Genomic DNA, 57543 nt, shown 5'->3' on the forward strand with positions numbered 1-57543 from the left:
TGGCATCCGCGACCAGCAACACGCGCTCGGACAGCAGGCGCGATGTCATCTTAAGTAGCATGGGCGCGAACAGCGACATCGCAAAGATCGCGATCAGATAACCCTGATGCTCGACCCAGTAGAACGGCCGACGTTCCAGCAGCACGTCGCGCAACGTGCCCCCGCCGAAAGCCGTGGCGATCGCCACGAGGAAGGTGCCGACCGCGTCGAGCCGGCGGGTACGCGCTTCGATGAACCCGGAGATCGCGTACGCGAAAATCGCCAGCGCTTCCATGAGAGTCAGCGCCAGCGTCAACCTCGGATGGATCACCGCGGCGGCCTCAGGATTTAGCGTGCGCCGGCAACGCGCCCGGCTGCAACAGCACGACCACCGCACCGGCGCCGCCGTCATGCGGACGTGCCTGGCAGAACGCGATGACCTCGGACTTTTGCACGAGCCATGCCCGCACCTTGCCCTTCAGCACCGGCTCCTTGCCGATCGAACCCAAACCCTTGCCGTGAATCACGCGCAAACAGCGCAAACCGCGCTTCACCGATTCGCGGATGAATTCGGCCAGCGCCTCGCGCGCTTCTTCGCGCCGCATGCCGTGCAGGTCGATTTGCGCCTGCACGATCCAGTCGCCGCGCCGCAGTTTGCGCACGACTTCCTGACTGACGCCGGGGCGGCAATACGACAACGTCTCGTCGGTTTCAAGCAGTACCTCGGGATCGAACTCGTCGGAGATTGCTTCGTGCAGGACCGCTTCTTCGTCGAGTCTGGTTTGCACCGGTAGCGGCGGTGGAGGATTGCGCGGCAGCGTGGCGCGTGGCGGCACCGCCAGCGGCGCGACCGCGCCGATTTCGCGGCGGAACAGATCGGCGTCGGCCGTTGCTTCGCGCTGCGCGACCACGGCGGCGGCGCGCTCGCGGTCGCGCCGTTGCGTTTCGCCCTTCAACGCGTCGCGCAGTGCGCCGAGGCCGGCAAGACCGGCCGCCGGTTCGAGCTTCGCCTGGGCGACGGGGACGGCGGGTTCCGGTGCCGCCCTGGCGACGGTGCGGGCGCGCTTCGGTTCGTTGGGATGCGGCTGGTTTTTCGGCATATCGGGAAGACAACGCAGACAGGGAGATCGATCGCGCGACGTTGATCGCGAGCGGCATGACCGCGCTAGACGCATGAAACAGGACGCCTGACGCAGACGCGAAAAAGGCCGCGGGCTTGTCAGCCGCGGCCTTTTATCTGGCAGGCGGCCGGGCCACGCCCAGCCGCCATTTTACCGTTGCACCAGACGTTGCCGCCCGGCGCCTTGCATCAACGTTCGGCTTCCTGGCTCATGGCGTGTTCGCCGGCCATCTCGTCGATGGTTTCCAGGTAGCGTTGCGCGTCGAGCGCGGCCATACAGCCGGTGCCGGCGCTGGTGATCGCCTGACGATAGACGTGGTCCTGCACGTCGCCGGCGGCGAACACGCCCGGCACGCTGGTGGCGGTCGCGAAACCGTTCAGGCCGCCCTTGGTGATGATGTAGCCGTTCTTCATCTCCAGTTGACCCGCGAAAATGTCCGTGTTCGGCTTGTGGCCGATCGCGACGAACAGGCCTTGCAGCGCGATGTCTTCCGTGGCGCCGGTTTGCGCGTGCTTGATGCGCAGGCCGGTGACGCCGGTCTGGTCGCCGGTCACTTCGTCGAGCGTGTGGTTCCACTTGATCTCGACCAGGCCTTCTTTCTCTTTCGCCAGCAAACGGTCGATCAGGATCGGTTCGGCGCGGAACTTGTCGCGGCGATGGATCACCGTCACCTTCTTCGCGATACCGGACAGGTAGAGCGCTTCTTCGACCGCGGTATTGCCGCCGCCGATCACGGCCACGTGCTGCTGCTTGTAGAAGAAACCGTCGCAGGTGGCGCAAGCCGACACGCCCTTGCCCATGAACGCTTCTTCCGACGCCAGGCCGAGGTACTGCGCCGACGCGCCGGTCGCGATGATTAGCGAGTCGCAGGTGTATTCGCCCGAATCGCCGATCAGGCGGATCGGCTTTTCGTCTAGCTTGGCCGTGTGGATGTGGTCGAACAGGATCTCGGTGTTGAAGCGCTCCGCGTGCTCCAGGAAGCGCGTCATCAATTCCGGACCTTGCACGCCGTGGGCATCCGCCGGCCAGTTTTCGACGTCGGTCGTGGTCATTAACTGACCGCCTTGCGCGAGACCCGTGACCAGCACCGGCGCCAGGTTGGCGCGCGCCGCGTAGACCGCGGCCGTGTAGCCGGCGGGGCCGGAACCGAGAATCAGAACCTTGGCGTGTTTCGTGGAAGTAGCGGGCATGATCGAATCCTTTTACGGCGCCCGGCTCGCCCATGCGAGGCCGTGCGACCTGAGCTGAAACTGTAGATGGGTGTCAGTCGGGCATTATAAAGGGCGGGGCGCGAGCCTGCTCCATGAAGCTTTCCGATCGCGCCGATAGGGTTGCCCGCGCGAGCCGCGTCGCGTCGGTGTCACCAATCGGCCAAGTTACCGTCATTTACAGCCTTGCGCGGGACAGTGCGTTTACAATAGGCCGGATCGAAGTTTCCGGTCGCCGCGAGCGGGCCCGAAGCCGCGCTGGGCGAGGCGCCAGCCGGGAATCGGCCGTACGTGGCCCCACACGCAACAGGATCAATGGCAAAAGCTCCCTATTCCGCGAGCGCGCAGGCATTGCCGCACCGCATGTCGCGCCTTTTCACCGAAATCCGCTGGATCCTGCAGGTGGCGCTCGGCGTGTTCCTGCTCATGGCGCTCGTCAGCTACAGCCGGCGCGACCCGAGCTGGACCCACGCCGCGCAGGTCGACCATATCGGCAACTGGGCGGGCCGTGTCGGCGCCTGGACGTCGGACATCCTGCTGTTGCTGTTCGGCCTGTCCGCCTACTGGTGGATCGTGCTGCTCGGCCGCCATATCTCCGCCAACTACAAGCGCATCACCCGTAACGAAGACGTGCAGGAAGACAAGCCGCGCGACGCGACCTGGCTCGCGGACGCGTTCGCGTTCATGCTCGTGCTGCTTGCCTGCGACGGTATCGAGGCGCTGCGCATGTGGTCGCTGAAGGTGCAGTTGCCGCGCGCGCCGGGCGGCGTGATCGGCGAGGCGGTGGCGCGCGGGGTCTCGCATGCGCTCGGTTTCACCGGCGGCACGCTGGCCTTGCTGATCGCGCTCGCGATCGGCTTGTCGCTGTATTTCCGTTTCTCGTGGCTGTCGGTGTCGGAAAAGGTCGGCGAGTCGATCATTTCCGCCGTCACGTTCGCGAAGCTGCGCCGCGAGGCCGGCCGTGACCGCAAGCTGGGCGAAGCGGCCGCCGTGAAGCGCGAAGGTAAGGTCGAAAAGGGCCGCGTGCGGATCGAGGAACACGAGCCGGTCGTGATCGTGCCGCCGGTCGTCACGCCGGCCAAGTCGGAGCGCGTCGAGAAAGAGCGGCAAGTGCCGTTGTTTACCGATCTGCCGGGCGACTCCACCTTGCCGCCTATCTCGCTGCTCGACGCCGCGCCGGTCGCGCAGGAAACCATTTCCGCCGACACGCTCGAATTCACCTCGCGGCTGATCGAGAAGAAGCTCAAGGACTTCGGCGTCGAAGTGAGCGTGGTCGCGGCTTATCCGGGGCCGGTCGTCACGCGCTATGAAATCGAGCCGGCCACGGGTGTGAAGGGCAGCCAGATTGTCGGTCTGGCGAAAGACCTGGCGCGCTCGCTGTCGCTGGTGTCGATCCGCGTCGTCGAAACGATTCCCGGCAAGAATTTCATGGCGCTGGAGTTGCCGAATCAGCGCCGCCAGACCGTGAGCCTGTCCGAGATTCTCGGCTCGGCGGTTTATGCGGATGCCGCGTCGCCGCTCACCATGGGGCTCGGCAAGGATATCGGCGGCAAGCCGGTGTGCGCCGACCTTGCGAAGATGCCGCATCTGCTGGTGGCGGGCACGACCGGCTCGGGCAAGTCGGTGGGGATCAACGCGATGATCCTGTCGCTGCTGTACAAGGCGAGCGCCGACCAGGTCCGCATGATCCTGATCGATCCGAAGATGCTCGAAATGAGCGTCTACGAAGGCATTCCGCATCTGCTGTGTCCGGTGGTCACGGACATGCGCCAGGCCGGTCACGCGCTCAACTGGGCGGTCGCCGAAATGGAGCGCCGCTACAAGCTGATGAGCAAGCTGGGCGTGCGTAATCTCGCCGGCTACAACAACAAGATCGACGAAGCCGCCAAGCGCGAAGAGAAGTTGCCGAATCCGTTCAGCCTCACGCCGGATGATCCGGAACCGCTGTCGCGCCTGCCGAATATCGTGGTCGTGATCGACGAACTGGCCGACCTGATGATGGTGGTCGGCAAGAAGGTCGAAGAGTTGATCGCGCGGATTGCGCAGAAGGCGCGCGCGGCCGGGATCCATTTGATTCTTGCCACGCAACGGCCGTCGGTCGACGTGATCACCGGCCTGATCAAGGCCAACGTGCCGACGCGCATGGCCTTCCAAGTGTCGTCGAAGATCGACTCGCGCACCATTCTCGACCAGCAGGGCGCGGAATCGCTGCTCGGCATGGGCGACATGCTGTATCTGCCGCCGGGCAGCGGCTTGCCGGTGCGCGTGCACGGCGCGTTCGTTTCGGACGAGGAAGTGCACCGCGTGGTTGATAAGCTCAAGGAGCAAGGCGAGCCGAACTACATCGAAGGCATTCTCGAAGGCGGCGTGACGGGCGAGGGCGACGAAGGTTCGGCGGGCGCTGGCGGAACCGGAGCGGGCGACGGCGAGTCGGACCCGTTGTACGACCAGGCGGTCGACGTCGTGCTGAAGAACCGTCGCGCGTCGATCTCGCTGGTGCAGCGGCATTTGCGCATCGGCTATAACCGTGCGGCGCGTTTGCTCGAGCAGATGGAAAACTCGGGCGTGGTGTCGAGCATGTCGTCGAACGGCAATCGCGAGATTCTCGCGCCGGCTCGGGAAGCGGAATAGGCCGCGTGGTGGTTTTGGCATGGCGCGTTCGTGCGGTGGCCGCCGCGTCGCCAAGCCCGTTGTACTCGCTGTCCGGCCACGCCGCATCATGTCGCGCCGCACTAAGGCCCGTTTAAGGCTCGGCGCCTAGGCTTAGCCCTATATGGCTTAGGGCAAGCTCAGCGGTTGCACGGTATCACCGCCCCGCGACGAGCCGAGCCAAGCCAGAACGAGCCGAACGGCGCGGCCGCCGGGTGCAAACCCACCGCCGTGACCGCTCAACGAATTCAATCAAGGGAGAAAAACATATGCAGCTATTCGCGCAGCAGCAGGCTCGACAGAGTGCTCAATCCAGCCGTATCGGCCAACTCGCGCGCACGTTTGTGCGTGGCGTCGGCAGCGTGGCGATCGGCGCGTCGATGCTGGTGGCGTCGCAGGCATTCGCGAGCGGCACCGAGCAACTGAAGGCGTTCGTCGCGCAAGTGCATTCGGCGCGCGGCACCTTCGTGCAGCAGGAAGTGCGTGCGCCGAGCAAGGCGCAGGGTGCGAGCGGCGTGCTGTCCACCAGCGGCGCCGGCAAGACCGGTACGTCGAGCGGCACGTTCACGTTCGCGCGTCCCGGCAAGTTCATCTGGCAATACGAGAAGCCCTATGCGCAACTGCTGCAGGCGGACGGCGATAAGCTCTACGTGTACGACAAGGATTTGAATCAGGTGACGGTGCGCAGCCTCGGCGGCGCGCTGGGTGCAAGCCCGGCGGCGATTCTGTTCGGCAGCAACGATCTGGACAAGAACTTCACGCTGCGCGACGCGGGCGTAAAGGCCGGCATCGATTGGCTCGAACTGACGCCGAAAGCGAAAGACACGCAGTTCCAACGCGTGGGCATCGGCTTCAAGGACGGCAATCTCGAAGCGATGGAGTTGCACGACGTGTTCGGCAACGTGACGCTGCTGACCTTCTCGAACATTCAGAAGAACCCGCCGTTGCCGGCGGATGCGTTCAAGTTCACGGTGCCGAAGGGCGCGGATGTGATCAACGGGTAAGGGTTCGGACCAGGCTTGTCGCCTGACCTGCCGAACTGGATTCCGATTCTGCCAAAAGCCTCCGTCAGTTGATGACTGACGGAGGCTTTTTTATGTCCTGCCGCCTCTCGGGGGTCATTTATCGTTGAACGTCTAATCGACTCGCAATTTGAGTCGATTAGACGCTTAATCGCCTCAGAGTCGACTATACTCAAATTCGACTCACGCTATGAGTCGAATAAACCCGGCAATCGACTCAAGGCTCATCCAGCGCCATGTCTCCGACACATTCCTTTATCTGGCAAGCCCCCACGTGGCCCGGCATGCACTATGACCTCGTTCAGGTCGGCGCCGAACTGGCTCGCGCGCACCGGGCTCAAGGCATTGTTGAAGGCAAGCTGGCCGGTCTGGGCTTCGAGCAGCGCCTCGAACTCGCTGCCGAAGCCTGGAGCCAGGACGCCGTCGCGACGGCCGCTATCGAAGGTGAGCGCATCAACCTTACCGCGGTGCGTTCGTCCGTGGCACGGCGACTCGGTGTCGGAAATCAGGACGGCGCCAATGCACCTCGAAGCGTCGAAGGTTTGCTCGACATCATGGACGACGCGGTGCTGCAAAGAGACGCGCCACTCACGCACGAGCGCTTGTGCGCCTGGCAGGCGGCGCTGTTCCCGACCGGCTACTCCGGTATGACGAAAATTCTTGTCGGGGCCTACCGCGAGCATGCCGAGCCGATGCAAGTTGTCAGTGGGCGCCTGGGGCGCGAAAGGGTGCACTATGAGGCGCCGTCGTCGGCCCGCGTCCCGGCCGACATGCAGCAATTCCTGGACTGGTTCAACGCCACGACCGAGCACGACAGTCTGGTCAAGGCGGCGCTCGCTCACCTGTGGTTCGAAACGATTCATCCATTCGAGGACGGCAATGGTCGCGTCGGTCGAGTGCTCATTGACCTCGTGCTGGCGCGCGAAAACGGCGAGATCAGCCGTTTGATCCGTATTTCACAGCGCCTGCTCGACAAGCGCCGCGACTACTACGAGCAGCTCAAGCGCGCCCAGCATGGCGATCTGGACGTGAGCGCGTGGGTCCTATGGTTCGTCGAGCAAGTGCGGGTGTCCTGCGAAGAAGCGTCCAGTGTCATGGACGCGGCGCTTGGTAAAGCCCTTTTCTGGATGAGCCATCGGGACAAGGTGCTGACCACTCGACAACGCAAAGTCGTCAACCTGCTGCTCGATGCCGGTCCGCATGGTTTCGAAGGCGGCATGAACACGAGGAAATACGAGAGCGTCGGCAGCACCTCACGGGCCACCGCGTCGCGCGAGCTGATCGAACTTGAAAACATGGGCATTCTGGACAAGGTCGGTGCGGGTCGCTCGACTCGCTACTACCCGAGTGTCCCAGGGTGGGGGACGGAGGGCACAACGCTCGTCGAGGCGCCATCTCGCGAGGATTGATCCGCTGCCATTTCGCGGACTGAATCCCCGCGCAACAGCCAGGTTACTCGTCAACCTCCAAAACCTGCGCCGGATGTGCGGCCTTCATATCGTCGATAAACGCCTCGACGATATCCGTGCGGTGCTGTCGCCCTCGCGTCACCATATGAAACGCGACGCGGTAGCGCATCAACTCCGGATTCAACGCCGCGAGCAGTCCCTGCTTGACGAACGGCGCCGCGAAATGTCCTGGCAAATAGCCGAGGTGATGCCCGGACAACACGAGCATCGCGACCGCTTCCATATTGTCCGCAACAGCGGTCACGTTCTGCGGCGTGGTCGAACTTTCGGCTTCGGGCAGCGGATAGCTGCGCCACGCCCATTCATGCTGCGCAGCCTCGGCGGCCGGCACCGCGCCTGCCTGCGCGAACAGCGGATGCCCCTTGGCGCAATACGCAAGCTGATCTTCGGCGAATACCTCGGTGTATTCGAGCGACGGCACGCGATGCCAGAAATAGCCGATGCCAACCTGTATCCGGCCATTCAGCAGCAACTCTTCCAGCTCGCCCGGCGAGCGCACCAGAATCGAAAACCGCACCGACTGATCGCGTGCCCGGAAGCGGCCGATCGCGTCGCTGATACGGGCGCTGGCCGATACCGGCGTATGGCCGATCATGCCGATATCCAGCGTGCCGACCAGTTTGCGGCCGACGTTGCGCGCCTGCATGCCGAACGTATCGACGGCGGCCAGCAACGCGCGCGCCGCGTCGATGAACTGTTCGCCGCGCGCGGTCAGGCTGAAGCCGCCGCGGCCGCGTTCGCACAGCCGGTAGCCGAGGCGCGTTTCCAGCGTGGCGAGCTGCGTGCTGATGGTCGACTGGCCGACGTTGAGGGTCGCCTGAGCGGGCGACACGCCGCCCGCGTCGACGATGGCGAGGAATACGCGGATCAGCCGCAGGTCGAGATCGGTGAGTTGGGAGAACATGCGTCAGGATACATCGTTGAAAATCGATGTGAAGTTTATTCTGTTCGTATTTTAACTTCTGGGAAACTGCTTAAGAATCCAGATTCGCCCGGCAAGGTGCGCTTCTTCTGCTTTCTCCTCGGCCGGTTTGCACGTTTTTCGCTCGCAGCCCGTTTGCAGCGCCTTTTCATTGCCGAGCCACGATGAAACCTTCTTCCTTCATTTCTCCCGACGCCGGCGAACGGCCGCAGCCGCTCTCCGGTAACGCCATGCCTCGCTGCGGCGGCATTGCGACGATGATGCGCCTGCCGAACGTCGGCTCGGCCGAAGGGTTCGACGCCTGCTTCGTCGGCGTGCCGTTCGATCTCGGCACCTCGAACCGTACCGGCGCGCGTTTCGGGCCGCGCCAGATTCGCAGCGAGTCGGTGCTGCTGCGCCCGTACAACATGGCGACGCGCGCCGCGCCGTTCGATTCGCTGCGGGTGGCCGATCTCGGCGACGTCGCGATCAATCCGTACAACCTGCACGACTCGATTGCGCGCATCGAAGCCGCCTACGACGAAATTCTCCAGCACGACTGCAAGCCGATCACGCTGGGCGGCGACCACACCATCGCGCTGCCGATCCTGCGCGCGATTCATCGCAAGCATGGCAAGGTCGGCCTGATTCACGTCGACGCCCACGCCGACGTCAACGACACGATGATGGGCGAGAAGATCGCGCACGGCACGCCGTTTCGCCGCGCGGTCGAAGAAGGCCTGCTCGATTGCGAGCGTGTCGTGCAGATCGGTTTGCGCGGCACGGGTTACGCGGCGGAAGACTTCGACTGGTGCCGCGATCAGGGCTTCGAGGTCGTGCAGGCCGAGGCGTGCTGGAACCAGTCGCTGGCGCCGCTGATGGCGCGCGTGCGTGAACGCATGGGCGACGGCCCGGTGTACATCACGTTCGACATCGACGGGATCGATCCGGCTTTTGCGCCGGGCACGGGCACGCCGGAAATCGCGGGGCTGACAGTGCCGCAAGCGCTCGAAATCATTCGCGGCTCGCATGGGCTGAATATCGTCGGCTGCGATCTGGTGGAAGTCGCGCCGCCGTACGACCCGTTCGGCACGACCGCGTTGCTGGGCGCGAACCTGGCGTTCGAATTGCTGTGCGTGCTGCCGGGCGTCGAGTATCGGGCTTCCACGCGATAAGCCGCGCCAGGCCGCACACCGTACCGTGAAAGTAGAAAAGGCCTGCATTTGCAGGCCTTTTCGCATTTTCAGACGACGCTACAGCGTGACCTCAACCCTCACGCATACGCAGTCTTGCGCACCGATACCAACGCGTAGTAACACAGCGCGCCGATCGCCAGCGCAGGCAACGTTGCGCCGAGATTCGGCAGCCATTGATTGATCGCCTGATACGACGCGATGCCGATCGCCCACGCGGCGAATGCGCTCAGATGCCAGCCTCCGGAGAAGCCGTAGCGACCTTGCAGATCGGCGAGCACGGCGGCTTCGATCCGGCGTTTGCGGACGATGAAGTGATCCACCAGCACCACGCCGAATAACGGGGCGAACACCGAGCCGATCAGCAGCAGGAAGTTCTGATACTTCGCCATCGGCACCAGCAGCGCGACCAGCGTGCAGAGCGCGCCGAATGCGGCCGACAGCATCGGCACGCTACCGCGCGTCCAGAACGTACCGGTCGAGACCGCGGCCGAGTGAATGTCGGCGAACGCATTGTCGACTTCGTCGATCAGGATCAGCAGCAGCGCGAGGCCGCCGCCGGCCTGGGCCAGTGCGCCGGTCAGCAAGGCATCGCCGCCGCCGGCCGCGAGGCCGTAGATCGCGCCGAGCGCATAGAACCACAGGTTCGCAATGCCGTAGCCGAGCAGTGTGCCGCGGAACGTCTCGCCGGGTTTGCGGCCGAAGCGCGTGTAATCGGCGATCAGCGGCAACCACGACAACGGCATGGCCACCACCAGATCGATCGCACCGCCGAACGACATCTCGCCCGTGCCCGGACGACGCATCAGCGCGGCCAGATCGTGTTTAGCCAGCAGGTTGTACGTGAGCCACGCCGCGCCCGCGAGCAGCAACCAGATGCCCCAGGTGCGCAGGAATTTGCGCACGAACGACAGCGGTCCGCTGATCGCCAGCAGCGTCGCGAGCAAGCCGAAGACCACGGTCCAGATCAGCGGCATCGAGAGGCCGAACGACTGTTTGGCGAGCGCGTCGGCGGAATCGCGCATCACGATCACTTCGAACGAGCCCCAGCCGACCAGCTGCACCGCGTTCAGGACGGCGGGCACGGACGCGCCGCGCACGCCGAGCGTCGGCCGCAGCGACGACATGGCCGCGAGGCCGGTGTCGGTGCCGATCACCCCCGCCAGGGCCAGCAGCACCACGCCGATCACGCTGCCGATCGCAATGGCCAGCAACGCATGGGGCAGCGACAAACCCGGCACCAGCAGCGCGCCTGCTTGCGCGACCAGCAGGCCGATGCCGAGCGAGAACCAGAGCGCGAACGCGTCGCCGGTGCGGAATGCGCGGCGCGCGTCGGGCACCGGCGTGAGCGGTGCGTAAGTGGAACCGGTGTCGCCGGCGATTGGATCTTGTGCCATCTGGTCTTGTCCCTGTTCGTGTTGCTTGCTCTATTACTGAAATGACTGCTGTACGGCTGTTTTTAACTGGATGTGAGCGGTGCGCGACCGCTCGCCGGCGTCGGGCAGCGGCCGGCGAAGCCGAGATTATCCATAAATCAGCTTACGGCTTCCGAATCCGCGTGGCCTTCCTCCGGCCGCCGTCACTGTCATAATGCAGAACCTTGCCCGCATCTTTGCACGCTGAAGTGCCGGCCTGATTCATCCGGCAACCCGCCGCCTTCACACGGACCGCGTCCGGAAAAGCCGAGATCATCCCCAATACGTCATGTTTGAAGAAACCCGCGCCAATGTTCCGCTCGCCGAACGCCTGCGGCCCCGCAATATCGACGAAGTGATCGGCCAGAAGCATCTGCTCGGCCCGAACAAGCCGCTGCGGGTCGCGTTCGAATCCGGCGAAGCCCATTCGATGATTCTCTGGGGCCCGCCCGGCGTCGGTAAAACCACGCTCGCGCGGCTCATGGCCGACGCGTTTCATGCGGAGTTCATCGCGTTGTCGGCGGTGTTGTCGGGCGTAAAGGATATTCGCGAGGCCGTCGAGACCGCGCAGATTCATCGCGCGAACGGACACCAGACGCTGGTGTTCGTCGACGAGGTGCATCGCTTCAACAAGAGCCAGCAGGACGCGTTTTTGCCGCACGTCGAATCCGGGCTGTTCGTGTTCGTCGGCGCGACGACGGAGAATCCGTCGTTCGAAGTGAACAGCGCATTGCTCTCGCGAGCCGCCGTCTACGTGCTGAAAAGCCTCACCGACGACGAGCAGCGCGAGTTGCTCGACCGCGCGCAGCAGGAACTCGGCGGCCTCACGTTCACCGACGAAGCGCGCGATGCCTTGATCGGTTCCGCCGACGGCGACGGCCGCAAGCTGCTGAACAACCTCGAAATCGTCGCCCGCGCGGCCGCGCGGCAGAAGACCACCGAGATCGACGGCGCATTGCTCGGCAGTGCGCTCGCCGAAAATCTGCGCCGCTTCGACAAGGGCGGCGACGCGTTCTACGACCAGATCAGCGCGCTACATAAATCGGTGCGCGGCAGCAGCCCGGACGGCGCGCTGTACTGGTTCTGCCGCATGCTCGACGGCGGCGCGGACCCGCGCTACCTGGCGCGCCGGATCGTGCGGATGGCGTGGGAGGATATCGGTCTCGCCGACCCGCGCGCGGCCCGCATCGCGCTCGACGCCGCCGAAACCTACGAGCGCCTCGGCACGCCGGAAGGCGAACTGGCGCTGGCGCAGGCGATCATTTATCTGGCGGTCGCGCCGAAGTCGAACGCCGGCTACAACGCGTACAACGAAGCGCGGCGGTTCGTCGGCAAGGATCAGTCGCGCGGCGTGCCGGTGCATCTGCGCAATGCGCCGACCAAGTTGATGAAGGAACTCGGCTACGGTCATGAATACCGTTACGCGCACGACGAGCCGGACGCGTATGCGGCCGGCGAGACCTATCTGCCCGACAACATGCGCGATCCGCATTGGTACGAGCCGACGCCGCGCGGTCTGGAAGGCAAGATCGGCGACAAGATGGCGCGTCTGGCCGAACTGGATGCGCAGTGGCGCAGCGAGAACAAGCCGAAGAAGGACTGAGCTTTGCCACACGTTGCCTGCATTGCGCACGCGCTCTCCATCTAACGCACCGGCCGCCCGCGCCGGTGCGTTAAAATCCCAGCTTCATACAACGAACACCCGCCCCATCCCATGCTCGACATTCAGCTGCTGCGCAAAGACCTCGACGGCGTCGCCAAGCGCCTCGCCGACCGCGGCTATACCCTCGACGCGGCGGCTTTCACCGCGCTCGAAGCGGAACGCCGCGACACCCAGACCCGTACCGAAGAGATGCAGGCGCGCCGCAACAGCCTGTCGAAGCAGATCGGCGCGATGAAAGGCAAGGGCGAAGACACCTCGGCGCTGATGGCCGAAGTGGGCGGTATCGGCGACGAAATGAAGGCGTCGGCGGCCCGCCTCGAAGAGATTCAGAAGGGTCTGTCGGACCTGCTGCTCGGCGTGCCGAACCTCGCGCACGAAAGCGTGCCGCACGGCGCCGACGAAGCCGGCAATGTGGAAGTACGCCGCTGGGGTACGCCGCGTCAGTTCGATTTCGAGGTGAAGGATCACGTCGACGTCGGCACGCCGCTCGGCCTCGACTTCGAGACCGGCGCGAAGCTGTCGGGCGCGCGCTTCACGATGTTGCGCGGCCAGATTGCGCGGCTGCATCGCGCGCTGGCGCAGTTCATGATCGACACGCATACGCAGCAGCACGGTTATACGGAGGTTTACACGCCGTATATCGTGAATCCGGAAATTCTGTACGGTACGGGCCAGTTGCCGAAATTCGCCGACGACATGTTCCGCGTCGAGAAGGGGGGCGAAGAGAATACGGTCACGCAATATCTGATCTCCACGTCGGAGATTTCGCTGACCAACACGGTGCGCGACAGTATCGTCGAAGCCGACACGCTGCCGATCAAGCTGACCGCGCATTCGCCGTGCTTCCGCTCGGAAGCGGGCTCGTACGGCCGCGACACGCGTGGCCTGATCCGTCAGCATCAGTTCGACAAGGTCGAGATGGTGCAGATCGTCGCGCCGGATGCGTCGTATGAGGCGCTGGAGCAGATGGTCGGCCATGCGGAAGCGATTCTGCAGAAGCTGGAGTTGCCGTATCGCGTGATCACGCTGTGTACGGGCGACATGGGCTTCTCGGCGGCGAAGACTTACGACCTCGAAGTGTGGGTGCCGGCGCAGAACACGTATCGCGAGATTTCGAGCTGTTCGAATACCGAGTCGTTCCAGGCGCGCCGGATGCAGGCGCGTTTCCGCAATGCGCAAGGCAAGCCGGAGCTGGTGCATACACTGAACGGTTCGGGGCTGGCGGTGGGGCGTACGCTGGTCGCCGTGCTGGAGAATTTCCAGAATGCCGATGGTTCGGTGACGGTGCCGGCGGCGCTGCGTCCGTACTTGGGTGGGACCGAGCGGTTGGAGGTTGCGGCGGGTTGATGATGTTGCTGGCGTCGCCGCTACCGCGGATCGCTTGATCAAGTCTCTTTGAAGTTTTTTTGACGAGGGGCTTGGAAATCGGATTAAGCTGTTCTATAATCTTTCTCTCCCAAGCAACGACCCGCTTGGATCTGACAAAGCAGCCTCACCGCTGATAAGTTGGAAGACCCGGAAAGGTGGCAGAGTGGTCGAATGCGCTGGACTCGAAATCCAGTGTACCTTTAGGGGTACCGTGAGTTCGAATCTCACCCTTTCCGCCAAGATTCTTCAGAAAACCCCGCACAGTCTCTGACTTGCGGGGTTTTTTGTTTGGTGGCCGGCAACCTCGCTTCCCGTTGCCCAAAGACGCTCCGCCTCTATTCGCCAACCCAAAGCGAACGAATCGCCGCAATACCCTGAGCCCCCGACTTCCGGGCTTCCTCCAGGCTATCAACGCTCATCCCTCCCAACGCATAAACCGGGATCGCGGTCAGCGCCACCAGTTCACGAAAACGCGGCCAGCCCAGCGGCGTGGCCGTCGTATGCGTCGCCGTCGGCATGACGGGCGAGATGGTCAGCAAGTCCGCACCTATCCGATTCGCGTGAAGCACCTGATGCTCGTCATGGCATGCAGCCGAAACCAGCAGCCCTGACGGTAATGGCCGGCTAGTAGCGGCCATCAGCCGAGTACTTGTGAGATGAACACCATCGGCCTGTACGGCGAGCGCGACATCGGGCGGCGCATTCAACAGCAAGCGCGCATCGTGGCGCCGGCAGCACGCCAGCGCCTGTTCGGCCAACCCGGCATACTGCGGCGCGGCCAGCGTCTTGGCGCGCAACTGCACCAAACGAACGCCCGCTTCGAGGCTGCGTTCCAGGCACGCAATAAAGTCGCTAAAAGGTTTGCCAGCCACTGGCTCAGGCGTGACCAGAAACGTCTGCGGTAACTGCGTTGGATGACTCATTAAAGCTCAGCGAAAAGCGTTAAACAATCGATGACGACGCACGTCGTGGTTCGGCCTCGATCGCATCAACGGCGGCATGAATCGGGCTCCGTTGCTTCCGGCAAATGCTATATGCGACCGGTGCCGCCAGCACCCCCATCGCCGTGATATACAGCGCGGGCGCGGTTAGCCAATGCGTCACCTTGATCAGATACGCACCCACAACAGGCGCTGTTCCACCAAAAACCGCGGTGGCGAGTGAATAGGTGGTCACCATACCAAAACTGCGCCAGTTGTCTTTAAACAGGTCGGGCAGAACAACGAAAATCACGCCGACCAGGCAACCCGCCATGACGGCAAATGCCGCCTGCACCAGCAGCAGCGTCAGAAAATCACCGCGCTGCAGAAGCGCGAACAGCGGATAACTGCTGCAAACCAGAGACACGATACCGATGAGGGCGAGCCTCGACGCCAGTATCCAGCGCGTGGCAAAACCTGCCGCGACCATCGACAGCGAAAAAATCACCAGCGTAATCACGTTGGTTGAATGAGCGTCGAAGCTCGACACGCCGAGATAGGTGCGCAAATAGCCCGGCAACCAGACAAACGCCGTATAAAGATGCGCCTCCATGAACGCCACCAGAACAATGGCTTGTATCAAGGGCAACAGGGGTCGTGCATGCCACACACGATGAGCCTGATCGCCCGGCTTTGTCGAAATCGAAGACCGGAGCGAATAAATCCACAGCGACAGGGGAATGCACAGCAGAAATGGCCAGCGCCATACCTCGGCGAGATAGCCGCCGCGAACCGCTGCCGGTAAGCGTTGCAGCATCGCGCTGCAGTAGGACAGAGCCAGAACGATTCCCGACGCCAGCAACATACCGACAAAGCCGCTCGCCACGACCACCGCGCAGTAAAGCCCGCGATTTTTATCCCTCACGTTGAGCGACACAAAATAGCCGCTCAACGGCAACTCACCGCCGGCCGCGAAACCTTGCAGTATTTTCAGGGCAATCAGCAGCCCCGTGGCGAGATAGCCGGCCGTTTGATAGGTCGGCAGAAACGCGATCAGCGACGCTGGAATCGCCATGCCGATCATGCTGAATCTGAGTGCCGTCCCGGCGCCGAATCGATTGCCCAGCACGCCGAAAAAGACGCTACCGAAAGGTCGCGCCAGGTAACTGCTCGCGAACACCGAAAAACTCAGCATGAGCGCCGTCTTGTCGTTGGCGGCGGGAAAGAATAGCCGGCCGATTTCAAGCGCCATGAAAGCAGTCAGCGAGAATTCGTACCACTCGAAAAGATTGGCGGTGAGCGCAATTCTCAGGAGGGGGTTGAATCGGATGCGTAGGGGGTATGCCATTTGACGAGGGATAGGACGTGGGGCAGATTGCCGTCGACTACCTTGTTGCGCAGAGCGTCCAGATGGGTTTCCACCGTCCGGTCCGACGTGCCGAGAAACTTGGCGATTTCCTTGTTGGCAAGCCGCTCAGTCTTTAAGAGGAAAACCCGGAACTGGGCATCGGTAGGGAGCGTGGCGAAGTATTGAACGATCTCGAGGCACGCCAGCACACGCTTGATCGCACTCGTGACGTCGTAAAAGTTCAGGTAGAGCTGGTAGAGGCTGTTGGGCGGCAACGTGGGCGTAATGTCGTTCCGATAGGTCACGATGCCCAGAATATTTTTTCGGGAACCGAGCACCGGGAATTTGACCATTTCTTCGAGCTGGGCTTCGCCGCTGTCGTCGAGAAATTGATGCCTGCCGAGTACATGGGTTTTCTTTTCGCGCGCACGGAAATCAAGCTTTTGAATCGCGGCTGCGTATTGCGCGCCCCATTCCGGCTGACAGAATTTCAGGTCATTGATTGTCAGGCCGACGAGCTCCGCAGGATTCTCGACGCCGAATTGCCGTGAATTGTATCTATTATTAATAATGTATTTTCCGGTGTCCGCTTCCTTGAGGCTGGCGGAGACCGGAAAATTCTCTATGAAGCTGATAATTGCACTATCGGATTTCATGGTCGGTCTTACGCAAAAAACCACGGTGAGTCTTGGGTGCTCCGAGTCTTGCTCAATCGGGCGGACGGATTGCAGATTACATGGTGTTGCTATCCGCGATCAACTAACGATGCCCTATGGATTAAATACGCATCGATTTGATGATTTTCAGTGTTCTGTCGTATCCGGCGTTCTCACGCACTGTTCGAAACAGGGCGACCAGCTGGACTCGGCAACGATGGGCACACGCACCGACGGCAGGCGGCCGTCCATATCCGCTGCCACGAGCATCAGATAAAGACGGGTGGCGGTCTCGTCGTCGCACTGCTCCAGCACGCTTTGTGCGGCGCGCAGGATCGGCATGCGCTTACGCAGGCGCTTCGCGCTCTGCGACACGTCGCGCGCGAAATCGACGGGCTCTTCGTGCGGCAGGCTTTCGACGAGTTCGACATCCATTGCATCGAGGTCGTCTAGCAAGCTCCGCGACGGTTCGTCGCCAGAAATCGATTGGCTGTGCGAGGGCGTTTCCGGTGTCATGCGACCTGCCAGATCGAGTAAGCGCAGGCTCAGTGCGAGGATTGCGTTGCGCTGCACGCGCGGTGTTATCTCGATACGGCGGCCGGGCTGCCCGTTCGATTGATTTTGTCGCAGGACGACCGACACTGAATCCGGATATTCGGGCGCGGATTCGTCGCCATTCTCGATACACAGCCAGCTAGAGCCGATGCGGAATTTGAGATTCTTTTTCATGTGTCGCTCGTGTTGCGCAGATAAATGCGTGAGGCATATAAAGTCCGCGCGCCTCCTCGTCTGGCTGCAATTCGTCTGTTTCGTACCGGCCCGAAAGCAATGCGCGACGTCTTGATAATTATGGCAATAAAAGAGCGTCGGCGTATCCGTGGAAACTACGTAATTGGTACGTATTCGGCATAAATTTATTGAAAGAATGACGCATTTTAAATGCATCTTAATACATCGATTCGTCGCAATATTAATTTCTGCTACTTTTTATGAGGGCGGTAGGGTAGGGGGCGAGTGAGCGTTGTCTTATATTTACAAATAAAATAAAAAATGCGTCATGGCTATATATAAAATATTAATGGGTCGATGAAATCGTTATCACGCGTCCCATACGTTAGAATGCCGGCTCGAGATATAAATGTCATTGAATAACGATTAACGGCGCGTGGCGAACCTATCCGCCTGACAACGGCATCGACCGCCGCTGTAAAGTGTCGACCCGCATAAACCCACCCTCCGGAAGCAAAGGTATCGCGATGAGTACGACTGCAGCAGCGTCAGACAACACGGAAACGTTCGACGTCGTGGTAATCGGCGGCGGCGCCGCAGGTATAGGCGTGACGGCGAGCTTGCTGCGCCGTCGTCCGGGGTTGCGCATCGCCATCGTCGAACCGGCGGACCGCCATTTCTATCAGCCGGCGTGGACGCTGGTCGGCGGCGGCGCATTCAATATCAACGACACCGTGCGGCCCATGTCGTCCGTCATGCCGGAGCGCGCGCAGTGGATACGGGCGAGCGCCAACGCCATCGAACCCGAGCAGCACCTCGTTCGGCTCGACAACGGGAGCACGCTCGCTTACCGGCGTCTGATCGTGTGTCCCGGCTTGCGGCTCGCGTGGGAAAAGATCGAAGGGCTGGAAGAGACGCTGGGCAAAAACGGCGTGACATCGAACTATCGTTTCGATCTCGCACCGTACACCTGGCAACTGGTCCGCGAGTTGAAGGGCGGCAAGGCGCTTTTTACGCAACCGGGCATGCCGATCAAATGCGCGGGCGCGCCGCAAAAAGCGCTGTATCTGTCGTGCGATTACTGGCGCAAGCAGCACGTGCTCGAAAAGGTAAAGGTCGAGTTCAATCTGGCCGGTGACGTGTTGTTCGGCGTGGCGGCATTCGTACCGTCGTTGATGAAATACGTGGAGCGCTATCAGGCGTCGCTCGCGTTCGGTTCGAATCTGATCGGCGTCGACGGCGCTCGCAAGATCGCCACGTTCGCCGTGAAGGACGAGACGGGTGGCGTTGTTCGTGTCGAGAAGCCGTTCGACATGCTGCACGTGGTCCCGCCGCAACTTCCGCCGTCCGTGGTCAGCACCAGCGTGTTAGCCGACAAGGCCGGCTGGTGCGAAGTCGATCACGCAACGCTGATGCATCCACGCTATCCGGAAGTGTTTGCCCTTGGCGACGCCTGTTCCGCGCCCAACGCCAAAACGGCCGCGGCCGTTCGCAAACAGATCGTGGTCGTTGCGGAAAACCTGCTGGCGTCGATCGACGCCAAACCATTGCCCGTTCAATACGATGGATACGGCGCCTGTCCGCTGACGGTCGAGAGGGGCAAAGTCGTGCTGGCGGAATTCGGCTACGGCGGCAAGTTGCTACCCACATTCCCGCTCGAGCCAACGGTGCCGCGCGCGCTTGCCTGGCATCTGAAGTCGGGTTTTCTTCCGTGGTTGTACTGGAACGGTTTGCTGAAGGGCCGCGAATGGCTCGCCGCGCCGGCGAAAGCTTCGGCATGAGCGACGCGCCGCGGCGTCCCACGCCACGCGCGCAGGCGGTAATCGACGTGGGCGTGACGTATCGGAAGATCGCGTCACGACCTGAAACATCGGTGAAAGTATTTTGAAATATGATCGACGCGATTTCGTCAGCATCGGCGCGCGTTGAATTTCTGGAAACCCTTTCCAATCGCACGCCCAAACCACCCCCACTTCCCCCCTTGCCTGAGTGGTTGTAAAGTCATACCGCGTTTGCCTGCTGAAGTCCAAAAACCCAGCTCGCAACTGCAAAGTAATAAAGCCACACCAGCTTCATCAGCCACGCAGAGGTCCCGTAAGTTTTTTTGCAAATGCAGCTTTGTAAAACAGGCTTCAAAAGGGGATTCACATGTCAGTCGGCAATACGGTCGTTGACGCGACCAAAAGCAGCACGAAGTACAAGCTCATCAAGTGGTCGATTATCGGGTTGTGCATCGCCATCGGCGCGCCGCTCGCCATCCTGCTGGTCAAAGGCCTCGTCGGCCTGATTCTCGCCGCGGTCATCGGTCTCGCCGCGATCAACTTCGGTCCCGTGCTCGCCATGAAGTTCGCGAACCAGAAGGTCAAGATGTTCGTGAACGAGGCGAAATCCAATCCCATAGAAACGCTCTACAACGAACTGGCCGACAAACAGGAAGGCGCCGAGCGCTTCAAGAAAAGCATCACCGATTTCCGTACCGAAGTAAAAAACTTCGAAGACAAAACCGCGCAATTCAAAAAGCAATATCCGGAAGACGCGGCGCGTTTCGAAAACCAGCTGGCGACCATGAAAAAGCTGCTCGCGTTTCGCGAGGGCCGCTATAAACAGGTGCAGGACGAACTCAAGCGTTTCGCCGACGCGATCGATCGCGCCAAGGCACTGTGGGATATGTCGCAGTCCGCGCAACGCATGAACAAGATCGCCGGCATGCAAACCAGCGACACCTTCGCGCAAATCAAAACCGACGCCGCGCTCGATTCGGTCATGAACTCGGTCAACAAGGCGTTTTCCGAAATGGAAACCTCGCTGATGGAAAGCGCCGAAGTGCAGCAGGCGAAGGCCGCCACCGAAATGGGCACGCTCACGCCCCCCGCCCCGCAAATCGGCTCGCCGACGGCGCCGCACTAAGCCCGGCGCACTGCTGCACTCTCCGATAACTCGATTCGACCAAAAATGAAGAAAATTCTGGGTTCGGTTCTATTCCTGATCTTGCTGGCGGCTGGTTGGTACATCCACGAAGGCGGCCTGAAAACCCTCAACTACGGGCAGGGCGGTAACAAAGATTCCACCACGGTGAACGGCATCGACACCGGCAACAACGCGGGCAATAACGCAGGCAACAGCAGCAGCGGCAATAGCAATAACAGCAACAGCGGCGCCACCACGGCCGCGACCCCGCCGGTGGCCAACAATCCGGACGGCTTCGTGCCCAACAAGGACACGCTGAAGTCGATCCTGAGCAACGGTGTGGTGCGCGTCAGCGTCGAGAATCCGTCGCGGCCGTTCTACTCGGAAGACAACGGCAAGCCGCAAGGCTTCAACGTCGACTTCGCCCGCCTGCTGTTCGCGCAGAAAGAGTTCACCTCGGGCGATCACGCGACCATCACCGTCGACACGCACCACGGCGTGGACACGTACCCCGCGGTCCCCGATCAGCTCACGAAAACCGACCAGCAGGGCAACGCGGTTGTCGATGTCGCGATGGACGGCCTGACCTTCCCCGACAACACGCCGAGCGGCGTCGTGTATTCGATTCCGTACGTCGAAGACTTCGGTTATTCGCTGATCGTCGCGCAGGGTTCGCCGGTGCGTTCCGCGGCGGACCTGGCGGGTAAGACGATCGGCGTGCTGCAAGGCGACCCGGACGTGAAGGCGTTCGTGGAGAAAGCCTTCCCGAACAGCAAGATCGTCGAGTTGTCGGATGCGAGCATCGAAGGGCAGCGCTCGTGGATGGCGCACTTCCTCGACGGCCATCAGGTCGACGCGATCGTCTACGACTATCCGTTCGGCGTCGCGGAGATCAAGGGCACCGACCTGAAGTTCGCGGTGACCAAACTCGACGGCTCGAACCTCTCGTACAAGGTCGGCGTGCGCAAGGAAGACAGCGCGCTGCTGATCTATCTGAACTCGGCCATCGCCAAGGTCAAGCAGACGCCGGCGTATCTCGACCTGCTGCGCAAATATTTCATCAGCGATCAGGTGCTGACCACCGCGGCAAGCGGCGGCGAGAAGACCTACGTGGTGCGGTCGGGCGACACGCTGAACGCCATCGCCCTTAGCCAGTTGGGCAGCGGCGCGCGTTATGTGGACGTGCAGAAGCGCAACAACCTGCCAAACCCCAATCTGATCCTGATCGGCCAGCATCTGATCATTCCGCTGCGCTAAAACGCATAAACGCGCGTCGATGCATCGAAGTAGCCTGGTCTCGCCAGCGGTCTCGCGCCGCCCGGCGCGAGACCGACACGCCGAGCCGTGAAATGGGCGCATGCGGGTTACCCCGCTGCGCCCATTTCACATCACAGAATCAGCCCCCTAATTCCGCCCCGCCTGCATCCATTCCGGTCCGCGTTGCGTAAATCCCCTCAAGGACGCGCAACCCCCGCCACATCCCATTCACCAACCGCGCGCCCCCCGATCAGGAGACGCGCCCATGACCCACCCCGCACCGACCACCCCACTACCGCGCGGCTCGCGGGTCGCGGTTATCGGCGGCGGCATTTCGGGCCTCGCCAGCGCTTATTTGCTGGCACGCAACCATCAGGTCACGCTGTTCGAATCGGCCGGCTACGTTGGCGGTCACACCAATACCGTCGACGTCACGCTCGAAGGCCACACGCATCCCGTCGACACCGGCTTTCTGGTGTTCAACGACCGCACCTACCCGAATCTGATCGCGCTATTCGCCGAACTGGGCGTGCAGTCGCACCCGAGCGAAATGACCTTCTCGGTCTCGCTCGATGAAGGCCGCCTCGAATGGGCCGGCACCAATCTGAACACCGTGTTCGCGCAGCGCCGCAACCTGTTCTCACCGAGCTTCATCGGCATGCTGCGCGACATCATGCGTTTTAACGGCAGCGCCCAGCAGAACCTCGAACTGGCGACACAAACGCGCGCCTCGATGGGCGAACTGCTGACGGCCGGCGGCTACGGCGGCGCGTTCCAGCGTCACTATCTGCTGCCGATGGCCGCTGCGATCTGGTCGAGCGCGACCGCGGACATTCTCGCGTTCCCGGCCACCACCTTCCTGCGTTTCTGCCTGAACCATGCGTTGCTGCAGGTGAACCGGCGTCCGCAGTGGCGCACGGTGGTCGGCGGTGGACGTGAATACGTGCGCCGCATTGTCGACACGCTGACCGACGTGCGCATCGACACCGCTGTCCGCGGAGTGCGGCGTGACGCGCAAGGCGTCGACATTTTTACCGACTACAGCACGCAGCGCTTCGACGCGGTGGTGCTCGCCACCCACGCGCCGACCACGCTGCGTTTGCTGGAAGACGCCGACCAGGACGAGCGCGACGTGCTGAGCGCCGTGCGCTATCAGCCGAACGTGGCCGTGCTGCATACCGATACGAGTCTGCTGCCGCGCCGGCAACGCGTCTGGTCGGCTTGGAATTACCTGGGGAACCGCCGGGTGGACGGTACGCATCCGGTGTGCGTCAGCTATCTGGTGAACCAGTTGCAGCCGCTGCCGTTTGGAACGCCACTGGTCGTCACGCTGAATCCCGTGACGCCCCCCGCGCCCGGCACCGAATTGCGCCGCTTCGTCTACGACCATCCGCTGTTCGATCTGGCCGCGATCGATGCGCAGCACCGTCTGCCGCAGTTGCAAGGCAAGCGCCGCACGTGGTTCGCGGGCGCCTGGACGGGTTACGGTTTTCACGAGGACGGTCTGAAGTCGGCGCTGCGCGTTGCCGCCGATTTCGACGCTTCACCCGCATGGGCGAAGCTATGAGTCCCGACCGCGCCAGCGCCGATCCAGCCGCCTGGCTCCTGACCGGGCAGGTGATGCACGAGCGTCTGCGGCCGAAGCCGCATCGCTTCACGTATCCGGTGTTCTACGTGCGTTGCGATCTGGACCGCTTGGGGACGCTCGCGAGCGGCTGGTTCGGCATCGACCGCTGGCGGCCGCTCAGTCTGCACACGCGCGACCACGGTCCGCGCGACGGCAGCGATCTCGCCGTGTGGATGCGCGCGCAACTATCGGCGGCGGGCATCGACGAAGCGGACGGCAAGATCTACCTGCAAGCGTTCCCGCGGGTGTTCGGTTACGCATTCAATCCGGTGAGCTTCTGGTTCTGTCACGACCACGACGGCAATCTGCGCGCGCTACTAGCCGAAGTTCGCAACACCTTCGGCGCGCGTCACAGCTACCTGTTGAGCGCCGAAGGCAACGCGCCGATCACCGCACAGACGCAGCTCATGTGCAGAAAAGTGCTGCACGTGTCGCCGTTTTGCCGCGTGGAAGGTGGTTACACGTTTCGTGTCAGGGAGACGCGGCACCACGCGTCGGTCGCGATCGACTACCGCGACGCCGACGGTTTGCTGATCCGCACCGCGCTGGGTGGCCATCTGCAACCGCTGACGCGCGCCAGCGCGCTCGGCGCATTGCTGCGCCAGCCGCTGCTGACGCTCGGCGTCGTCGCCAGAATTCATTGGCAGGCCGTGCGCCTCGTGCTGAAGAAAGCGCCGTTCCACGGCAAAACTCCCGCGCCGGGGCGCCATGCCGACGCATCCACCGACCCCACCGCAGCGGGCCAACCGTCCACCGCTGCGCGTTCCATTTCGTCCGATTGAGGAGATTCCGCCATGGCGCTTTCCCGAACCCTGAGCGGGCACCAATCCGCCCCCGCGTCAGCCCGTCTGTTTCTGTCCCTGCTCGAACGGATTCAGGTCGGGCATCTGGTGCTGGTCACGCCCGACGGTCAGCCGCGCGTGTTCGGCGATCCGCACGCGGCGCCGGGCGCACGCCTGGAGTTGCGCGATTGGCGCGCGTGCGGTGCGATTCTGCGCAAGGGGGACATCGGTTTCGCCGACGCATGGCGTTCGTTCTGGGTCGATACGCCGGATCTCGCCGCGCTGCTGCGCGTCGCGATTCGCAACGAACGCGCGCTGCAACGCACGGTGTATGGCGGCTGGCTGGCGCAACTCTGGTACGGGTTGCGTCACAAGCTGCGGCCGAATACGCGCTCGGGCAGCCGGCGCAATATTCACGCGCACTACGACATCGGCAACGCGTTTTACGCGCAGTGGCTCGATCCGACTTTCACGTATTCGAGCGCGGTGTTCGACGGCGATTTCCATCAATCGCTCGAAGACGCGCAGCACGCGAAGTATCAACGCATCATCGATACGCTCGGCTTGCGCGCGGGCATGCGGATTCTGGAAATCGGCTGCGGCTGGGGCGGTTTCGCGATGCATGCGGCGCGCCAAGGTATTCACGTACATGGCGTGACGATCTCGCCGGCACAGCTCGAATTTGGTCGCCTGCGCGTGCGCGAGGCCGGTCTCGACGACCGCGTGCAACTCGAACTGCGTGACTACCGGACCCTGACTGGGCAATACGACGGCATCGTCTCGATTGAAATGTTCGAGGCCGTCGGCGAGAAATTCTGGCCGACGTACTTCGGCATGCTGCGTGAGCGTCTGCTGCCCGGCGCGCGCGCGGTGGTGCAAACCATCACGATCGACGACTCGCACTTCGCCCAGTATCGTGCGACCAGCGACTTCATCCGCGAATTCATTTTTCCGGGCGGTATGCTGCCGAGTCCGCAGCGTTTTATCGACGCGGCGCGGCACGGCAAGCTGGTGGCGTCGACGTCGCTGGCATTCGGCCGTGATTATGCCGAGACCTTGCGCCGCTGGCGCGGCGCGTTCGAAGCGCAACTCGATACGATCAGAACGCAAGGCTTCGACGAAATTTTCGTGCGGACCTGGCGGCTGTATCTGGCGTATTGCGAGGCCGGCTTCGACGAAGGGCGTACAGACGTGATGCAGTTCGTGCTCGCCCGGGCGGACTGACATGCGCAAGCTCGCCGTTTTGCTGCTGGTGTTGTGGACCAGCGCGGCCTGCGCCGATTGGCGCGGCGACGTGCAGTCGGCGAAACTCGTCGGCGAAGGGGATTTCACCGTGTTCGGTTTCCGGCTGTACCGCGCGCAACTGTGGAGCGAACGCACGCCGGTCGATTACGACGAGCGCTTCGCGTTGCACATTGTCTATACGCGCGGCATCAAGCGTGAGCGGCTGGCGGAGACGGGCATCGGCGAGATCAAACGTCTGGCCGATGCGCCGATTCCCGCCGAGACATTAGCGCGCTGGCGCGCGGACATGATGCAGGCTTTCGTGGATGTCGCGCCCGGCGATCAGTTGAGCGCGGTCAATCTGCCGGATAAGGGCGTGCGCTTTTATGCGGGCGATCGCATGACGGGGGAGTTCGACGATCCCGCGTTCGCGCGTGCGTTCTTCGGTATCTGGCTCGATCCGTCGACGCGTGCGCCGACCTTGCGCAAGCATTTGCTAGGCATCGGGGAGTAGGGCGCCTAGTCGCCGTGACCTGGCGTGCCGTGTTTCGGACAAGCCGCCGCGACGATCGAGGTTGCAGCCGGCGTCGCCTCGCAGGGCATCTCCTCGGCCCTGGTCCGGCGCCGCATTTGAATCACGTTGCCGGACGACCCGGACGACTGCGAAACCGGTGCCGACGGTGACGCCACATCAGCCGCCCGCGTCGCACCTTCCCGCCGCATCGCCGTCGTCGCCTGGCTGTTGATAAACGCCACGCTATCGTCGAGCACCGGCGCAAAACCCCGCAACGGTCCGGCAATGGCTCCCACCAGCAACGCGTGGCCGACGCGCGGATAGTGCTTGACCTCCACCTCCTTATCCCCCGCCAAACGCAGCTTCGCCGCCAACCGGTCCGTGTTGCCTGGGTCGACGGTCGTGTCGCGCTCGCCGGCGGCGAGGAACATCGGCGGTTCGTCGCCCTGCACGAAGTTGATCGGCTGACTCGCGGCGCGCAACGCACGCGGGAAAATGGCTTCGAGCGTGGCGTCGTGCAGCGGCAGAAAGTCGTACGGACCCGCCAGGCCGATCACGCCGCCGAGGTCGCTTTTGCTCATCTGCTGCGCGGCAAGATAGCGGTCGTCGGTGGCGAGCAGCATCACGATATGCGCACCGGCCGAATGACCCATCAGGAAGATACGCGACGGGTCTCCGCCGAATTCGCCGGCGTGATCGCGTGCCCAGCGCACGGCGCTGGCGGCGTCGTCGACGAAACCGGGGAACGCCGTTTCCGGCCACGTCCGGTAGTCCGGTACCACGGCGACGAAACCGCGCGCCGCCAGTGCCGCGCCGACGAACAGATAGCTGCTGCGCGAGCCGCTTTGCCAGCTGCCGCCATAGAAGAACACGACGATCGGACGGCCGTGCGCGCCGGCCGGCGGCGCGGAGGCGGTGGGTGTGTAGACGTCGAGCTTCTGACGCGGATTGACGCCGTAGGCGATGTCGTCGTCGGCGTGGAAGCTCTTTGGCGAGACGGCGGCGTTGAGCACGCCGGTGGCGCTGCAACCGCCCAGGGCGGCGAGCGCCAGCGCGGCGGTCAGGGTGAGCAGGCGTCGAGGCATGACAGTCGATCCGTTCGAGATGATTCGTTCGAACAATGTACGTGTCTTTCCGCCAACTGGATGCAGCGGCGGATCGCCTCGGACCTTCGGCGTCTCAGCGTTTCACCACGGCGAAACCCCCGCCACCTGCATCAGCAGCACGAGATTCAGCGCCAGCACCGCGATCGTGCCGACCACCGCGGCGATCGTCGTCGAGCGGCGGTTCCGGTAGCGGCCCATCAGGTCGCCGCGCGACGTGAACCACACCAGCGCGATCATCGGCACCGGCAGCGCGATACTCAGCACGACCTGGCTCAACACCAGCGCGCGCGTCGCGTCGACGCCGCACGCCACCACGGCGAACGCCGGCGCCATCGTGATCAAACGCCGCGCCCACACGGGAATGTGAAAGCCCACGAAACCCTGCATGATCATCTGTCCGGCCATCGTGCCGACCACCGAACTCGACACGCCCGAGGCGATCAACGCCGCGAGAAACAGTCCCGCCGCCGCGCCGCCGAGCAGCGGCGTGAGCGTGCGCCACGCGGTTTCGATGCTGGCGATATCCGCGTGCCCCGCATGAAACGCGCTCGACGCCATGATCACCATCGCCATGTTGATGAGTCCCGCGACGCCGAGCGCGACCACCACTTCGATATTCGAAAAGCGCAGCAGTTTGCCGCACTCGTTTTCATTGCGTGGTGTCACGCGGTTCTGCGTGAGTCCGGAATGCAGGAACAGCACGTGCGGCATCACCGTTGCGCCGATGATGCCGACCGAGATCGTCAACGCGTTGCTATCGGGCATGGCCGGCGTGAACGTATGCTTGACGACCGACGGCCAATGCACCGGCGCGATCAGCAATTCGGCGAGATACGACAGCCCGATCACGCCGACGAGCGCCGCGATCGCCAGTTCGAGCGGACGAAAGCCGCGCTTCTCGAACTGCAGCAGCGCGTAGGTGACGGCGGCGGTGATCAGCATGCTCGGGATCATCGGCAGATGCGTGAGCAGCGACACGCCGATCGCGCCGCCGACGAACTCGGCGAGATCGGTCGCCATCGCCGCGATTTCGCTGATGCCCCACATCGCGAGCACATAGCGGCGCGGTAAAGCGGCGCGGCATAACTCGGCGAGATTATTGCCGGTCACGAGCCCTAGTTTGGCGGACAACGACTGGAACAGCATCGCGACGAGGTTCGCCACCGCCACCACCCACAACAGCGTATAGCCGTAACCGGCGCCCGCCTGAATATTGGTCGCGAAGTTGCCGGGGTCCATGTAGGCGATCGACGCCACCACCGCCGGTCCGGCGAACGGCAGCATCGCGCGCAAGCCGCGCCGTCGTCCCGCGAGCGTTTCGCGAATGTCGAAACACGCCTGCTCGGTGAGGGTCTGCGGCGCGGCGGCCTGACTCATCGCTTCGTTCATGACTGCTCCTGTCCGTCGTCAAGCGTTCAAGGCAATACGCAGAAAGGCCGGCCAACGGGTGAGCGCGATCGTCATCGCGGCAGCCCGTTGCCGGTGCAGCAGCGGCTTGCGTCAGGCGCTCATGTTGAGCACGCCGTTCACGCCGTTCGGGAAGAAGCCGCCCTTGGTCGTCACGCCGCTCGTCAGATAGACGATGTTGAGCACGTTGCTGTAGTTGCGGCTGAACGCAAGACCGTTGCTGTCGAGCGGCACGATGTTGGAGGTGCCGGCAGTTGCGCCAGTGATTCCCTGATCGTCGTGGCCGTTGTTGTCGAGACTGTCGCGCGCGGCGGAAATCGCATTGGCGGCCGTGATGAGGCCCGTCATGTTGATCCCTTTCGAGTACAGCACCGTGCGAACCAGTCCGGCGTGATAGGCCTCGGCCGCCAGAATGCCGGCGGCGGCTTCCAGGAAGGTCTTGTTGGTGATCAGCGGCGAAGCGCCTTTATAAGCGGTCACACCCACGTCTTCGAAAATGAACGCGCCGAGCAGGAAGTTGTTGTCGCTCGCATACGGGTTGAACGCGACGCCCGCGCCAACCAGGCCCGCCGCGCGCGCCGCGTTCGAGAATGCCCCGTTCGGATCGGTGCCGCCGATATCGATCGACGGCATCGCCACCGCCGCCGAACCCAACGCGCTGCGCAGGAACGCGACGTGCTCGCGTTCGTCGTTGGCGATCTCGTTGGCGTACGCCTGCACCACCGGATCCTGGAACGGCACCTGCTGGCCGGGAATCACCGTGCCCATCGTACCGACGCCGGCCGTCATGCTGGCCGCCAACCCGGCACCTGTCGTCGCGTACGTATAAAACTGCGATTCGAGGTACTCCAGGTTCAGTGCGAAGTTCAGAATCTCCGGATCGGTGGGTGCGGTCTGTGCCGACACGCTCGAACCCGAACCGCCGCCGCACGCGCTGATCAGCGTGCCGCCGACGAGACCCAGACCCAGGCCACCGGCGTTGCGGAAAAACTGTCTGCGTTGCAGACGCCGCTCGACCCGACGATCAAGTGCATCGATAAGCTCTGCTGATTTGCTGCTGGACTCCGACATGGCTGTGCTCCTCAAATGGTTCGCTGCCTATGCCGCGCACTAGCGACGCAACCACGCGCTCGACTGCTGTTCACGCGTTGCAAGACGCAAAAACGCGGACGCAAAGAGGCCTCCGTTCTTCTGAGAAGAACTAATCGATGCAGGCAGAAGAAGCGAGTCCTCAACCGCCTTTACGGAACGAAACTGCGAGTAGATGCAAACCTCACAAAAGATTTCCTTGTGCGTTTGCAGCATCGCGCGGTGTGTGCCGGGCGATGGGTTTTTCGCGGCGCGTGGCGGCCAGCGCGAAAGCGTCGGAGCGGCAAGTTCGACCCGGTTCGCGGAGGTCGGCACGCGATCCTCTGTACAATTGGCCGATCGATCGCCGGCGTCGGCCGCTTCGCCATGCCGCTTCCGGCAGCAGGGCGGCCACGCCGGTCATGCAGAGCGGGACGCGCGAGCGAGTGGTTGCGCGGCGTCCTTTGAACCATCGAACCCCATCGACTGAATTCATGGCCATTACCTACAAGACTCCCGATGACATCGCCAAATTACGCATTTCCGGCCGCCTCGCGGCCGACGTGCTGGCAATGATCGGCGAGCACGTCAAGGCCGGCGTCTCCACCGAGGAGCTCGACGCGCTGTGCAACGACTACATTGTCAATATCCAGAAGTCGATTCCGGCGAATGTCGGCTATCTGGGTTTTCCGAAGACGGTGTGTACCTCGGTCAACCAGGTGGTGTGCCACGGCATTCCGAATCGCGGCGAAGTGCTGAAAGACGGCGACATCGTCAACATCGACGTCGCCATCATTAAAGACGGTTACTTTGGCGACACGAGCCGCATGTATTGCGTCGGCCAGCCGAGCACGGTAGGCCGCCAGTTGATCGACACGACCTATGAAGCGATGCTCGCCGGCATCCGCGAAGTGAAGCCGGGCGCCACGCTCGGCGACGTCGGTCATGCAATCCAGAAAGTGGCGCAGCGCGACGGCTTTTCGATCGTGCGCGACTATTGCGGGCACGGCATCGGCAAGGTCTATCACGAAGACCCGCAGGTGCTGCACTACGGCCAGCCGGGGCAGGGCGTACGCCTGAAGCCCGGCATGGTCTTCACGATCGAGCCCATGATCAACGCGGGCCGCGCCGGCACCACGGTGTTGCGCGACGGCTGGACGGTGGTCACCAAAGACCGCTCGCTGTCCGCGCAATGGGAGCACATGATCGCCGTCACCGACGAAGGCTACGAGCTGCTCACTCCCTGGCCGGATGGCACCGGCAGTTACGAAGCGCCCTGAGCGCGACCTGAATGTGAGTTGCGCGCTGCATCGATCATGCGCGGGCTGCGCATGCCGGGCGCGTGAATTGCATGCTCGATGTGCGCACATCTCTTATCAAACCTCGCGTGCGGGTCAAATCCGGTCAATAATGATTTGACTCGCACGCCGGTTCGGTTAAAGCTACGCCTTAGGGTTTCAAGGGGTTTTCGTCTGCATGAGTCCGTCATTGACCGTTCGCCGTATCGCCGCTGATCAGGGCGCCGTTTTTCGCGAACTCCGTACCGCGTCGCTGCGGGAGGCGCCGTATGCCTTCGGCGCCACGTTAGAGGACGCGTTGTCGGCCGATGCCGCCAGTTTCGACGCCACCGCCGCCGAGCGCGCGGTGTCGTTTACCGTCGCCACTTTTATTCTCTACACCGAGGGCCATCCCGCCGGGCTGATCGAAGCGCATTTCGACGACAGCGCGGCGCGCCGCGCGTTCGTCTGCGAACTATGGGTGGCGCCGGCCGTGCGTCATCTGCGTGGCGGCGAACTGCTGGTCGACACGGCCGGCAGCTGGCTCGCGAACGAAGGCGCCATGGAAGTCTACGCATGGGTCGCCGACGCCAACCGCAACGCCATGCGCTTTTACGAAGCGCTCGGCTTCGGTCCGACCGGCGAACACCGGCGCGTTCAGCGCGCGCCAGAACAAGCCGAAAGTCTGCTGGTGCGGCACGTGCCGGCCACGTCCCAGGTGTTTCAGCAGTGATCTCGCGAGCGGCGCAGCAGCCTGCCGCTCGATTCCCCTCCGCGTCTGTGCAGCGTTCGTGGCGGTGTCTTCGGCACCATCACCGGTTGCTCCCCGTCGTCACGGCAAAAAAACTGGCCGCGCGCGTGGACGCCTGTAAAATACGCAAAATTTTTTGCCGAACGCTATGTCGCCCAAGAAATCACCCTTTTTCGAACTCCGCAGTGGCTCGGTCGATACGCTCCTGTTCGTGGTCAAGACCACCGACCTCGACGCGATGCGTGCCGAGCTGACCCGGCGCTTCGAGGCGACCCCTGAATTCTTTGCCAACGACGTCGTCGCGATCGACGTGCGCCGCCTCGCCGACACGGAACGCGTGCCGCTCGCCGACATCGCGCAGTTGCTCGACAGCTTGCGGATGCGGCCGGTCGGCGTGGTCTCCAATCCGCACCAGGCATGGGCCGCCGAGTCCGCGCTGCCGTTGCTGGAAGCGCGCGACCGCCGTGGCAGCACCGCTAAATCCGCCGACGAAGAGGCCGCGACCGCCGCGCGGGACACGCCTGACACGCCGGCCGCCGCAGCGCCGAACCATGGCGCCGGCAACGGAAACGCGCAGGCCAGCCTGCTGCCGCCCGACGGTCCCGCCGACGGCACGCCGGCCAGCGCCGCCGCGGTCGAACCCGTGCCCGCCGCCGAGCCGGTGCGTCTCGCCACGTCGTCGCAAACCACGGTGATCGACAAGCCCTTGCGCTCCGGCCAGCGGATCTACGCGAAGGGCGATCTGGTCGTGCTCGGCCTCGTGAGCTACGGCGCCGAAGTGATCGCCGAAGGCAATATCCATATTTACGCACCGCTGCGCGGCCGGGCTCTGGCCGGCGTGCAGGGCAATCACGACGCGCGCATTTTCTGCACGTGTCTCGAACCGGAACTCATCTCGATCGCAGGTATCTATCGAACGACCGAGAACCCGCTGCCGGCCGACGTACACGGCAAGCCGGTGCAGATCTGGCTCGAAGAAGAGAAATTGATGATTGAACCGCTGCGGCTCACGTAACCGGCGCGACGTGCGCGTTGCCCTGAACGAATCGACGGCACGCGGCGCAGCACGGCACGGTAGGGCAAATACGGCCGCACATAATTGACGAATTTGACGAACACAAGGTAAGGGTAATGGCAAAAATCATTGTGGTGACTTCGGGCAAGGGTGGCGTGGGCAAGACGACCACGAGCGCGAGTTTTGCATCGGCCCTCGCATTGCGGGGCAGCAAGACCGCCGTGATCGACTTCGACGTCGGCCTGCGCAACCTCGACCTCATCATGGGCTGTGAGCGCCGGGTGGTGTACGACCTGATCAACGTGATCCAGGGCGAAGCCAATCTGAATCAGGCGCTGATCAAAGACAAGAAGTGCGAGAACCTGTTCATCCTGCCGGCCTCGCAAACGCGCGACAAAGACGCACTGACGCTGGAGGGCGTCGAGAAGATCATCAACGACCTGATCGCGATGGACTTCGAGTACATCGTCTGCGATTCGCCGGCCGGTATCGAATCGGGCGCGCTGCTCGCCATGCACTTCGCCGACGAAGCGCTGATCGTCACCAACCCGGAAGTGTCGTCGGTACGTGACTCGGACCGCATTCTCGGCATTCTGTCGTCGAAGACCAAGCGCGCGATCGAAGGTAAGGATCCGATCAAGGAACACCTGCTGATCACCCGCTACAACCCGAAGCGCGTCAGCGAAGGCGAAATGCTGTCGCTGACCGATATCCAGGAAATTCTGCGAATCGATCTGATCGGCGTGATTCCGGAATCGGAAGCGGTGCTGCACGCATCGAACCAGGGTCTGCCGGCCGTGCATCTCGACGGCACCGACGTGGCCGAAGCCTATAAAGATGTCGTGTCGCGTTTCCTCGGCGAGCAGAAGTCGCTTCGCTTCACCGATTACCAGAAGCCCGGGCTGCTGCAGCGCCTCTTCGGCACCAAGTAAGGGGAGCGCACGTCATGTCGATTCTTTCGTTTTTGCTGGGCGAGAAGAAGAAGTCCGCGTCGGTAGCGAAGGAACGCCTGCAGTTGATCATCGCGCACGAGCGCGCCGGCGGCCACGCGCCCGCCGATTACCTGCCTGCGTTGCAACGCGAACTGGTGGCTGTGATTTCGAAGTACGTGAAGATCTCCGATGACGATATTCGCGTGAGCCTCGAACGCCAGGACGACCTCGAAGTGCTCGAGGTCAAGATCGAGATACCGCAAGCCGGAGCGCCGGCGGCGTAAGCGGTTGTGCGGTTGTTCGTGTCGGTCGACGCGCCGCGTTCGTGTTGCATCAGCATCATGTGACGCGGCGCGCGACCGCCGGCCTGGCCGCACGCGGTTTTTACCGCACCGGTTTTAGCGTTCGCTTTTCATTCCACGCCTTTCGTCCCCCTGTTTTTTCATCCCCCGCTGTTCATTCTCCACTCGGCGAAATAATCCGTAGCATTTCCGTGTGGACCGTTACACGGCCGCCGTCAGCCAGTTCGACCCCTCGCGCATTAAACGGATAACGCCGTATTCGGTGTCCAACAACAGAGGGAAAAAATGAACAAGACCTTTCGTGTGCTGCTTGCCAACACCGTTCTGATTGCCGCCGGCGTCGCCGCCGTGGGATCGGCTTCGGCCGAAGAAGTCGTGGTGATCGCGCCGAACGCGCCGCCGCCCGTGCGTTACGAAGTCGTGCCCGCTGCGCGCGTCGGCTATGTGTGGGATCACGGTCACTGGCGTTGGGACCACGGCCGCTATGTGTGGGCCGCAGGTCACTGGCAAGCCGAACGTGTCGGCTTTCATTGGGTGCCGGGCCACTGGGACGCATTCGGTCCGCATTATCACTGGGTACCGGGCCACTGGGCTTAAGCGCCCCTCTTTAGCTTGACTGGCGCGGCGCGGCTCAAGCCCACTGAGCGAATCGAACCGCACGCGCCACCTTTCGCCGATTGAATACAAAGAGTACGCAGGCGCAGCCCATGCACCTCGCGCGGGCGCGCGCGCCTGCGTTTCGTTTCCCCTGGACTTTCAGGATTCGAGTGATGAAAAAGAATCTGCTTCTGATCGCCATGCTGGCGGTAATGCTGGCCGGTTGTGTCGTCGTACCGGCGCGGCCTTTGGTGGTTCGCGCGCCGGGTGTCGTGGTTTATTGACGCGGCGTGTCGGCGCTGTTTTGGGCGCCGTTTTCGGCGTTATTTTCAGCGCGGTTTTCGGTGCTGTTTCCGGTATGGTCCTGGGCCTTATGTTCCGGTTCCGCCGTCCTGTCGGCTTCGTCGACGATAGCGGGCTCGGGCGCTTCGACCTCGGGCACTTCCGGCACAGGCGCGGGCGCCGGTTGCGGCAGCGGCTTCATGTAGCGCTCCGCCAGCGACTCATACAACGGCGGCGCGAAAAGACGTGCGACGCGGCTTGCAATCAACGCGGTCGCCATCAGCGAAATCACCAGCGCATGACCGTCGATCATTTCCATGACGATCACGAACGACGTGATCGGCGACTGCGTGACGGCCGCCAGATAGCCGACCATTGCCAGTGCGATCAGCATGGGCAATTGCATCGAGCCGAACACCATGTGCAGCAGATTGCCGAAGCCCGCGCCGATCGACAGCGACGGCGCGAAGATGCCGCCCGGTATGCCCGGCAAATACGAGCCGACCATCGAGATCATTTTCAGAAACGGATAGAACACCGACAGATGCTCATGTCCGTCCAGCAGTCCGCGCGCTTCCGCATAACCGCTGCCGAAGGTCGTGCCGCCCGAGATCAGCCCGACCACCGCGATCGTGAAACCGCACAGCGCGGCGAACGCGACCGGCCGCTCGCCGTGCAATTGCCTCAGCGGCGCCGGAATCCAGCGCGCGGTGTTCAGCAGCAGCCAGCCGAACACGCCGCCCGCAATGCCGGTGACGATCGCCGTCAGCAGCACCGCGAGCGCCAGCAGATCGGGGAAATGCGCGCCGATCTGGATGGTGCCGAAATAGGTGTAGTTGCCGTTCAGGCCGAGCGCGATTACACCGGCAATGATGATGGCGGTAATCAGCACGCCGCTCGCGCGGGCTTCGAAGCTGCGCGTGAGTTCTTCGATCGCGAAGACGATCCCGGCGAGCGGCGTGTTGAACGCCGCCGACAGACCCGCGGCCGCGCCGGCCAGCACCAGTTGCCGCTCGATCAGCGCGTTCGAACGGGGATAGAGCCGCCGCAGATTGAACATCAGCGCGGCGCCCACTTGCACGGTGGGCCCTTCGCGGCCGATCGTGAAGCCGCCGAGAATCGCCAGGAACGACACGGCGATCTTGCCGAACAGAATCCGGAACGACAGCAGGCGCGCGCCGTACTCGCCGGGTTTCGAATGCAGCGTGGCGATGACTTGCGGAATACCGCTGCCTTCGGCGCCGCGGAAGAATTTGCGCGTGAGCCAGACCGCCAGCGCGGCGACCGCGGGAGTCACGATCAGCGGCGCCCACACGTGCTGTTGCTGCATCGTGCGAAATTCGCTGTAGCCCCAGTCGATCAATCGGGCATACAGCACGGCGACCAGCCCGACGGCGATCGCGCCGAGCCAGAACACGCCGTACTGCCGCCACAGGCGTCTCGCGCGACGCACGATTCCGGAAGAAAGAAGAGGGTAAGCCCGGGGCATGAGGTATGAGCCGTGTGCTGGCGCAAAAGCTCAATTATAGGGGCCGTGGACGCATCAAAACCGGGAGAAAGTATTTTGAAAAGTGTGCGCGTGGTTTATTGTAAGGTTGGAGATGTAATGCATTGTATTAATGACATGTTTGCGTGCTGTCGGCTTCGGTCAAGATTAATCCATTCGTCGGCTAAAATAGTTTGACGTTCGAACAACTAACAGGTCCCCAATGAAGCTGAAGCGAGTCCTTATCGTTAAGGTCACTTCACTCGGCGATATCGTGCAGGCGTTGCCCGTGGTCGCCGATATCAAACGCGCATTCCCCGGCGTTCAGGTGGACTGGGCCTCGGACGAATCGTTTTCCGAGGTGGTGCACTGGAGCGAGAGCGTGGACCGCGTGCTGTCCGCGCCGCTGCGGCGCTTCAAGAAAGCCCGCCGCTGGGCCGATTTCAAGGCGATCGCCGCGTCCATCGCCGAGTTGCGTGCGTACCGCTACGACTACGTCGTCGACATTCACGGCGTCTATAAGAGCGCGATCATCGCCTTTCTGGCGCGTTCGTCGCGACGTATCGGCTATCAGAACCAGGATCTGGGCGAGCGCGGCGCCGCGTTCGCGTACACCGGGCGCTTCGGCCCGCGTCCGCAGTGTGATGCGTGGCACGGCATGCGCGTGAGCACGAGCGAGGCGCTGGGTTACGTCGTAGAAGGGCCACCGGTCTACAACCTGCGTTTGCCCGAGCCGGTCAAACGCCCGTTCGGCAACGAAACCGCGCCGGTCGCGGCGTTCTTTCACGCCACCTCCAAAGACGACAAGAAGTGGCCGCTCAGCCATTGGGCCGCGGTGGGCCGCGAATTGGCGCAGCGCGGTTTCAAGGTGGTGTTGCCGTGGGGTTCGGAAGGCGAGCGCGCCGAGGCGGAGCAGATCTCCGCTCAGGTGCCCGGCTCGACCGTGCTGCCGAAAATGAGCGTGACCGAAATCGCGCAAATGATCGACGCCTGCTCGCTGGTAGTGGGTACCGACACCGGTTTCGTCCATCTCGCGCACGCGTTGCTCAAGCGCACCGTAATGATCTTCGTGGCGACCTCGCCATCGCATTGCGGTATCCATGCGCCGAACCGCTCGATCTCGATCGGCGACGGCGGCGCCATGCCGTCCATCGGCGACGCGCTCGAAGCGATCGACTACGTCCACACAGAGTCGCACGACGTGGCCCTGCAGCATCACGACTCGGCGGCCTGAGCGTTTCTTTATGCGTCGCAGCGCAATCGTTTGCTGAAAAAGAAAAGAGGCGCGACGCACAGTCCGCCCGAGCAAACGGACGCTGCCACGTAACGCCTCCAAAAAACGCCCGCGTCGGGGAACAACGGGCGGAGAGGAATCATCGCGAAGAACACGTAACGCGCTTGAAGCCGATTGGCGGCTGTGCGCGCATTACACGTCTGTTAAAACTGTCGCTATTCGTTGAGCACCTAATCGTCTACGGCTTGGTTCGTGACGCTTTGCTTCGCCCGCCTGACTGTGCGCGGCGGTGCGTGAATGGGTCGGTACAGTATTCGCGCTCCGGGTGCCGCACCGCGTAACCGCGGCCAGCAAGGCATGCGCCGGATATTGGTGGTCAACCCAGTATAGGCGGTGTTTTCCTCTGATGTGAATCTCGCGAAGTGCCGCGCAGGATAACGCGAAAACGCGAGCTCCAACCTGTAACACCCGCGTGATCTTCCTTTACAAATGGCAACGCCCGCGCGGGGCGCCATCGTGTCCAATCAAATCATTCGGGGTTTCGGCTCGAATGAATCTGACTCGATGGAGAACAATATGAAACGCTTAATCCTGACCCTGATCGCGGGCACTCTGCTTGCAACGGCGCTCGGCGGCTGTATCGTCGCGCCGGCCCCTGGCTACTACTATGGCGGCGGCTACGGCTACTACCATCACGGCGGCTACTATCGCTAAGCCGTCACGCCAGCAGCATTTCGAACGCGATAACCGCCGTGATGGCGGCCGCGTTCGCGGCCAGCGCTTCGATCACGATGCCTTTCCAGGTGGCGGGGCGAAATCGCAAGGCCAGCAGCAGCGAGCACAGTAGCGCCAGCGCAATGATCATCACGATGTCCGCGTTGTGGAGATGAACGTTCATCCGAGCCTCCCTGCTTGCCTTAGGGTGATTGAAGTCGAGTATAGGCAAGTCAAAAAGGCGCGCAAGGCAGGGAATTTACTCAGAGTACTCAGAGGTTCCTGCCTCGCGCCGTTTCGCGTCACATCAGTGGGGTGTCGCGCGTTTCGCGCATGCACAGCACGCCGATCAGGCTGACCGCCGCGGCGATCGACACATATGCGCCGACCCACGGCAGGCCGCCGTGCGCCGCCAGCACCGAGGCGATGTAAGGCGCCACGGACGCGCCGAGAATCCCACCGAGGTTGTACGACACGCCCGCACCGGTATAGCGCACGTTGGTCGGAAACAGCTCGGGCAGCAGCGCGCCCATCGGCGCGAAGGTCACGCCCATCAGGAACAGCTCGATCACGAGAAACAGCAGCACCAGCGGCATCTGTCCGCTGCCGAGCAGCGGCGCCATCGTGAAGCCCGACAGGATCGCCGCGACAATGCCGACGATCAGCACCGGCTTGCGCCCGTAGCGGTCCGCGGCCCAGGCCGACAACGGCGTGGCGAGTGCCATGAAGACGACGGCGATGCACAGCATGCCGAGGAACGTCGGCCGCGGAATATGCAGCACCGAGACGCCGTACGACAGCGAAAACGTCGTCGCGTTGTAGAACAGCGTGTAGCAGACCACCATGGCGAGCGCGCCGAGCAGCGTCGGCAGCCCGTGTTGCGACAGCAGGGTCGCGATCGGCACCTTGACGCGTTCCTTGCGTTCGATCGCGGCCTTGAAGGCCGGCGTTTCGGCGATTTTCAAACGCACGTACAAGCCGAGCGCCACCAGCACCGCGCTGACAAGGAACGGCACGCGCCAGCCCCAGCTACGGAACTGCTCGTCGCTCAACGACAACGCCAGCGCGAAGAACAGCCCGTTGGACGCCAGAAAACCGACCGACGGCCCCAATTGCGGGAACATGCCGAACCAGCCGCGTTTGCCGGCCGGCGCGTTTTCGGTGGCGAGCAGCGCGGCGCCGCCCCATTCGCCGCCAAGGCCGATGCCCTGGCCGAAGCGCAGCACGCACAACAGGATCGGCGCAAGGCTGCCAATCGCGTCGTAGCCGGGCACGAAGCCGATCAGCGTGGTGGACACACCCATCACCAGCAGCGAAGCCACCAGCGTCGATTTGCGGCCGATCCGGTCGCCGAAATGACCGAACAGGAACGAGCCGATCGGCCGCGCGACGAACGCAATGCCGAACGTGACGAAGGCCGACAACGCCTGAGCGGTCGCCGAACCGTGCGGGAAAAACACCGGTCCGATCACGAGCGCGGCGGCGGTCGCGTAGACATAGAAATCGTAGAACTCGATCGCGGTGCCGATAAAGCTCGCGAAGATGATGCGCGCGCTACTGTTCTGCCCGGTCGCATCGGGCTGGGCCGCGGAAATCGGCGAAGTGGACATGCAAGGTCTCCTGTTGTCGTGGATGCCGGCGGGCGCCGTGAGTCTCGAAGCGGCGGCGCGCGCGTGGGCGGCATCTCTGTTTGGGTTCGTGCGTCTGGCGCCTGCTTCGACGGCACCCGTGGGCCGAGGTGCGGCTACGCCCGGCGAGCGCAACGAAGCAACAGCTTACAACGGCGGCCGGCCGTGTTTGCGCGGGAATGCGGCGATACCAGGGGAATAACCAGGGTTTGCGTGCTTCAATCGATGGTTTGCGCTTGCGGCGAGGCCAACTCGCGCAACTGGAATTTGCCGTCGTCGTTGAAGAGCCAGTCTTCGAACAGTTCTAGCTGGCCGCGTCCGTCGAGCAGTTTGCCGGGCGGTTGCGGTAGCGGCGAAGCGCGCCGCAGGCTGGCGAGCGCGGTGCTTTCGGCGTCGTCGTCGCCGTTGGTGCGATACACCGACGACTCCAGCACGCGGCCGTTGCGATCCACCGTGAACGACACCACCACCAGCGAACGCAGCATGGCTTGCGGCGTGCCGCGCAACACATAGGACGGGTTGCGTTCGACGATGCGTCGCGCGACGGCGTCGCGGTACTGATCGAGCGTGGCGCTGTTGATGGCGGCGGGCGGTATCGTGAGGGCGGGGCGGGTTGGCGGTGTGAACGTGCAGGCGGCGAGGCTGAACGCCGTCACCATGACGAGGGCCGTGGCCCATGCCGATGCCACACCGCGCGCGACTCGCGACAACACGCGGACGCATGAGAAGACGCGTGCATTAAAGCGTCCGGTGAAACGTCGAACGTGACGTGTGCGGATAAGCATAGTCGCGGCGGCATCAAGGCGTGGTGTAGTTGGATGGTAGTCAAAAAGCGCCAGGATTCAATGAGCGTTGTCCCTGCGTGCCGTCGAAACGCCGGCATCGCAAACTGACCTATCATGTGTTCCGCCCTTCATTCCTCCACCCATACCGACACGGAAACCGGCAATCATGGTCACCTGTTATCTGCGCTACATCATCGACCCGTACAAGCTCAAGGAATTCGAGCATTACGGCAAACTGTGGATCCCGCTGGTCGAGAAATTTGGCGGCCGGCATCACGGCTATTTCTTGCCGTCCGAAGGCGCGAACAACGTTGCGCTCGCCATGTTTACATTCGAATCACTGGCGGCTTACGAGGCTTACCGAGTTCAGTCGATGGACGATGCCGAATGCCAGGCCGCCTTCGCCTACGCGCAGGAAACGCACTGCATCGTGAGTTATGAGCGCAGCTTTTTCCGTCCGGTTTTCGCGTGATGTCGCGCTGTTTGGCTTGCTGGCGCGGGACATTCCACGGCTTGTAATAGCCTGAAATATGAGCAGATTTGTTTGTGGTGCAAACGCGCCTACACTCTGCTGGCCTCTTTCGGGAGGCATCGGTGGAAGTCTTTCATTTAGCCCGCTTCGGCGGGCTTTCTTTTTTTGTGCGACGCCTTTTCGCGTCAGGCTCGAGACGAAAAAAAAGCGAACCCGGTTGATGGATTCGCTTTCTATCGCGTATGCAACGAGCACGCGGCAAGCGCACTCATCGCCACACCGGGCGCCGCTTACTGCAACGCCGCCCGTGCCGCCTTCACTGCTGTCAGCACCTGTTCCGGCGCCGTGCCGCCCGGATGATTGCGGCTCGCCACCGACCCTTCCAGCGTCAGATACGAGAACACGTCGTCGCCGATCAGATGCGCGACGTTCGGCAGTTCCGCGCGCATTTCCTCGAGCGACAGATCCGCCAGATCGCAGCCGCGATCCGCGCAGATGCGCACTGCCAGCGCGACCGCTTCGTGCGCGTCGCGGAATGCCAGGCCGCGCTTGACCAGGTAGTCGGCGAGATCGGTTGCGGTGGAGAAGCCTTGCAATGCGGCGTCGCGCATGGCTTGCGGCTTCACCGAAATGCCCGCGACCATTTCAGCGAAGATGCGCAGCGTGTCGGCGACCGTGTCGACGGTGTCGAACAGCGGTTCCTTGTCTTCCTGATTGTCTTTGTTGTACGCGAGTGGCTGGCCTTTCATGAGCGTCAGCAGCGCGATCAGGTAACCGTTCACACGGCCGGTTTTGCCGCGCGCGAGTTCGGGCACGTCCGGGTTTTTTTTCTGCGGCATGATCGACGAGCCGGTGCAGAAGCGATCGGCCAGATCGATAAAGCCGACGCGCGGGCTCATCCACAGCACCAGCTCTTCGGAGAAGCGCGACACGTGCGTCATGACGAGGGCCGCCGCCGCCGTGAATTCGATCGCGAAGTCGCGGTCGGAAACGGCGTCCAGCGAATTCGCGCAGATGCCGTCGAAGCCCAGCGTTTTCGCCACCGCGTGACGGTCGATCGGATAGCTGGTGCCGGCCAGCGCGGCGGCGCCCAGCGGCAGCCGGTTCACGCGCTTGCGGCAATCGATCATGCGCTCGGCGTCGCGCGAAAACATTTCGACGTAGGCGAGCAGGTGATGCCCGAACGTGACCGGCTGCGCGACCTGCAGGTGCGTGAAGCCCGGCATGATGACCGACGCGTTCTTCTCCGCCATGTCCACGAGCGCCACGCGCAGTTCCGTCAGCAAGCCGCCGATCCGGTCGATTTCGCCGCGCAGCCACAGGCGGATGTCGGTCGCGACCTGGTCGTTACGCGAGCGGCCGGTGTGCAGGCGCTTGCCGGCGTCGCCGATCAGCGCGGTGAGCCGTGCTTCGATATTCAGGTGGACGTCTTCCAGGTCGAGTTGCCACTCGAACTCGCCGCGCTCGATTTCACCCTTGATCTGCGCCATGCCGCGTTGGATCGCGGCGAGGTCGTCGGCGGCGATGATCTTCTGCGCCGCCAGCATCGAGGCGTGCGCGAGCGATCCCTCGATATCGACGAGCGCCAGACGCTTGTCGAAGAAGACCGACGACGTATAGCGTTTGACGAGTTCCGACATCGGCTCCGAGAAGCGAGCCGACCAGGCTTCGCCTTTTTTGTGCAGTTGGGACGTCATGGTGTTGGGCAGTTAGGCGGCTGTTAAGCAGCAGTTGATCGAACGGTGACGAGGCGGGCGGCGCGGCTGTACGGTCCGTGCAGATGCTGCCGCCGCAGCGGGGAAAGAGAGGGATTTTAACACTGGCGGGAGCGCCCGAAGACGCTGCCGGCCGGCGGCCGTGCGAGCAGCACGCGCCGTGCTGGTGCGCGACTACTCGCGCACCAGCACCACCAGCTTCAGATCTTCCCGATGCGCGGGTTTGAAGGTGATCTGGTCATACACGACGCGGCCGTCGCGCGGATGGTTGAATTCGCGCCGCCCGCCCTCGCGGCCGCCGACGTCCTGCGACGCCCAGAAGCGCGTGAACGCGTCGCTGGCGGCGCTGAGCGAATCGATCAGCGCGCGCGTGGGCGCGTCGTTCAAATGACGGATCGAGTCGGCGCGAAACTCGGCCGCGAGCCGCCGCGCGCGCGTTTCCCAGTCGACGATCAGCGCGCTCGCCGCGGGCTCGGTGAAGGTGTAGCGCAGCAGGTTGCGGTCATGCGTGCCGTCCAGCCAGCCGACGAACAGGTCGGCGGCGCGCTCGTTCCACGCCAGCGCGGTCCACTGACGGTCGAGCACATAGGCCGGCGCGTTGACCAGCCGCACGGTTTCGAGCAGCGTGGCGGGCGCGTCGGCGGCGGCTGGATCGGGCTCGGCCGGATCGCGCTGGGCGGCCAGTTCGAACAGATAGGCCCGCTCGGCGCGCGACAACTGCAACGCGACCGCGATCCGCGCGAGCGCCTCGGCCGAAGCCGACACCGGCCGCCCTTGCTCGATCCACGTGTACCAGGTTGGACTCACGCCGCACAGTTGCGCGACTTCCTCGCGCCGCAAGCCTGGCGTGCGGCGGCGCGGACCCGGCGGCAGGCCGACCGCTTGCGGCGACAGGCGCTCGCGATGAGCGCGGATGAAATCGCCAAGCGCGCGGGCCGGGGTGGCGTCGAGCGGTGGCGGGTGGTCGGCGGTAGGCGACGTGGTCATTCTGGGCGGGCGGCGCGTAAGGGAGGTATTGGGCGATCTTGTGGGGGTGCTTTCGATACCAGAATAATTGCTTAACTTGTACTGGTACACGGCGGGCCCTATTGTAGCGGCAGGAACGCTGCAACGCCTTCCCGTGTCAGCTGGGTTTCACCCTTGGGTCTAACCCGATAACCGATAACCGGAGCCTCCCCATGAAGCATCACGATCAGGTCGCCGACGCCTTCGGCTCGACCGCCGCCGCGTATTTGACGAGTCAGACCCATGCCACCGGCGCCGATCTGCAAACGCTGGCGGCGTCGATCGCCGCGACGCCGGACGCGACGGTGCTCGACATGGGATGCGGGGCGGGTCACGCGAGCTTCGCGGTCGCGAAGCATGCAAAAGACGTGGTCGCGTACGACATCGCGCCGCCCATGCTGGCAACGGTCGAAGGCGCCGCGCAGGATCGCGGCCTCGCCAACATCCGCACGCAGCAGGGCGCGGCGGAAAAGCTGCCGTTCGCCGATCACAGCTTCGACTGGGTGATCAGCCGGATGAGCGCGCACCATTGGCATGACGTGCCGCTCGCGCTCGCCGAGGTACGGCGTGTGTTGAAGCCGGCCGGCAAGGTGTTGTTCATCGATATCGCCGGCAGCGATCATCCGTTGCTCGATACGCATTTGCAGGCGGTCGAGGTGCTGCGCGACGGTTCGCATATCCGCGATTACCGCGCCGACGAATGGGTCGCGTTTTTCGAAGCGGCTGGCTTTCAGGCGTCGATTCGCGAGCGCTGGCGCATCGATATCGAATTCGGTTCGTGGGTGGCGCGCATGCGGACGCCGGAGCCGCGAGTCGTGGCGATCCGTTCGCTGTGGGCGCATTCGCCGGACGAGGTGCGTGCCTATTTCGGCGTGCAGGAAGATGGCTCGTTCAAGCTCGACGCGCTGATGATCGAGGCGCACTGACGAACGCGAAGGAACGCGCGAAGGATCGCGCGCGGCAAAATTCCCGCGCCGAAAATGACAACGCCGGGCACGGAAAAAACTCCGTGTCCGGCGTTGTCGTTCAAGCGGCCAACCAGGCCGCTTGAGCACTCAGCCGGTGTGCTTAACCCGTATTGCGCAGCCCCGCCGCGATCCCGTTGATGCTCAAATGAATCCCGCGCCGCACGCGCGCGTTGGTGTCGCCCGCGCGGTGACGCTTGAGCAACTCCACCTGCAAGTGATTCAGCGGATCGAGATACGGGAAGCGGTTCTTGATCGAACGCGCGAGCAGCGGATTCTCCGCGAGGCGCTCGCTCTTGCCGGTGATTTCCGACAACACCTTCGAGGTGCGTTCCCACTCCGCGACGATGCGCTCGAACACGTGCTTGCGCAGCTTCTTGTCCGACACCAGCGCCGCATAACGTGAGGCGACCGCGAGGTCGGTCTTCGCCAGCACCATGTCCATGTTCGACAGCAGGTTCGAGAAGAACGGCCAGCTCTTGTGCATTTTCTTCAGCAGCGTGAGACGGCGCGCGCGTTCGGCGTCGCTCGGCGCGCTGTCCAGATGCGCGGCCACCGCGCTGCCGAAACCGTACCAGCCGGTCAGCAGCAAACGGCATTGACCCCACGAGAAGCCCCACGGAATGGCGCGCAGATCTTCGATCTTGCGTTGCTTCGGATCCTGCAGCTTGCGCGAAGCCGGCCGGCTGCCGATGTTCAGCTCGGCGATCTCCGCGATCGGCGTGGACTCGAAGAAGTACTCCTTGAAGCCCGGCGTTTCGTAGACCAACGCGCGATACGACGCCATTGCCGCGTCGGACAACTGCTGCATGGTCTCTTCGAATTCCGGCAACTGCGCGGGCGTATTGCCGTGCGGCAGCAACGACGCTTCGAGCGTCGCGGCGATTACCGTTTCCAGATTGCGCCGGCCGATTTCCGGATTGCCGAACTTGCTGGCAATCACTTCGCCTTGCTCGGTCAAACGGATCTGACCGTCGACGGTGCCCGGCGGCTGCGACAGAATCGCCTGATAGGTCGGACCGCCCCCGCGGCCGACGGTGCCGCCGCGACCATGGAACAGCCGCAGCGTGATACCGCGCTGGTTGAACAGCGACACCAGCGCGAGTTCGGCGCGATACAGCTCCCAGTTCGAGGTGAGGAAACCGCCGTCTTTATTGCTGTCCGAATAGCCGAGCATCACTTCCTGCTCGTTGCCCTGATGTTCGATCAGTGCGTCGACGCCCGGCAGCGAGATCAGGTCGCGCATGATGTGCGACGCGTTGCGCAAGTCGGGAATCGTCTCGAACAGCGGAATCACCATCAGGCCCGCGCGCGCCGGGTCGTTAGCGTCGCCCAGACGGCCGTGCAGCAGGCCGGTTTCCTTTTGCAGCAACATCACTTCGACCAGATCGCTGACCGTTTCCGTGTGCGAAATGATGTAGTTGCGCACCGCGCGCGCGCCGAATTTTTCACGCGTCACGCGGGCTTCCTCGAGCACGCCGAGTTCGCTCTTCACGAGATCGGAATACTCGGCATACGGCAGACGCAACGGACGCGGCTGCGCCAGTTCGGCGAGTAGCACGGCGAGCTTGTCCGATTCGGACAGCGCCGCGTAGTCTTCCACGACGCCCGCGCGCTTGAGCAATTCGGCGATCACCGCTTCGTGAATGTCCGAGCTTTGACGCAAGTCGATGCTCGCGAGGTGGAAGCCGAACACTTCGGCGGCGCGCGCGAGCGGCGACAGGCGGGGCGCCGCCAGCGGCGCGCCGTGATGCTCGGCGAGCGAATCGATCAGCACGTGCAGATCGCGCACGAAGTCGGCGGAGTCGTCATACGGGATCGCCCGCACCGGCGCCGCGCCGCGGCCGGCGCTGCGCACCGGCACGCTGCCTTCGCCCAGACGCACGCGTGCGCTGGCGGCGAGCCGCGTGTACATGCCGATCAACGCACGGCGGTACGGCTCGTCGGTGCGATGCGGCGACTGGTCGGGCGACGCGGCGGCCAGCGCCTTGAGCGGCTCGCTGGCGCCGGCCAGCAGGTTCGACACCGACAACTCCGCGCCGAGCTTGTGCACCTGCTCCATGTAGTGTTCGAAGATCACCGCGGCCTGGCGGGTGATCGCGTTTTCCAGCGTTTCGGCTGTGACGTTCGGATTGCCATCGCGGTCGCCGCCGATCCAGCTGCCCATCTGGAAGAACGGCGGCAGACGCGCTTCGAGGCCGTGCTCGGCGAGCGCTTCTTCGATATCGGCGTACAGCGCCGGGATTTCTTCGAGGAAAGTGGCGCGATAGAACGACAGCGCGTTTTCGATTTCGTCGGCGACCGACAGACGCGTGTCGCGCAGCATGCGCGTTTGCCATAGCGACGTGACGCGCGCGCGCAGCATCGCTTCGTTATGCAAGCGTTCGCGGTCGGTCAATTGCTGGTCGCGCTCGGCAAGCAGACGCGCGACGTCGTGCTGCGCGTCGAGAATGCTCTTGCGTTGCACTTCGGTAGGGTGCGCGGTCAGCACCGGCACGATCAGCGCTTCGTTGAAGAACTGCTGCAACACCGGCGTCGCGGCCGCGCCGGCGGCGACGAGCCGCTCCAGCGCATGGGCGATCGTGCCCGGCTGCGAGGTCGAGCCGGCCAGCGCGTGAATCCGGTGACGGCGGTTGCGGTGACGGTCTTCGGCGATATTCGCCAGATGCGAGAAGTAGCTGAACGCGCGCACCACGCTGACCGTTTGCTCCGGGCTCAGCGAGCGCAGTTTTCTGTCGAGCGTTTGCGCGGCCGCGCTGTCGTCCTCGCGGCGAAAGCGTACCGCCGTCTGACGGATCGTCTCGACGACGTCGAACACTTCGTCGCCTTCCTGTTCGCGCAGCACGTCGCCAAGCAGGCGTCCCAGATAACGGATGTCCTGGAACAGCGGATGGTCCTTGTCCTCGCGCGTGCGGCCGTTGGTTTTCGGCGCGGGCACCTTGGTGTCTTTCGACACGGCTTGCAGCGCAGGCGCCGACGTGGCCTTCTCCGCCTTGACGGTTTTCACGGGCTTGACCGCCTTGGCGGACGTGGACGTTTTAGCGGATTTGCTGGCCTTGGCGGCGTTGGCCGGCTGGGCGGCGCGGGCTGTTTTGCCGGCGCGTTTGGCCGGTGTCGACTGCGTGGCGCTCGCGGCGGAGCCGGCGGAAGCGGTAGGCGCCGCGGCGGTGTCGGCCGCGTTGGTGTTGGGCGATGCAGTGTTGCGGCGGGCAGGGCGCGCCGATCCGGAAGACGTCACGATGGGTTTCCTCAGGGAAGCCGGGGTCTGTTGAGTGATGGACTGCTACTGCGGAACTGCGCTACGGACTGCAAGGTGAACAGCACTAACGACAGGTGCCGATGGAGAACGGCTGTGGAACCAGCACGCCGAACCGCCGAAACGCCGGTGAGGGTGACCGTGCGCCGGCATGCGATGCACGCCGGCCGGGTCGGCCACGCGTGCAGCTTGCGCCGCATTGCATCATCCCGCATGCCGGGCAGCGGTGCGCGAACGACCGTGCGTGAACAGGCTGGGATGGGGCAGGCGTGTGCTGCGCGAAGCCTGTCTCCTCCATCGATACCGCGCCCGCACGGCGGCTGGCCGTGCCTTGAGACATAAGGGCGCGTGCTAACATTGTTTGTTATTACATCCCGACATTCGATCAGCAAGCTAATGAACACCGAGACGTTTTCCACGCCACCCCACACGCTTGTGATTGCGTCGCGAGAAAGCCGCCTTGCCATCTGGCAGGCGGAGCATGTGCGATGTGCGCTGCACAAATTATATCCATCTTGTGACGTAAAAATCCTCGGAATGACGACACGTGGCGATCAAATTCTCGATCGCACTTTGTCGAAGGTTGGTGGTAAGGGTTTGTTCGTCAAGGAACTGGAAGCGGCTCTCGCCGATGGCCGCGCCGATCTCGCCGTGCATTCGCTCAAAGACGTGCCGATGACCTTGCCCGAGGGCTTTGCGCTGTCGACCATCATGGAACGTGAAGATCCGCGCGACGCGCTGGTCTCGAATCAATACGAGTCGCTGGCCGCATTGCCGGCCGGCGCGGTGGTCGGCACGTCCAGCCTGCGTCGCGAGGCGATGTTGCGCATCCGTTATCCGCATCTCGAAGTGCGGCCGCTGCGCGGCAATCTGGATACGCGTCTGGGTAAGCTCGATCGCGGCGACTACGCGGCGATCATTCTGGCCGCCGCCGGGCTGAAGCGCCTGGGTCTCGCCGAACGTATCCGCGCGCTGCTCGATCCGGAAGACAGCTTGCCCGCGGCGGGTCAAGGCGCGCTCGGCATCGAGATTCGTGCCGATCGGGCGGACCTCGCGGCATGGCTCGCGCCGTTGCATCACGAACACACCGCGGCGGCAGTCGAAGCGGAGCGCATGGTGTCGCGCGCGCTCGGCGGCAGTTGCGAAGTGCCGCTTGCCGCGTATGCCACGTGGCATGACGGCGCGTTGCATCTGCGCGGCATGGTCGCGACGCCCGACGGCCAGCGCGTGTTGAGCGCGCAGGCCTCGGCGCCCGCGCCGACCGTCGAACGCGCCATCGCGCTCGGCCAGCAGGTCGCCGACGAGCTCGAACAGCAAGGCGCGATGGAGATCGTGCGGGCGCTCAGCACGGCCAGCGGTCCCGCTGCGGGTTCGGCGAACGGCACACCGAACGACGCCCATTCCGGCACAACCCCCGGCGCGGTGACCGGCGAGTGATGACGGCCGACTCCTCCGGCAACACCTCGTCCTCCACCGTCGGCAAGACGGCGTTCACGGTCGTGATTACGCGACCGGCCGGTCAGTCGAGCGAACTGATCTCGCGGCTCGCCGAGGCCGGCATCGCCACACTCGACTTCCCGCTGATCGATATCGCGCCGGTCACCGACGCCGCGCCGCTGCGCGCGGCGCTCGCTTCGCTCGAACGCTACGCGCTGGTCGTGTTCGTCTCGCCGAACGCAATCGACCAGGCTTTCGCGCACAGCGATGCGATCTGGCCGCATGCGTTGCCGATCGGCGTGGTCGGGCCGGGCAGCGTGCAGGCGCTCGCGCGCCATGGCGTCGCGGCGCCCGCGTACAACGTGATCAGCCCGCCGTCGGGTCACGACGAAGAAACCGCGCGCTTCGATTCCGAAGGCCTGTTCGCGGCGCTCGAAACCGCGCTCGGCGCCACCGGCTTCGAAGGCAAGCGCGTGCTGATCGTGCGCGGCGACGGCGGCCGCGAATGGCTTGCCGAGCGTCTGCGCGAAGCCGGCGCCGAGGTCGAGACGGTCGCGGCTTACCGGCGTCTGGTGCCCGAGCCGTCCATCGGCGGTTGGGCGCGCGTGCACGAACTGCTCGCCGGCCTGCCGCACGCGTGGCTGCTGACCAGTTCCGAAGGCGTGCGCAATCTGCACGAACTCGCGCAAGACCATCTGACTACTGGCGAAATCGCCGCGCTCAAACACGCCACGCTTGTCACGCCGCATCCGCGGATTGCGCAGACCGCGCGGGCATTGGGTTTTGATAGCATGACGGTGTCCGGCGCGGGCGACGACCGGATTGCCCGCGCTCTGCTTGCCGCCGTTCCGACCGTAGTTCAACCGGCACCGTCCAACCCGGCTCATTCACCGGCACAATCACGCATGACTGAAACGACCGCTTCCACGAACGCTTCACCCCAGCCGGCCGCGACCACCGGGTTGCCGCCGAATCCCCCCTTCACGCCCTACGAAGCGCAAAAGCGCCGCAGCGCGAGCGGACCGCTGCTGTGGTTTGTCGTCGTGATCCTGGCCTGTGGCGCGGGCGTGGGCGGCTTTGCGCTCAACCGTAAGGTGGAGCGCGCCGAGCAGCAGCTCGCGCAACGCCAGCAGGCCAACGACGCCCAGACCAGCGAGTTGCGCGTCAAGACCGAGCAGGCGCTGGCCACGGTGCATCAATCGGACGCCCAGGTCGCGCAGCTCGAAGGCAAGCTCGCCGATGCGCAAACCGCGCAGCAGGCGCTGCAGCAGCAATACACGGATCTTGCCCGCAATCGCGACGACTGGACCTTCGCCGAAGTCGGGCAGATGCTGTCGGCCGCGAGCCAGCAGTTGCAGCTCACCGGCAACACGCAGCTCGCGCTGTTCGCGCTGCAAAGCGCGGACACGCGCCTCGCCGCGTCGGACAGCCCGCAAGCCGTCACGGTGCGCAAGGCGATCGCGCAAGACATCGACAAGCTGAAGGCCGCGCCGTCCACCGATCTGACCGGTCTCGCCATCAAGCTCGACAACGCGATCGACCAGATCGACAGCCTGCCGCTGTCGGGCGAGTCGCCGATCGCGCACGCCACGCCGAAGGCCGCGACCTGGGCCGACACGGCGAAGGTGGCCGCGGCCACCGGCGAGCCGCGCTGGAAAGTGTGGTGGCGCGAAGTCACCACGGGCATCGGCCAGCAGTTGACGAGCCTCGTGCAGGTGCGCCGTATCGACAATGCCGACGCCATGCTGGTCACGCCCGACCAGGGCTACTTCGTGCGTGAGAACGTGAAGCTGCGCCTGCTGTCGGCGCGTCTCGCGTTGTTGTCGCGCAACCAGACCACGCTGAAGTCGGATCTGCAGGCGGCGCAGTCCGCGCTCACGCGCTATTTCGACAACGCGTCGAAGAAGACGCAGACCGTGGAAGATCTGGTCAAGCAGGTGGACGCGGGCTCCGCCGCGGTCGAACTGCCGAATCTGAACACGAGTCTGCAAGCCGTCAATCAATACCGGAACCGAGGTTAATCATGGCGATCCGGGGACTTCTATGGCTTGCGTTGCTGTTCGCCGTCGCGGTGGTGCTGGCGGTGGTCGGGCGCTTCGATATGGGGCAGGTGCTGTTGATCTATCCGCCGTACCGCGTCGACATTTCGTTGAATCTGTTCGTGGTCGGACTGGTGGTGCTGTTCATCCTGCTGTACGCGCTGCTGCGCATCTTCCGCAATATCTGGCGTATGCCGCAGCGCGTGGCGGCTTATCGCGCGCGTTCGCGCGTCGCCAAGGCGCACGCGGCGTTGCGCGATGCGATCGGCAATCTGTATGCGGGGCGTTTTTCGCGTGCTGAAAAGGCCGCGAAAGATGCGCTCGTCAATGGCGACAACAAGGGCGCGGCCGGGTTGATCGCGGCCACCGCGGCGCACCGCATGCATGAATACGGACGGCGCGACGAATGGCTCGCGCAGATCGACGAAGCCGACTGGCTCGACGCTCGCCTGATGGCCACCGCCGACATGCGCGCCGACGGCCGCGACGCCGACGGCGCCTTGACCGCGCTGACCGAGATGCAATCGCAAGGCGCGCGGCGCATTCACGCGCAGCAGATCATGTTGCGCGCGCAACAGCAATTGAAGAACTGGGCCGAAGTGCTCAAGCTCGTCAAGACGCTGGAAAAACGCGAGGCGATTCATCCGGCCGTGGCGGTACGCTTGCGGCAACTGGCGGCGGAAAACCTGCTGCGCGATCGCCGGCATAACGCCGACGCGCTGCTGGAACTGTGGAATTCGCTGTCGGCCACCGAGCGTCATTCGCCGCGTCTCGCCGATCTCGCCGCCGAACTGCTGGTGGCGCTGAACCGTCCGCAAGACGCGCGCAAGATCGTCGAGGAAGCGCTGGCGCAGAACTGGGACGCGCGGCTGTTGCGCCGTTATCCGGATACCACCGCGGGCGACGCCCTGCCGCTGATCCAGAAGGCCGAAGCCTGGCAGAAGGATCGTCCGGAAGATGCCGACCTGATGTTCGCCCTCGGCCGTTTGTGCCTGCATCAGCAACTGTGGGGCAAGGCGCAATCGTTCCTCGAGCGGGCGTTGAAACTGGCCGACAACGAGACCTTGAAGATTCGCTCGCATCGCGCGTTGGCGCGTTTGCACGAACAGCTTGGCGATACGGATAAGGCGAGCCAGCATTATCGCGAGAGTTCGCTGGCCATGAACGTGGTGTGAGATTGGCGTTTAGCGCCGCCCGACCGTCTGATTCAGGCAGCGCAGGCAAATGAAGAAAACCCCCGGTGTTGCGGAACACCGGGGGTTTTTTGTTGATGCGTCGAAACATCGGTCGCTTTACCGGTCACGCAGGCGGCAAGCGCATCACGGCGCGTGTCGCCCAACGCCCACCGTTACGCGATGAACCGCTTCACTTGTTCACCATCCTCGCCGGCACGCTGATCGCCAGCAAACCGCCCAGCACCATGAACGCGGCCAGCATGTACATGCCGGAGTCGTTCGCGGCGGTCGCCTGCTTGAGCCAGCCCACCGCGTATGGGCTCAGAAAGCCCGCCAGATTGCCGATCGAGTTGATCATCGCAATGCCGGCCGCCGCGCCCGTACCGGCAAGAATCGCCGTAGGCAGACTCCAGAACAGCGGCAGCGTGGTCAGAATGCCCATGGTCGCGAGGGTCAGCGCGGTCATGGCGAGCACCGTGTTGTGCGCCCAGACGACCGACAGCACCAGCCCGAGCGCGCCCGCAAAAGCCGGCACCGCGATATGCCAGCGCCGCTCGCGGGTGCGGTCCGCGCTGCGTGCCACGAACACCATCGCCACCACCGCCGCCGCGAACGGAATCGCGGACAGCAGGCCGATCATGAACGAGTCGGTGACGCCGGTCGCCTTGATGATGGTCGGCAGCCAGAAGCTCACGCCGTATAGCCCCATCACGAACGAGAAATACACGAGACTCAGCATCAGCACGCGGCCGCTCGTGAGCACCTGGCGGATCGGCATGTCGTGCTTGGTCGCTTCCTCGGCGGAGACCTGGCTTTCGAGCAGTTGCTGTTCCTCGCGCGTCAGCCATTTCGCTTTCGAGATCCGGTCGTCCAGCTTCGCGAACACCAGAATCCCGACGATCACCGACGGCACGCCTTCGAGCAGAAACAGCCACTGCCAGCCATGCCAGCCGTTCATGCCGTTGAAGTTCTTCAGGATGTAGCCCGACACCGGACCGCCTATCACCCCCGACAACGCGATCGCCGTCATGAACCAGGTGGTCATGCGGCCGCGCCGGTGCGCCGGATACCAGTAGGTGAGATACAGGATGATGCCGGGGAAGAAGCCCGCTTCGGCGAGACCGAGCAGAAAGCGCATCGCGTAGAACATGGCCGGCGTGGTGACGAACATGGTCAGCATCGAGATCACGCCCCACGACACCATGATCCGTGCAATCCACACCCGCGCGCCGACCTTGTGCAGGATCACGTTGCTGGGAATTTCGAAGATGAAATAGCCAAGGAAGAAAATCCCCGCGCCGAAGCCGTAGACGGCGTCGCTCAGGCCGAGGTCGCTGGTCATTTGCAGCTTCGCGAAGCCGACGTTGACGCGATCCAGATACGCGACCACGTAGCAGAGCATCAGCAGCGGGGCGAGCCGCCACGTGACCTTGCGGTAGGTGGCCTCCTCGAAGGTGGAGGGGGGCGCGCCCGCGCCGGGATGGTGGAGCGGATCTGCAGGACTTGCCATGGTGTCTCCTCTTTTCTTGTGGAATTGAAGTACCGCCTGCGATGGATTCTAGTCGCGCCAGGTGCTTTGGATGACGAATCGATACCGGGGGAAAACACTGAGGCGGGCGCTAGACGCAGCGGCCGCCGTCCACTTCGAGGCACACGCCGGTGATGAATTCGGCTTCGTCCGACGCCAGATACAGCGCGGCGTTGGCAATGTCCTGCGGGGTCGAAAAGCGCCCGAGCGGAATGCCCGCGAGAAAGCGCTGGCGATTGGCCGGCGTATCTTCGACGCCCATGAACTCCGACAGCAGCGCCGTTTCGCCGATCACCGGATTGATGCAATTCACGCGAATCCGGTCCGGACCCAACTCGACGGCGAGCGACTTGCTCGCGATGATGACGGCGCCCTTGCTGCCGTTGTACCAGACGAGACCGGGCCGGGGCCGCACGCCGGCCGTCGACGCGATATTGACGAAGCCGCCGCCGCCTTGCTCGCGGAAATAAGGCACGAATTCCTGCACGCTCCAGTAGATGCTTTTGACGTTCACCGCGTAGACGCGGTCGAACTCGGCTTCGGTGACTTCCATCACGGGTTTGTTGCGATGCGTGGTGCCGGCGTTGTTGACCACGATCTGCACGCTGCCGAAGTCGTCGAGCGCGGCTTCGCGCAGTTTCCGCCAGTCGTCGCGCTGCGCGACGTTGCCCGCCACCGCGATGGCCTTGCCGCCGGCCAGCGCGATTTCACTCGCCACGCGTTCCGCGGCCGGCCCGTTCAGATCGTTGACCACGACGTTGGCGCCTTCGCGCGCGTAGGTCTTCGCAATGCCTTCGCCGAAACCCGAGCCGCCACCCGTGACGATGGCCGTTTTACCTGTCAACCGCATGATGTCTCCGTTGTGGGTTGTGAATGCCGTCAATCTGCTGTTTACGTTTTGACCGAGCGCTAACCGCGAGTCATTAGCCGTGCCGGATCGCAATGGTCTTCAACACCGTGAAACCGTACAGCGCTTCGAAGCCCTTCTCGCGGCCGTGCCCCGAGTGCTTGACGCCACCGAACGGCAATTCCACACCGCCACCCGCGCCATAGTTGTTGATGAACACCTGCCCGGCGCGCAGGCGTCGCGCGAGACGCATTTGCCGTGCGCCGTCGCGCGTCCAGATGCCGGCTACGAGCCCGTATGGCGTGCCGTTGGCAAGCGCCAGCGCTTCGTCTTCGTCGCTGAAGGACATCGCGGCAAGCACGGGGCCGAACACTTCGTCGCGCGCGAGGCGGTGGCTCGTGGGCACGTCTCGCAGCAGCGTGGGCGCCTGATAAAAGCCGCTCTCCGGCGCCTCGGTAATCACTTCGCCTTGCGCCGCCATCGCAATGCCGTCGTGCTGCGCGTCCGACAGAAAGTCCCACACGCGCTGCTGCTGCTTGGCGTTGATCAGCGGCCCGCAGTCGAGGTCGGCCTGCGAAGGGCCGACGCGTAACGCGTGAAACGCGCCGCTCAGGCGGTCCAGCAAAGGCTCGTAAATGGCGCGGTCGATCAGCACGCGGCTGCCCGCCGAGCAGGTTTGCCCGGCGTTCTGCACGATCGCCGACACCAGCACGGGCAGCGCCGCGTCGAGATCGGCGTCGGCGAAGACGATTTGCGGCGACTTGCCGCCGAGTTCGAGCGTGACCGGCACGTGATTGTCGGCGGCCATGTGGGCGACCAGCTTGCCGGTTTCCGGCGAGCCGGTGAACGAAATGTGATCGATGCCCGGATGACGGGCGAGCGCCGCGCCGGCTTCATGGCCGTAGCCGGTGACGATATTCAGCGCGCCGGCCGGCAAGCCCGCCTCGGCCGCCAGTTCGGCGACGCGCAGCACCGACAGGCACGCGTCTTCGGCCGGTTTGACGACGCACGCATTGCCGCTGGCGAGCGCCGCGCCGACGCTGCGACCGACAATCTGCATCGGGTAATTCCACGGCACGATATGGCCGGTCACGCCGTGCGGCTCGCGGATCGTCAGCACCGTGTAGCCGGTTTGATAGGGCAGCGTTTCGCCGTGCAGTTTGTCGGCCGCGCCGGCGTAGAACTCGAAATAGCGGGCGAGGGCGGCCGAATCGGCGCGCGCCTGCTTGAGCGGCTTGCCGGTGTCGCGCGCTTCGAGTTGCGCCAGTTCTTCCTGATGCGCCGCCACCAGCATGGAGAGCCGGTACAGCACGCGGCCGCGTTCGGCGGCGCTCGCCGCGCCCCAGGCGCCTTCGAACGCGCGGCGGGCGGCCTGCACGGCGGCCTCGATATCCGCCGCCGTGCCGCGCGCCAGTTGCGCGAACGGCTGGCCGTCCGACGGATCGAGCACGGCGATCGTCTCGCCGCCTGACGCGGCGTGCCACTCGCCGCCGATGAAGTGTCGGGCTTCTTCCATGCAGACTCCTTGAGGTGGCACGCGGCGCCACGCAGGTGCGGGCGGTGACGTGCGGTTCACAAATGAGAGGCACAATGAACGACGCCGGATGATTATCGCGCCGATCCTCGCCGGGGCGCCATCGACCGATTGGCTATAATGGCGCATTCCGCACTGTCCGGCCGCAGCGCCGCGGCCCGCGGCGATGTCGAGGCAACCGCGGCGAATCGAGTCGTCACGCTTCACACCGTCCGGGCGCACGCACTGCGCGCCGTGTTCCGAATTCCATCCTGATCAGAGAGCGCTCATGAGCTTCAATCACGTCCCCGCGGGCAAAGACCTGCCGCAAGATTTCAACGTCATCATCGAAATCCCGGCGCAAAGCGATCCGGTGAAGTACGAGGCCGACAAGGATTTGGGCCTGCTCGTCGTCGACCGTTTCATCGGCACCGGCATGCGCTATCCGGCCAACTACGGCTTCATTCCGCAAACCCTGTCGGGCGACGGCGACCCGGTCGACGTGCTGGTGATCACGCCGTTCCCGCTGCTGGCCGGCTCGGTGGTTCGCGCGCGCGCGCTCGGCATGCTGCAAATGACCGACGAATCGGGCGTGGACGCGAAGCTGGTTGCCGTCGCGCACGACAAGATCTGCCCGATGACCGCCGATCTGAAATCGATCGACGACGTCCCGGCGTACCTGAAAGACCAGATCAAGCACTTCTTCGAGCAATACAAGGCGCTCGAGAAGGGCAAGTGGGTGAAGGTCGAGGGCTGGGCGGGCATCGACGCCGCGCACAAGGAAATCACGGAAGGCGTGGCGAACTATAAGAAGTAAATTGCCCGTTGCCAGCCGGCCGATCAGTCCGTTGTGACTGACCGCCGGCCGCGAAGCAAAAAAAAACCGCGCGAGCCCGTCAGGGCCGCGCGGTTTTTTCATGGGTTTTTCAAGCCGATCGCATACGGTTCTAAAGACTGCGGGCGCATAGCCAGAGTGCATCGCGAGGATGAACCGAAGCCATTTTTATAGTTAGGTGTAAACCCGTATTATTTGCCGCTTGCCGGGGTTCGCCGCG

Annotated in this window: 49 protein-coding genes and 1 tRNA gene (1 of these 50 only partly in view); 28 read left to right on the forward strand and 22 right to left on the reverse strand. The window is 63.6% G+C overall.

Features of this window, described 5'->3' with window-relative positions:
- The 3 genes from B0G83_RS11540 to trxB all read right to left on the reverse strand — a co-directional run.
- Positions 1-307, reverse strand: the 5' end (the start) of a protein-coding gene (locus tag B0G83_RS11540) for a trimeric intracellular cation channel family protein (protein ID WP_105507701.1). The gene continues 314 nt to the left of window position 1, outside the view; only the first 307 of its 621 coding nucleotides appear in the window; the start codon lies at positions 305-307; the stop codon falls past the left edge of the window.
- Positions 308-320: 13 nt separating this feature from the next.
- Positions 321-1079, reverse strand: coding sequence for a Smr/MutS family protein (locus B0G83_RS11545; protein ID WP_105507548.1), 759 nt, complete (start codon positions 1077-1079; stop codon positions 321-323).
- 209 nt (positions 1080-1288) lie between these two features.
- On the reverse strand, positions 1289-2290 hold the full coding sequence (trxB, locus tag B0G83_RS11550; protein WP_105507549.1) for a thioredoxin-disulfide reductase: 1002 nt from the start codon (positions 2288-2290) through the stop codon (positions 1289-1291).
- A gap of 333 nt (positions 2291-2623) precedes the next feature.
- Here trxB and B0G83_RS11555 point away from each other — a divergent pair, with 333 nt between their 5' ends.
- The 3 genes from B0G83_RS11555 (at position 2624) to B0G83_RS11565 (ending at position 7388) form a co-directional block, all read left to right on the forward strand.
- The gene (locus B0G83_RS11555) at positions 2624-4939 is read left to right on the forward strand and encodes a DNA translocase FtsK (protein ID WP_105507550.1); all 2316 of its coding nucleotides are present in this window, start codon (positions 2624-2626) and stop codon (positions 4937-4939) included.
- Between the two features lie 287 nt (positions 4940-5226).
- Entirely contained in the window at positions 5227-5961 is a 735-nt protein-coding gene (gene lolA / locus B0G83_RS11560; protein WP_105507551.1) for an outer membrane lipoprotein chaperone LolA, read from the forward strand.
- A gap of 254 nt (positions 5962-6215) precedes the next feature.
- Positions 6216-7388: a Fic family protein gene (locus B0G83_RS11565; RefSeq protein WP_105507552.1), complete on the forward strand. Its 1173-nt coding sequence runs from the start codon at positions 6216-6218 to the stop codon at positions 7386-7388.
- A 43-nt stretch (positions 7389-7431) separates the two neighbouring features.
- On the opposite strand, the gene B0G83_RS11570 is transcribed toward B0G83_RS11565, so the two are convergent.
- Positions 7432-8352, reverse strand: coding sequence for a LysR family transcriptional regulator (locus B0G83_RS11570; RefSeq protein WP_105507553.1), 921 nt, complete (start codon positions 8350-8352; stop codon positions 7432-7434).
- A gap of 182 nt (positions 8353-8534) precedes the next feature.
- Here B0G83_RS11570 and speB point away from each other — a divergent pair, with 182 nt between their 5' ends.
- A complete protein-coding gene (gene speB / locus B0G83_RS11575) occupies positions 8535-9524 on the forward strand; it encodes an agmatinase (RefSeq protein ID WP_035552395.1) in 990 nt (329 codons plus the stop codon).
- A 98-nt stretch (positions 9525-9622) separates the two neighbouring features.
- On the opposite strand, the gene cytX is transcribed toward speB, so the two are convergent.
- On the reverse strand, positions 9623-10939 hold the full coding sequence (gene cytX, locus B0G83_RS11580; protein WP_105507554.1) for a putative hydroxymethylpyrimidine transporter CytX: 1317 nt from the start codon (positions 10937-10939) through the stop codon (positions 9623-9625).
- A gap of 307 nt (positions 10940-11246) precedes the next feature.
- Here cytX and B0G83_RS11585 point away from each other — a divergent pair, with 307 nt between their 5' ends.
- The 3 genes from B0G83_RS11585 (at position 11247) to B0G83_RS11595 (ending at position 14227) form a co-directional block, all read left to right on the forward strand.
- Positions 11247-12560 (forward strand): replication-associated recombination protein A, encoded by a 1314-nt coding sequence (locus B0G83_RS11585; protein ID WP_105507555.1) that lies wholly within the window; start codon positions 11247-11249, stop codon positions 12558-12560.
- A 111-nt stretch (positions 12561-12671) separates the two neighbouring features.
- Entirely contained in the window at positions 12672-13967 is a 1296-nt protein-coding gene (gene serS / locus B0G83_RS11590; RefSeq protein WP_105507556.1) for a serine--tRNA ligase, read from the forward strand.
- 170 nt (positions 13968-14137) lie between these two features.
- Positions 14138-14227: transfer RNA gene (locus tag B0G83_RS11595), tRNA-Ser, on the forward strand.
- A 96-nt stretch (positions 14228-14323) separates the two neighbouring features.
- Here the strand turns inward: B0G83_RS11595 and B0G83_RS11600 are convergent.
- From B0G83_RS11600 to B0G83_RS11615, 4 genes are all read right to left on the reverse strand, one after another.
- A complete protein-coding gene (locus B0G83_RS11600) occupies positions 14324-14911 on the reverse strand; it encodes a thiamine phosphate synthase (RefSeq protein ID WP_105507557.1) in 588 nt (195 codons plus the stop codon).
- Between the two features lie 19 nt (positions 14912-14930).
- Positions 14931-16256, reverse strand: a complete 1326-nt coding sequence (locus tag B0G83_RS11605) for an MFS transporter (RefSeq protein WP_105507558.1) — start codon at positions 16254-16256, stop codon at positions 14931-14933.
- Complete coding sequence (locus B0G83_RS11610; RefSeq protein ID WP_105507559.1) at positions 16217-16912, reverse strand: sigma-70 region 4 domain-containing protein; 696 nt, start codon at positions 16910-16912, stop codon at positions 16217-16219. Before B0G83_RS11610 ends, B0G83_RS11605 begins: the two co-directional genes overlap by 40 nt.
- A 147-nt stretch (positions 16913-17059) precedes the next feature.
- Complete coding sequence (locus B0G83_RS11615; protein ID WP_105507560.1) at positions 17060-17641, reverse strand: hypothetical protein; 582 nt, start codon at positions 17639-17641, stop codon at positions 17060-17062.
- Positions 17642-18168: 527 nt separating this feature from the next.
- Here B0G83_RS11615 and B0G83_RS11620 point away from each other — a divergent pair.
- From B0G83_RS11620 to B0G83_RS11650, 7 genes are all read left to right on the forward strand, one after another.
- Complete coding sequence (locus B0G83_RS11620; protein ID WP_105507561.1) at positions 18169-19422, forward strand: FAD/NAD(P)-binding oxidoreductase; 1254 nt, start codon at positions 18169-18171, stop codon at positions 19420-19422.
- 367 nt (positions 19423-19789) lie between these two features.
- Positions 19790-20548 carry a hypothetical protein gene (locus B0G83_RS11625; RefSeq protein ID WP_181156818.1) on the forward strand — a complete coding sequence of 253 codons (759 nt, stop codon included), beginning with the start codon at positions 19790-19792 and terminating at the stop codon, positions 20546-20548.
- 45 nt (positions 20549-20593) lie between these two features.
- Complete coding sequence (locus tag B0G83_RS11630; RefSeq protein ID WP_105507562.1) at positions 20594-21805, forward strand: transporter substrate-binding domain-containing protein; 1212 nt, start codon at positions 20594-20596, stop codon at positions 21803-21805.
- A gap of 265 nt (positions 21806-22070) precedes the next feature.
- Positions 22071-23372 carry an NAD(P)/FAD-dependent oxidoreductase gene (locus tag B0G83_RS11635; RefSeq protein WP_105507563.1) on the forward strand — a complete coding sequence of 434 codons (1302 nt, stop codon included), beginning with the start codon at positions 22071-22073 and terminating at the stop codon, positions 23370-23372.
- Complete coding sequence (locus B0G83_RS11640) at positions 23369-24214, forward strand: DUF1365 domain-containing protein (RefSeq protein ID WP_105507702.1); 846 nt, start codon at positions 23369-23371, stop codon at positions 24212-24214. Before B0G83_RS11635 ends, B0G83_RS11640 begins: the two co-directional genes overlap by 4 nt.
- A 12-nt stretch (positions 24215-24226) precedes the next feature.
- Complete coding sequence (locus B0G83_RS11645) at positions 24227-25438, forward strand: cyclopropane-fatty-acyl-phospholipid synthase family protein (protein WP_105507564.1); 1212 nt, start codon at positions 24227-24229, stop codon at positions 25436-25438.
- A 1-nt stretch (position 25439) separates the two neighbouring features.
- Complete coding sequence (locus B0G83_RS11650) at positions 25440-25952, forward strand: chalcone isomerase family protein (RefSeq protein WP_105507565.1); 513 nt, start codon at positions 25440-25442, stop codon at positions 25950-25952.
- A gap of 5 nt (positions 25953-25957) precedes the next feature.
- Here B0G83_RS11650 and B0G83_RS11655 read toward each other — a convergent pair whose 3' ends face one another.
- The 3 genes from B0G83_RS11655 to B0G83_RS11665 all read right to left on the reverse strand — a co-directional run bounded on the left by B0G83_RS11655 (position 25958) and on the right by B0G83_RS11665 (position 29536).
- Positions 25958-27037, reverse strand: coding sequence for an alpha/beta hydrolase (locus B0G83_RS11655; RefSeq protein ID WP_105507566.1), 1080 nt, complete (start codon positions 27035-27037; stop codon positions 25958-25960).
- Between the two features lie 102 nt (positions 27038-27139).
- Entirely contained in the window at positions 27140-28447 is a 1308-nt protein-coding gene (locus B0G83_RS11660; protein ID WP_105507567.1) for an Nramp family divalent metal transporter, read from the reverse strand.
- Between the two features lie 111 nt (positions 28448-28558).
- Positions 28559-29536: a ferritin-like domain-containing protein gene (locus B0G83_RS11665; RefSeq protein WP_105507568.1), complete on the reverse strand. Its 978-nt coding sequence runs from the start codon at positions 29534-29536 to the stop codon at positions 28559-28561.
- A 491-nt stretch (positions 29537-30027) separates the two neighbouring features.
- Between B0G83_RS11665 and map the strand changes: the two genes are divergently transcribed.
- From map to B0G83_RS11695, 6 genes are all read left to right on the forward strand, one after another.
- A complete protein-coding gene (map, locus tag B0G83_RS11670) occupies positions 30028-30813 on the forward strand; it encodes a type I methionyl aminopeptidase (RefSeq protein WP_105507569.1) in 786 nt (261 codons plus the stop codon).
- Positions 30814-31009: 196 nt separating this feature from the next.
- Positions 31010-31543, forward strand: coding sequence for a GNAT family N-acetyltransferase (locus B0G83_RS11675; RefSeq protein ID WP_105507570.1), 534 nt, complete (start codon positions 31010-31012; stop codon positions 31541-31543).
- A gap of 166 nt (positions 31544-31709) precedes the next feature.
- The gene (minC, locus tag B0G83_RS11680) at positions 31710-32576 is read left to right on the forward strand and encodes a septum site-determining protein MinC (RefSeq protein ID WP_105507571.1); all 867 of its coding nucleotides are present in this window, start codon (positions 31710-31712) and stop codon (positions 32574-32576) included.
- Between the two features lie 116 nt (positions 32577-32692).
- Positions 32693-33508 carry a septum site-determining protein MinD gene (gene minD, locus B0G83_RS11685; RefSeq protein ID WP_035552341.1) on the forward strand — a complete coding sequence of 272 codons (816 nt, stop codon included), beginning with the start codon at positions 32693-32695 and terminating at the stop codon, positions 33506-33508.
- Between the two features lie 14 nt (positions 33509-33522).
- Positions 33523-33792, forward strand: coding sequence for a cell division topological specificity factor MinE (minE, locus tag B0G83_RS11690; RefSeq protein ID WP_035552338.1), 270 nt, complete (start codon positions 33523-33525; stop codon positions 33790-33792).
- 303 nt (positions 33793-34095) lie between these two features.
- A complete protein-coding gene (locus B0G83_RS11695) occupies positions 34096-34407 on the forward strand; it encodes a YXWGXW repeat-containing protein (protein ID WP_105507572.1) in 312 nt (103 codons plus the stop codon).
- A 277-nt stretch (positions 34408-34684) separates the two neighbouring features.
- Here B0G83_RS11695 and B0G83_RS11700 read toward each other — a convergent pair whose 3' ends face one another.
- The gene (locus tag B0G83_RS11700) at positions 34685-36178 is read right to left on the reverse strand and encodes a chloride channel protein (RefSeq protein ID WP_258167866.1); all 1494 of its coding nucleotides are present in this window, start codon (positions 36176-36178) and stop codon (positions 34685-34687) included.
- Between the two features lie 226 nt (positions 36179-36404).
- Here B0G83_RS11700 and waaC point away from each other — a divergent pair, with 226 nt between their 5' ends.
- Positions 36405-37409 carry a lipopolysaccharide heptosyltransferase I gene (waaC, locus tag B0G83_RS11705; protein ID WP_105507703.1) on the forward strand — a complete coding sequence of 335 codons (1005 nt, stop codon included), beginning with the start codon at positions 36405-36407 and terminating at the stop codon, positions 37407-37409.
- Between the two features lie 576 nt (positions 37410-37985).
- Positions 37986-38123: a hypothetical protein gene (locus tag B0G83_RS38575; protein WP_179706336.1), complete on the forward strand. Its 138-nt coding sequence runs from the start codon at positions 37986-37988 to the stop codon at positions 38121-38123.
- Positions 38124-38127: 4 nt separating this feature from the next.
- Here the strand turns inward: B0G83_RS38575 and B0G83_RS11715 are convergent, their stop codons facing one another.
- From B0G83_RS11715 to B0G83_RS11730, 3 genes are all read right to left on the reverse strand, one after another.
- The gene (locus B0G83_RS11715; RefSeq protein ID WP_035552327.1) at positions 38128-38307 is read right to left on the reverse strand and encodes a hypothetical protein; all 180 of its coding nucleotides are present in this window, start codon (positions 38305-38307) and stop codon (positions 38128-38130) included.
- A gap of 118 nt (positions 38308-38425) precedes the next feature.
- Complete coding sequence (locus B0G83_RS11720; protein WP_105507574.1) at positions 38426-39733, reverse strand: MFS transporter; 1308 nt, start codon at positions 39731-39733, stop codon at positions 38426-38428.
- Positions 39734-39969: 236 nt separating this feature from the next.
- A complete protein-coding gene (locus B0G83_RS11730; RefSeq protein WP_258167873.1) occupies positions 39970-40410 on the reverse strand; it encodes an energy transducer TonB in 441 nt (146 codons plus the stop codon).
- A gap of 292 nt (positions 40411-40702) precedes the next feature.
- On the opposite strand from B0G83_RS11730, the gene B0G83_RS11735 reads away from it, so the two are divergent.
- Entirely contained in the window at positions 40703-41008 is a 306-nt protein-coding gene (locus B0G83_RS11735) for an NIPSNAP family protein (RefSeq protein WP_105507577.1), read from the forward strand.
- A gap of 290 nt (positions 41009-41298) precedes the next feature.
- On the opposite strand, the gene argH is transcribed toward B0G83_RS11735, so the two are convergent.
- Together argH and B0G83_RS11745 are read right to left on the reverse strand one after the other, a co-directional pair.
- On the reverse strand, positions 41299-42705 hold the full coding sequence (gene argH, locus B0G83_RS11740; protein ID WP_105507578.1) for an argininosuccinate lyase: 1407 nt from the start codon (positions 42703-42705) through the stop codon (positions 41299-41301).
- A 192-nt stretch (positions 42706-42897) separates the two neighbouring features.
- On the reverse strand, positions 42898-43710 hold the full coding sequence (locus tag B0G83_RS11745; RefSeq protein ID WP_105507579.1) for a helix-turn-helix transcriptional regulator: 813 nt from the start codon (positions 43708-43710) through the stop codon (positions 42898-42900).
- A gap of 191 nt (positions 43711-43901) precedes the next feature.
- Here B0G83_RS11745 and B0G83_RS11750 point away from each other — a divergent pair, with 191 nt between their 5' ends.
- On the forward strand, positions 43902-44654 hold the full coding sequence (locus B0G83_RS11750; protein WP_105507580.1) for a class I SAM-dependent methyltransferase: 753 nt from the start codon (positions 43902-43904) through the stop codon (positions 44652-44654).
- 142 nt (positions 44655-44796) lie between these two features.
- Here the strand turns inward: B0G83_RS11750 and ppc are convergent, their stop codons facing one another.
- The gene (ppc, locus tag B0G83_RS11755; protein ID WP_105507581.1) at positions 44797-47931 is read right to left on the reverse strand and encodes a phosphoenolpyruvate carboxylase; all 3135 of its coding nucleotides are present in this window, start codon (positions 47929-47931) and stop codon (positions 44797-44799) included.
- A 414-nt stretch (positions 47932-48345) separates the two neighbouring features.
- Here ppc and hemC point away from each other — a divergent pair, with 414 nt between their 5' ends.
- The 3 genes from hemC to B0G83_RS11770 are packed head-to-tail and all read left to right on the forward strand — an operon-like array spanning position 48346 to position 52600.
- Positions 48346-49386 (forward strand): hydroxymethylbilane synthase, encoded by a 1041-nt coding sequence (gene hemC / locus B0G83_RS11760; RefSeq protein WP_105507582.1) that lies wholly within the window; start codon positions 48346-48348, stop codon positions 49384-49386.
- Complete coding sequence (hemDX, locus tag B0G83_RS11765; RefSeq protein ID WP_105507583.1) at positions 49386-51407, forward strand: fused uroporphyrinogen-III synthase HemD/membrane protein HemX; 2022 nt, start codon at positions 49386-49388, stop codon at positions 51405-51407. The genes hemC and hemDX overlap by 1 nt, the downstream gene beginning before the upstream one ends.
- 2 nt (positions 51408-51409) lie before the next feature.
- Positions 51410-52600, forward strand: a complete 1191-nt coding sequence (locus B0G83_RS11770) for a heme biosynthesis protein HemY (protein ID WP_105507584.1) — start codon at positions 51410-51412, stop codon at positions 52598-52600.
- Positions 52601-52790: 190 nt separating this feature from the next.
- Here B0G83_RS11770 and B0G83_RS11775 read toward each other — a convergent pair whose 3' ends face one another.
- The 3 genes from B0G83_RS11775 to B0G83_RS11785 form a co-directional block, all read right to left on the reverse strand.
- Complete coding sequence (locus B0G83_RS11775) at positions 52791-54110, reverse strand: MFS transporter (RefSeq protein WP_105507585.1); 1320 nt, start codon at positions 54108-54110, stop codon at positions 52791-52793.
- Positions 54111-54219: 109 nt separating this feature from the next.
- Positions 54220-54978: an SDR family oxidoreductase gene (locus B0G83_RS11780; protein ID WP_105507586.1), complete on the reverse strand. Its 759-nt coding sequence runs from the start codon at positions 54976-54978 to the stop codon at positions 54220-54222.
- Positions 54979-55051: 73 nt separating this feature from the next.
- On the reverse strand, positions 55052-56491 hold the full coding sequence (locus tag B0G83_RS11785) for an aldehyde dehydrogenase family protein (RefSeq protein ID WP_105507587.1): 1440 nt from the start codon (positions 56489-56491) through the stop codon (positions 55052-55054).
- A 286-nt stretch (positions 56492-56777) separates the two neighbouring features.
- Between B0G83_RS11785 and ppa the strand changes: the two genes are divergently transcribed.
- Positions 56778-57305 carry an inorganic diphosphatase gene (gene ppa / locus B0G83_RS11790; RefSeq protein ID WP_105507588.1) on the forward strand — a complete coding sequence of 176 codons (528 nt, stop codon included), beginning with the start codon at positions 56778-56780 and terminating at the stop codon, positions 57303-57305.
- The last annotated feature ends 238 nt before the right edge of the window (positions 57306-57543 follow it).

Source organism: Paraburkholderia sp. BL21I4N1 (genome assembly GCF_002973525.1).
GTDB lineage: Bacteria > Pseudomonadota > Gammaproteobacteria > Burkholderiales > Burkholderiaceae > Paraburkholderia.

Coding starts and splice junctions, on each gene's coding strand:
- B0G83_RS38575 (WP_179706336.1), top strand. CDS start 37,986: ATGAAACGCTTAATCCTGACCCTGATCGCGGGCACTCTGCTTGCAACG.
- trxB (WP_105507549.1), bottom strand. CDS start 2,290: ATGCCCGCTACTTCCACGAAACACGCCAAGGTTCTGATTCTCGGTTCC.
- B0G83_RS11660 (WP_105507567.1), bottom strand. CDS start 28,447: ATGAACGAAGCGATGAGTCAGGCCGCCGCGCCGCAGACCCTCACCGAG.
- B0G83_RS11600 (WP_105507557.1), bottom strand. CDS start 14,911: ATGAGTCATCCAACGCAGTTACCGCAGACGTTTCTGGTCACGCCTGAG.
- serS (WP_105507556.1), top strand. CDS start 12,672: ATGCTCGACATTCAGCTGCTGCGCAAAGACCTCGACGGCGTCGCCAAG.
- B0G83_RS11730 (WP_258167873.1), bottom strand. CDS start 40,410: ATGGTGACGGCGTTCAGCCTCGCCGCCTGCACGTTCACACCGCCAACC.
- B0G83_RS11695 (WP_105507572.1), top strand. CDS start 34,096: ATGAACAAGACCTTTCGTGTGCTGCTTGCCAACACCGTTCTGATTGCC.
- B0G83_RS11700 (WP_258167866.1), bottom strand. CDS start 36,178: ATGCCCCGGGCTTACCCTCTTCTTTCTTCCGGAATCGTGCGTCGCGCG.
- B0G83_RS11770 (WP_105507584.1), top strand. CDS start 51,410: ATGGCGATCCGGGGACTTCTATGGCTTGCGTTGCTGTTCGCCGTCGCG.
- B0G83_RS11785 (WP_105507587.1), bottom strand. CDS start 56,491: ATGGAAGAAGCCCGACACTTCATCGGCGGCGAGTGGCACGCCGCGTCA.
- B0G83_RS11570 (WP_105507553.1), bottom strand. CDS start 8,352: ATGTTCTCCCAACTCACCGATCTCGACCTGCGGCTGATCCGCGTATTC.
- B0G83_RS11665 (WP_105507568.1), bottom strand. CDS start 29,536: ATGTCGGAGTCCAGCAGCAAATCAGCAGAGCTTATCGATGCACTTGAT.
- minC (WP_105507571.1), top strand. CDS start 31,710: ATGTCGCCCAAGAAATCACCCTTTTTCGAACTCCGCAGTGGCTCGGTC.
- B0G83_RS11565 (WP_105507552.1), top strand. CDS start 6,216: ATGTCTCCGACACATTCCTTTATCTGGCAAGCCCCCACGTGGCCCGGC.
- B0G83_RS11735 (WP_105507577.1), top strand. CDS start 40,703: ATGGTCACCTGTTATCTGCGCTACATCATCGACCCGTACAAGCTCAAG.
- B0G83_RS11655 (WP_105507566.1), bottom strand. CDS start 27,037: ATGCCTCGACGCCTGCTCACCCTGACCGCCGCGCTGGCGCTCGCCGCC.
- B0G83_RS11635 (WP_105507563.1), top strand. CDS start 22,071: ATGACCCACCCCGCACCGACCACCCCACTACCGCGCGGCTCGCGGGTC.
- B0G83_RS11585 (WP_105507555.1), top strand. CDS start 11,247: ATGTTTGAAGAAACCCGCGCCAATGTTCCGCTCGCCGAACGCCTGCGG.
- B0G83_RS11545 (WP_105507548.1), bottom strand. CDS start 1,079: ATGCCGAAAAACCAGCCGCATCCCAACGAACCGAAGCGCGCCCGCACC.
- B0G83_RS11625 (WP_181156818.1), top strand. CDS start 19,790: ATGTCAGTCGGCAATACGGTCGTTGACGCGACCAAAAGCAGCACGAAG.
- minE (WP_035552338.1), top strand. CDS start 33,523: ATGTCGATTCTTTCGTTTTTGCTGGGCGAGAAGAAGAAGTCCGCGTCG.
- B0G83_RS11610 (WP_105507559.1), bottom strand. CDS start 16,912: ATGAAATCCGATAGTGCAATTATCAGCTTCATAGAGAATTTTCCGGTC.
- minD (WP_035552341.1), top strand. CDS start 32,693: ATGGCAAAAATCATTGTGGTGACTTCGGGCAAGGGTGGCGTGGGCAAG.
- B0G83_RS11645 (WP_105507564.1), top strand. CDS start 24,227: ATGGCGCTTTCCCGAACCCTGAGCGGGCACCAATCCGCCCCCGCGTCA.
- B0G83_RS11555 (WP_105507550.1), top strand. CDS start 2,624: ATGGCAAAAGCTCCCTATTCCGCGAGCGCGCAGGCATTGCCGCACCGC.
- B0G83_RS11620 (WP_105507561.1), top strand. CDS start 18,169: ATGAGTACGACTGCAGCAGCGTCAGACAACACGGAAACGTTCGACGTC.
- cytX (WP_105507554.1), bottom strand. CDS start 10,939: ATGGCACAAGATCCAATCGCCGGCGACACCGGTTCCACTTACGCACCG.
- argH (WP_105507578.1), bottom strand. CDS start 42,705: ATGACGTCCCAACTGCACAAAAAAGGCGAAGCCTGGTCGGCTCGCTTC.
- B0G83_RS11640 (WP_105507702.1), top strand. CDS start 23,369: ATGAGTCCCGACCGCGCCAGCGCCGATCCAGCCGCCTGGCTCCTGACC.
- hemC (WP_105507582.1), top strand. CDS start 48,346: ATGAACACCGAGACGTTTTCCACGCCACCCCACACGCTTGTGATTGCG.
- B0G83_RS11750 (WP_105507580.1), top strand. CDS start 43,902: ATGAAGCATCACGATCAGGTCGCCGACGCCTTCGGCTCGACCGCCGCC.
- map (WP_105507569.1), top strand. CDS start 30,028: ATGGCCATTACCTACAAGACTCCCGATGACATCGCCAAATTACGCATT.
- speB (WP_035552395.1), top strand. CDS start 8,535: ATGAAACCTTCTTCCTTCATTTCTCCCGACGCCGGCGAACGGCCGCAG.
- B0G83_RS11780 (WP_105507586.1), bottom strand. CDS start 54,978: ATGCGGTTGACAGGTAAAACGGCCATCGTCACGGGTGGCGGCTCGGGT.
- B0G83_RS11720 (WP_105507574.1), bottom strand. CDS start 39,733: ATGTCCACTTCGCCGATTTCCGCGGCCCAGCCCGATGCGACCGGGCAG.
- B0G83_RS11605 (WP_105507558.1), bottom strand. CDS start 16,256: ATGGCATACCCCCTACGCATCCGATTCAACCCCCTCCTGAGAATTGCG.
- B0G83_RS11630 (WP_105507562.1), top strand. CDS start 20,594: ATGAAGAAAATTCTGGGTTCGGTTCTATTCCTGATCTTGCTGGCGGCT.
- B0G83_RS11745 (WP_105507579.1), bottom strand. CDS start 43,710: ATGACCACGTCGCCTACCGCCGACCACCCGCCACCGCTCGACGCCACC.
- B0G83_RS11775 (WP_105507585.1), bottom strand. CDS start 54,110: ATGGCAAGTCCTGCAGATCCGCTCCACCATCCCGGCGCGGGCGCGCCC.
- B0G83_RS11675 (WP_105507570.1), top strand. CDS start 31,010: ATGAGTCCGTCATTGACCGTTCGCCGTATCGCCGCTGATCAGGGCGCC.
- ppa (WP_105507588.1), top strand. CDS start 56,778: ATGAGCTTCAATCACGTCCCCGCGGGCAAAGACCTGCCGCAAGATTTC.
- B0G83_RS11715 (WP_035552327.1), bottom strand. CDS start 38,307: ATGAACGTTCATCTCCACAACGCGGACATCGTGATGATCATTGCGCTG.
- B0G83_RS11615 (WP_105507560.1), bottom strand. CDS start 17,641: ATGAAAAAGAATCTCAAATTCCGCATCGGCTCTAGCTGGCTGTGTATC.
- hemDX (WP_105507583.1), top strand. CDS start 49,386: ATGACGGCCGACTCCTCCGGCAACACCTCGTCCTCCACCGTCGGCAAG.
- B0G83_RS11650 (WP_105507565.1), top strand. CDS start 25,440: ATGCGCAAGCTCGCCGTTTTGCTGCTGGTGTTGTGGACCAGCGCGGCC.
- lolA (WP_105507551.1), top strand. CDS start 5,227: ATGCAGCTATTCGCGCAGCAGCAGGCTCGACAGAGTGCTCAATCCAGC.